Source organism: Streptomyces sp. NPDC048361, from assembly GCF_040651795.1.
Classification (GTDB): Bacteria; Actinomycetota; Actinomycetes; order Streptomycetales; family Streptomycetaceae; genus Streptomyces.
Map to the genome: position 1 here is coordinate 1 of NZ_JBEZKW010000054.1, position 50888 is coordinate 50888.

The window sequence follows — 50888 nt, forward strand, 5'->3', positions numbered from 1 at the left end:
CCGGCTGAGGTGGCCTCGGCCGGGCACCCTGCCAAGGCAAGCCCCGCCAGGGGCGCGGGGAACTGCGCGACCAGCCCCGCACGGTCCGCACCCGAAATCGTCTTCAGGGGCGCGGGGAACTGCGCAGCAGCGCCCGGAGCCCAGCCGAGCCCCGTCTTTTAGGCGGCCCGGCGACCAGCCGAGCCCCGTCTTGCAAGGCGGCCCGGCGCCCAGCCGAGCCCCGTCTTGCAAGGCGGACCGGCGCCCAGCCGAGCCCCGGCCGATCGCCCCCGCGGGGTCAGTGCCGCCCAGCAATCCGATCCGCCAGCCGCGCGACGCGGTCCGTCGTGGCCCGGGGGCGCTGCAGCTCGCGCCGGTCCGCGCCGCGGTACGCCGCGTACATGCCCCGCACCCCCACCCACCGCAACGGCTCCGGCTCCCACAGCCGAACCTTGTGGCCGACCCAGGGGAGGGTCGTCAGGTCGGTGTCGCCCGCCTCGCCCGAGTTGCGCCGCACCAGGTCCCGCAACGTACGCGCCGCGAGGTTCGCCGTGGCGACGCCCGAGCCGACGTAGCCGCCCGCCCAGCCGATCCCCGTCGCGCGGTCGAGAGTGACCGTGGCGCACCAGTCGCGCGGCACGCCGAGCACCCCCGACCAGGCGTGGCTGACGCGCACCCCGGCCAGCTGCGGGAAGAAGCGCACCAGGAGCTCGCGCAGGGCGGAGACGGTGGCGGCCTGGGTGCGGCCGTCGTTGTCGGTGCGCGATCCGAACCGGTACGGCACACCCCGTCCGCCGAGCGCGATGCGGTCGTCCGCGGTGCGCTGCGCGTACATGTACGCGTGTGCCATGTCGCCGAGCGCCTCGCGGCCCGCCCAGCCGATCGCGTCCCACACCTCGGGCCCGAGCGGCTCCGTCGCGATCATCGAGGAGTTCATGGGCAGCCACGCGCGCCGCTGCCCCTTGAGGGAGGCGGTGAACCCCTCCGTGCAGCGCAGCACATAGGGCGCCCGGACCGTGCCGTACGGGGTGACGGCGTGGCCGGGCCGGATCTCGGTGACCGGTGTCGACTCGTACACCCGCACCCCCAGCGCTTCGACCGCGGTCGCCAGGCCCTTCACCAGCTTCACGGGGTGGATGCGCGCGCCGTGCGGCGTCCAGGTCGAGCCGACCGCCCCCGCGACCCGGATCCGTTCGGCCGTCTCGCGCGCGCCGAGCAGCAGCCGGTCCTTCTCGCCGAAGGCGGTTTCCGTCGCGACGAACTCCTTGAGACGCCCCAACTGGGCAGGGGTGTAAGCGACTTCGAGGACACCGCCCTGATGGATGTCGGCGTCGATGGACTCCTGCGACGCCACCCGCACCACCTCGCCCACCGTGTCGTTCATCGCTTCCTGGAGGCGTACCGCGCTGTCCCGGCCGTGCAGCTCGGCGTACCGGTCGCGGCCCGCGATGCCGTTGTAGAGCCAGCCCCCGTTGCGGCCGGAGGCGCCGTAGCCGCAGAAGCGGGACTCCAGGACGGCGACGTCGAGGGAGGGTGCCGCCTTCTTCAGGTAGTACGCCGTCCACAGGCCGGTGTAGCCGCCGCCGACGATCACCACGTCGGCGGTGGCGGGGCCGGGCAGCGGCTCGCGGGGAGTGGGGAGGCCGTCGGTTGCGTACCAGAAGGAGATTCCGCCGTTGATCGCGCTCATGGGCCCTGTTGGTACACCCGCCGCCTGAAACTGTCCACCGTGGAATCCGCAGGTGGCGGCCGTGGTGCGGAATCCGTGGGACCAAGGGCGGCGTGGGGCGGGACCTTTGGCGGCGGGGGCGGCGCCGCGGGGTGTTTAGTGTCGGGGGACAGGTGGTTTCGCCGTGTATGTGCCTGCTCGTGCCTCTGGCCGTGCCTCTGTACGCGCCTCGGTTCGCGTCTGCTTGTGTCCATGTTTATGTCTGTATGTGTGTCTGTGACCGTCGAAGGGTGACTCCCCATGCGTGTCCGCAGTTTCCGTCGTGCCGCCCTCACGCTGGCCGCGGCCACCGCCCTCGGCCTCACGGCGGTTTCCTGCTCCTCGGGGTCGGACTCCGCAGCGTCCTCGCAGGCGGAGCTCGTCGCGAAGACCTCGCCGGACGCCGCCACGCTCGCGCGGCTCCCCGCGAAGGTGGAGGGGGCGGAAATCGTCGTGGGTGATCCGAACGCGCCCCACACCGTGGCGGTGTACGAGGACCCGCGCTGCCCGGTCTGCAAGCACTTCGAGGCGGGTGGCGCGAGCGCGGTCGCGCGGCTCGCCGCCGACGGCAAGGTCAAGATCCGCTACACGATCGCCTCGTTCCTCGACGCCAACTTGGGCGGCGAGGGCTCCAAGCGGGCCGCCAACGCGATGCGCGCGGCGGTGGAGCGGGGCAAGTTCTCCGAGTTCCACGCGGCGGTCTTCGCCAGCCAGCCGGAGAAGGAGACCGACGACGCCTTCACCGCCGACAACCTCCTGAAGATCGCCGGCAAGGTGCCGGGGCTGCGCGGGGCCGCCTTCGACAAGGCGGTGCGCGAGAACACGTACAGCGATTTCGTGAAGGCGGCGGAGTCGGCGTTCGAGGACTCGGGCGTCAACAGCAGCCCCACCGTCCTCATCGACGGGAAGAAGCCGGCCGGGGACGGGTGGGCGATGTTCGACGCGGCCGCGTTCAAGAAGGTGTTGGCGGCGGCGGGCGTCTCCTAGGCCGGGTGCCGGCTGAGGCGGCCTCTCCGAGCGCAGGTGCCGGCTGAGGCGGCGTCTCCCAGCGCAGGTGCCGGCTGAGGTGGCGTCTCCCAGCCCAGGGGCTCGCCCAGGCCGGTGTCTCCTAGCCCGCCCTCGTGGGCGCCCTTCGTTCCCGCAGCCGCCCGGCCACCGCGCGCACGGTGTCGGATGGGTTCCACGGCGCGCCGCCCTGCCCGCGGGTCAGCGGACAGCAGGCGAGCCCGATGAGCACGGACGCGAAGTGCCCGAGGTCGGTGAAGGTGCGACCGCTGAGCAGCGGAGCGCCGTAGAGGACGAGTACGGCCAGGAGGTAGAGGTACCGGTAGGGCGGGGCGATGCGATACGTCAGGATGGCGACGACACCCGCAAGCGCGTAACTCACGCCCACATCAAGGGTGTTGACGGCGGCGTGCGGCGCGTAGTCGTGGCGGATCGCCCACAGCAGGGCGCCCTCGCTGATGAAGGTGGCGGCCACATGCGTACCGAAGGCGACGACCAGCCAGCGCCATGTGCCGAGCCAACGCTCGGCCTGGGCGTGGAAGACGCTGTACAGCACGGCGTACGACAGCCAGCCGCCCCCGTCGATCCAGAACGCGCTGGCGATCAGGACGCGGCGGGGGTTGGTCGACAGCTCGTGGATGTTGGTGGAGCGCTGCCGCAGGAAGTCCGCCTCGAACTGCGGCGACATGTGGTGCATGGCGATGGTGGTGACGAACAGCGCCGCCAGCCAGAGGTAGGTGCCGGGCGCGCTGCGGATGTAGCGCAGCACGGCACGGACCGCCCGCGCACCGGGGGGAAGGAGCCTCATGCCCCGATTCACGCACGGGAAGTGACCTGTCCGCAGGGCGACATGCCCGGGCGGTGCCGGGAACGGGCGCCCTACCCTACGGGCATGATCCGCAACGCCACCCCTGACGACGTCCCCGTGATCCACCGCATGATCGGCGAGCTCGCCGCGTACGAGAAGTGTCCGGAGGAGGCCCGCGCCAGCGAGGACCAGCTCCGCGAGGCCCTCTTCGGCGCCCGCCCGGCCGCGTTCGCGCACATCGCGCAGGACGCGGCGGGGGAGCCGGTCGGCTTCTCGGTCTGGTTCCTGAACTTCTCGACGTGGCGCGGGGTGCACGGCATCTATCTGGAGGACCTGTACGTACGCCCCGAGGCGCGCGGCGGCGGCCACGGCCGAGCCCTCCTGACGGAGCTGGCCCGCATCTGCGTGGACCGGGGGTACGAGCGCCTCGAATGGTCGGTCCTGAACTGGAACGCCCCCACGATCGCCTTCTACGAGTCGCTGGGCGCGCGGCCGCAGGACGAATGGACGGTGTACCGCCTGACGGACGGCGCGCTGTCCGCTCTGGGGGCGCCGGGCGAGCGGGTCTGACGCGGCCGAGTCCCGCGTGCGGTCAGGGCGGCGGGTCCTGAGGTCCGCTGCGGCGCGGGGCAAGCGGAACCGGAGCGCCTCCGACGGGCGTACGGACGCGACCGGGCCCAGCAGACCGCGCTGTTTGAGCCAGGACCAGTGCGGGCCCCCGCTGTACAGGGCGTGCGGGCCCTCATTGGTCCGGTACGGCGCGGACGCGGTGCGGGCCCGCCCACCGAGGGTGCCATGTGCCTCGTACAGAGTGACGGCGGCGCCGGCCTCGGCGGCCGTGATCGCGGCCGTCAGACCGGCGAAACCGCCGCCCACGACACTGATCCGGCCGCGGAGGGCCGGCCCGTGCCACCGGGACCGTACGTTCCCGTCACCGTTCCCGCCGCCGTTTTCGTTGCCATGGCCGTCTCCGTTCGCGATGAGGACGCGTGATGCCGGCGCACCAAGGTGGCCCCGGTACGCCGAGGGCACCAAGTGCGCGCCGCGTGGAAAGGCGTACGGAAACGGGACGGAACGCCGGGCCGGGATGTGACAAGGCCGGGGCGTGAATGTCCGGAGTGAGGGGTTCCCCCGGCCGCGAGCAGGGGTGATTGTCGGTGCCATGGTCCAGCATGGGGACATGGCAGCGGCACGGAGTGCGAAGAAGACGGCGGCTACGGCAGGTACGGCGGGTGCCCGCAGGGTGGAGGTGCGACTGCCTCCCCTTGCGCCGTTCGGCGCGGGTGAGCTGGAGCCGGAGGGAGATTACGACGGGCTCGAATTCAGGGACCTCGACCTGACGTGCCAGCAGGCGACCGGCGCCCGCTTCCTCGACTGCGGCGTCTACGGCTGCGTCCTGGACGACACCCGACTGACCGGGGCTCGCTTCATCGACTCGGTGCTCTCCGGCATCCGCGGCGTCGGTACGGATCTGGCGCGGGCCAACCTGCGCGATGTGGAGGTGCGGGACGTCCGGATGGGCGGGGTGCAGTTGCACGGCGCGGTGCTCGAACGGGTGCTGATCAAGGGCGGCAAGATCGACTACCTGAACCTGCGCGAGGGTGCGCTGCGCGACGTCGTCTTCGAGAGCTGCGTGCTCTCCGAGCCCGACTTCGGCGGGGCCAAGCTGACCCGGGTCGAGTTCCGCGGCTGCGAGCTGCGCGGGGCCGACTTCACGGGCGTACGGATGACAGACGTCGACCTGCGCGGGGCAACGCTGCTCGACATCGCACGCGGGGTGGAACGGCTGGCCGGCGCGGTCATCAGCCCGTCCCAACTCCTCGACCTGGCACCGGCGTTCGCGGCGCAGGTGGGGGTGCGGGTGCAGTCGTGACCGGGCCGCGTGCCGCTTAGCGCTTGCCGCGCCTGTCGCGTGCCGCTTGCCGCCTGTCGCGTGCCGCTTACCGTCTGGCGCCCATCGCGTGCCGCCTACCGCCTGTCGCCCATCGCGTGCCGCTTACCGTCTGGCGCTCGCCGCACTTGCAGCCTGCCGCTAGTCGATGCGGGGGAAGCGGGCCTGGAGGTCCCAGACGACCGGGTTCTCGCCGAGGTCCTCGTGCATGTCGGTCAGGTCGGCGATCAGGTCGTGCAGGAAGTCCCTTGTCTCGCGGCGGAGTTCGGTGTGCGAGAAGGTGAGGGGCTCCTCGTCGCCGGGCATCCAGTCGGCCTCGACGTCCACCCAGCCGAAGCGGCGCTCGAAGAGCATGCGGTCGGAGGACTCGGTGAAGTCGATCTCGGCGTACTGGGGCCGGGCGGCCCGCGAGCCCATGGGGTCACGGTCGAGGAGCTCCACGGTGTCGCAGAGCGCCCACGCGAAGTCGAGCACCGGCACCCATCCCCAGGCTGTGGACACCTCGCGGTCCGCCTTGGTGTCGGCGAGGTAGACGTCTCCGCAGAACAGGTCGTGGCGCAGGGTGTAGATGTCCGCGGTGCGGTAGTCGATGCGGGTGGGGTCGGGGAAGCGGCGGGATAGGGAATAGCCGATGTCGAGCACGGGTCGATGGTGTCATGCCGGGCGCCACCACCCCTTCCGCGGCCCCGGGCCCGTGGTGGGGATGGAGGCCTTCGCGTCCCCGGAGTTGACCACGTAGCCCCTGGGAGGGGTAAAGGGCAGTCCCCGGTAACGGGTTGCCGGGGTGCCCGTAGGATCACAGACGTGGACAAACGACCGGAGCGGCGTACGGCGCCGAAGGGGCCCGGGGCCCGTCGGGGCCGGCGCCGCCGCATCGCCGCCGCACTGCTCGCCGCCCTCGCCGTCACCTCCTGCACCGGCGGTGTGAGCGGCACTCCGGGCGCATCCGGCACACGCGATCCGCTCTTCCCCCGGCTCGGCAACGACGGCTACGACGTGCAGCACTACAGCCTGGACCTGGCGTACGACCCGGCGAGCGGGAACCTTTCGGGCGGGGCCACCATCGTGGCGCGGGCCACCAAGGAGCTCAGCGCCTTCGATCTCGACTTCGCCGGGATGGAGGTGCGCGAGGCGACCGTCGACGACGAGCCCGCCGCCGTCAACCGGGCCGGTGACGAGCTGACCCTGCGCCCCCACGAGGATCTGGACCGGGGCGAGACGTTCACGGTGTACGTGCGCTATGCGGGCCGCCCCGAGACCATCACGGACCAGGACGGCTCCAAGGAGGGCTGGCTGACGTCACCGGGCGGCGGTGTGCTCGCGCTGGGTGAACCGGCCGGCTCCATGGCCTGGTTCCCGTCCAACAACCACCCGAGCGACAAGGCCACGTACGACATCAAGGTGACCGTGCCCGACGGCCTTCGGGTCGTGTCCAACGGCGAGTTGGTGTCCACGGCGCGCAACGGAGCGCTCACCACGTTCAGTTGGCGCACCAAGGAGCCCATGGCCACCTATCTGGCGATGCTCGCGATCGGCCCGTACGAGATCGACGACAAGGGGCGAACCGCGTCCGGCATTCCGGTCTACACCGCCGTCGACCCCGGTGCGAAGGCGCGGACCGCCGAGGTCGTCGCGCGGCTGCCGGAGGTCATGGCATGGGAGGAGAAGAACTTCGGGCCCTACCCGTTCTCCTCCACCGGTGTGGTCGTGGCGCCGGCGAAGTCGGCGGGCTACGCCCTGGAGACGCAGAACCGGCCGGTGATGCCGGTCGACCAGTTCGACCTCAGCACCCTGGTGCACGAGCTGGCCCACCAGTGGTTCGGTGACTCCGTCACTCCGGCCGCCTGGCGCGACATGTGGCTGAACGAGGGGTTCGCGCAGTACTCGGAGTGGCTGTGGAGCGAGGACCACGGCGGAATGAGCGCGCAGGAGCGCTTCGACACCGAGTACGCCAAGGACGACGGCGACGAGATCTGGGCGTTTCCGCCGGCGTCCCCGCCGACCGCCGCCGACGTGTCGGGCCGCCCGGTGTACGTGCGGGGCGCGATGGTCGTCCACAAGATCCGTGAGGCGGTCGGCGACCAGAAGTTCTTCGCGCTCCTCCAGGACTGGCTGCGCACCCACCGGCACGCCAACGCCTCGACCAAGGACTTCACCCGCTTCGCGGACGAGGAGGCGGGCCACCGGCTCACCGAGGTGTGGAACACCTGGCTCTACGGGGACGGGAAGCCGGATTCCCCGTGAGGGGCCCGTACTTCCCGTCGAACTCTCCGTAGAACCAGGTGAGTCGAGCAGGCGTGTCGCGCGAGGCGGCGCGCGGGTTACTTCACGTTGATGGCGGTCCAGGCAGCCGCCACCGTCTTGTACTCGGTGCTGGTCGTGCCGTACAGGTCACCCGTCGCCTTCAAGGTCGCGGCGCGCGCGGCCTTGTAGTTGGTGGTCGACGTCATGTACGTCGAGAGCGCCTTGTACCAGATCTTGTACGCCTTGACCCGGCCGATCCCGGTGACCTTGGAGCCGTCGTACGTCGGCGAGTTGTAGCTCACCCCGTTGATCGTCTTCGCGCCGCTGCCCTCGGACAGCAGGTAGAAGAAGTGGTTGGCGGGGCCGGACGAGTAGTGCACGTCCTTGTTGCCGACGCCGCTCGACCAGTAGTCGGCCGACCCGCCGTCCTTGCTCGGCTTGTCCATGTAGCGCAGCGGGGTGCCGTCGCCGTTGATGTCGATCTTCTCGCCGATGAGGTAGTCGCCCTTGTCGGAGGCGTTGTTGGCGTAGAACTCGACGGAGGTGCCGAACATGTCGCTGGTCGCCTCGTTGAGGCCGCCGGACTCACCGCTGTAGTTGAGCTTGGCGGTGGCGGCGGTCAGACCGTGGCTCATCTCGTGGCCGGCCACGTCGAGCGCGGTGAGCGGCTTGTTGTTGCCCTCGCCGTCGCCGTACGTCATGCAGAAGCAGCTGTCGTCCCAGAACGCGTTGACGTACGCGTTGCCGTAGTGGACGCGGCTGTAGGCGGCCTTGCCGTTGCCCGCGATGCCGTTGCGGCCGAACTCGGTCTTGTAGAAGTCCCACGTCTCGGCGGCGCCGTAGTGCGCGTCGACGGCGGCGGTCTCGCGGTTGGACGGCGAGCCGTTGCCCCACGTGTCGGTGGACTTGGTGAAGAGGGTGCCGGTGCCGGAGCTGCCGCCCTTCAGGTCGTACGTCTTGTGACCGCCGCGCGCGGCGTCGTTGAGACTGTAGGTCGAGCCACTCTTGGTGGTGCCGAGGGTGACCGTGCCGGAGTACTCGCTGGTGCCGGTGCCCGTCTCGATCTCCTCGTGGGAGTAGAGCTGGGCGCCGGTGGCGGCGTCGGTGACGATGTCGCGGCGGCTGGGCGTGCCGTCGGGCTGGGTGCCGGTGACGGTGCGCTCATAGGCGAGGACGGGCTTGCCGGTGGCGGCCCACACGACCTTGCGCGAGCCGGTGGGGGCGGCCTTGAGCGAGGTGGTGGTGGCGACGGCTATCTTCGCGTCGGTCGCCTTGTCGACGCCCTTGACGGAGCCGTTCTTGGCGGTGTGGACGACGAGGTCGCCACCGAGGACGGGCAGGCCGTCGAGGGTGCGCTCGTAGCGGGTGTGGACCGTGCCGTCGGCGTCCTTGATGACGTCCTTGACGACGAGCTTTTCCTTGGCGCCGAGCCCGAGGTGCTGGGCGGTGGCGGGCGCCGCGTCCTGCGCCGCGCTCAGGGCGTCGGCGCGCTGGACGGTGGTGAGGTCCAGGGCGGTGGCGCCGGCGGCGCGGTCGGTGGCACCGGCGGATGAGCCGGTCTGGACGCCGACGACGACCATGGCGGCGGATGCGGCAAGAGCGGCGGCACGCAGAGTGGTTCGCACTCGGTGGTCTCCTTCACTCGTTCTGTGGGGGCGAGTTGGAGACTGCCAGTCGATGACCACTTCTTGACAGTGACGCGACAACTATTTGACCTGATCGTGTCCGAATGGGGGTCAGCGCTGTCCGCTCAACGGCTAATTCAGGCCGTAGACAAGAGAGTTGGGGGCCAGTGTGGGTGATGTGTGTGTTGGTTCCATCGACACGGCTGCACCGGATGTGCACATGTGGGTGTCCCCGAGATGAACGGGAGGGGCGCCTGGAGCGCGGGGGCGCCGGAACGGCGGGTGCACATGGCGGTGCCTCCGGCGCGGACGCCGGGGGCACACCGTGATGCCCCCGGTCGCCGGGGGCACCTCACATGCGGCACCTCACATGCGGCACCTCGCATGCGGGACCTCGCATGCGGGACCTCAGATGCGGCACCTCACATGCGGGACGTCATGCGTCATACGGCATACGTCAGACGCTGACGCCGAAGTCCTGCGCGATGCCGACCAGGCCCGAGGCGTACCCCTGGCCCACGGCACGGAACTTCCACTCCGCGCCGTTGCGGTACAGCTCGCCGAAGACCATCGCGGTCTCGGTCGCCGCGTCCTCGCTCAGGTCGTAGCGGGCGATCTCGGCGCCGCCGGCCTGGTTGACGATCCGGATGTAGGCGTTGCGCACCTGACCGAAGTTCTGCGAGCGGTTCTCGGCGTCGTAGATCGAGACCGGGAAGACGATCTTGTCGACGTCGGCGGGCAGCCCCGCGAGGTTGACGTTGATCGCCTCGTCGTCGCCCTCGCCCTGGCCGGTGGTGTTGTCACCGGTGTGGACGATGGTCTGGTCCGGCGTCGACTTGTTGTTGAAGAACACGAAGTGGCCGTCGGAGTAGACCTTGCCCGTCGTGTTCACGGCGATCGCCGAGGCGTCGAGGTCGAAGTCGGTACCGGTGGTGGTGCGGACGTCCCAGCCGAGGCCGACCGTGACGGCGGTCAGGCCCGGGGCCTCCTTGGTGAGCGAGACGTTGCCGCCCTTGGACAGGCTTACAGCCATGGGATGTCCCCTTCTTCGTGATGTGCGGGCTTCGAGCCGTCCCGAAGCTACCGTCATCCCCCATAACGTCGGCAGGGGACCGTGAGGTTCCATACCGCTTTGCTTTCTTTGCCAAGGGGCCGCCAAGGCGCCCGCACGGCAGAGGCGACGGGGCCGCCACCAGTAAAAGAGGGTGACGCGGTGCCGGGCACCCGTCACCATGGATGTCATGTCCGGGCCCTATGTCATCCGCGGCTCCGTCTCCCTCCCGGAGGCCGAGCTGATCTGGCGTTTCTCCAGGTCGTCAGGGCCCGGTGGCCAGCACGTCAACACCAGCGACTCGCAGGTGGAGCTCCGCTTCGACCTGGCGAGGACCGAGGCGCTGCCCGAAGTCTGGAAGGCCCGCGCGCTGGACCGGCTCGCGAGCCGACTTGTGGGCGGCGTCGTCTCCGTACGCGCGTCCGAGCACCGCTCGCAGTGGCGCAACCGCGAGACCGCCGCGGTCCGGCTCGCCACGCTGCTCGCCGAGGCGACCGCCCCGCCGCCCAAGCCGCGCCGGGCCACGAAGATCCCGCGCGGCATCAACGAGCGCCGCCTGCGCGAGAAGAAGGCCCGCGCCCAGACGAAGAAGGGCCGCTCGGGGCAGGACTGGTAGGCGAGCGCAGGCTGGGTCGCTTCGAATCGATGCTCAGGTCACGTTGAGCGCGCAGCGAGCACGGGCGATCATCCGATGCGCAGCCGCCCCGTAGACGGCAGACCCGCGCAGAGCGTCCCACACGGTCGCGTACAAGCCGATCGTTTCCTCGTCGTCGAGCCACAGCTCCGCGTGCCAGGCCTCGGTGATGACGAGGCGTTTGTCGAGGATCCAGAATCCGTTGGCCGCGGGGATCTTCAGTGGGGAACCGAGGGGCACGATGCCGAGCTCAACCGTGTCCATGCCGACGAGCCCGGCGAGGCGGTCAAGCTGTGCGGCCAGCACGGGAGGCGGACAAATCGAGGCGTGCAGTGCCGCCTCCCACATGAGGGCGTGCAGTCTGCGCCGCGGCTCGTACAGCCATTCCTGACGCCGCATGCGGCCCCGTACCGCTGCCTCCACGTCACGCCAACTCGATGGTCAGCAACACGTCGTTGTCGTCGAAGCGCAGCACGGCCTCGAGCCGGGAATCGAAGATCCAGAAGTCTTCGTCTCCGAGGTGCAGCCGCTCAGCGTCCGCACGCCACAGGTTGCGGATGTCCTCACCCGTCGCCGCGTTGCACTGCGCGTAGTCGAGCAGGAAAAGCTGACCCGTGGTCGGCGGATCATCCGTGATGAGAACCCTCGCGACCCGCTTTCCCGCGGCGGTCTGTTCGCGCATGTTCACCGACCATGGGCTGTCGAGATCCCAGGTGGACGACCCGGTCCGCGTGAACGCGACGTACGACGCGTCGTTGAGGTCCGACGCGTAACCGCGACGAGTCTCCAGCCTCCACGCCGAGTGCTCGAACGCGCGGAACAGCGAGCCGAATTCGGCCGGTTCGATGAGGTGCGGCACGTGCTCGTTCCCCTTGGGTCCCCAGTTGACGAGAAGTGCACGCGGCACGATCACCGCCGCGTCTCCGTCGCTGAAGTGCTGCAACTGCTCCAGATCCGTGGCCTCGGTGAGGGGCCTGCCCTGCACGATGACTTCGCCCGTCTCGGTGTCGGTGACGGCGGCACTCGACGGCCTGGACGAGTAATGACGGCCGTGCCGACGGCCTGGACGAGTAATGACGGCCGTGCCGACGGCCGTGTCCCGCCGGCGGGCCGGCGGCCCATCCCGCCCCGCATCACCCCAACTGCCGATACCGCCCCCGGAAGTACGTCAGCGGCCCGCCCTCCGCGCTCGGCAGGCCGGCTGTCAGGACGCGGCCGATGGCCAGGACGTGGTCGCCCGCCTCGACGCGCTGCTCCGTGCGGCACTCCAGCGTCGCGAGGGCGCCGCCGACCAGGGGGGCGCCGCTCGCCTCGCCCCGCGTGTACGGAATGTCCTCGAACAGCAGCCGGTCGCTGATCCGGCCCTTCATCGCGAACCGGCCGGCGATGTGCCGCTGGCTCTCCGAGAGCAGGGAGACCCCCCACAGCGGCTGCTCCGCCAGCAGGTCGTCCATCCGCGAGCCGCACCGCAGCGAGACCAGGACGAGGGGCGGGTCGAGGGAGACGGAGAGGAAGGCCGTCGCGGTCATGCCCACGTCTTCGCCGTGCGGTCCGTGGTCGGTGTCGTGCGCGGTCACCAGGACCACACCCGCGGCCAGCCGGGACATCGCGGCGCGGAACTCGTCATTGCTCACCCCCACAGGATGAGGGGTGGCCGGGGCAAGTGCGGAAAGGGCGCCGTCAAGGGGTGTCTGCAACACAAACGGAACGCTAGTCTCCTCCCACCGCGGACCACATCGGGCCCCGGGACCACCCGGGACCTAGGTCTCGCGGGGGAGCCGCCGCTGACCGCGCGGGCGGAGCCGCCGCCGTCCGTGAGAGCGGAGCCGCCCCATTTCCCAGGCCGTTCTCAGTTTGCGTTCAGGAAAGGTAGGGGGCAAAGACGGAAAGAACGGCCAACCCCCCACCATCTGCTGTGACTTGAGTCACAGAGAGCACTATTTGTTGACCCTGTGTACCGGCTAGACAGCTCGCTGTGATTCAGTGGCGGGACAGTGCGAAAAGGAATGTCGATCTGAAGCCAGGAGTTGCTGTCGAGGTCTCGGGGAGAGCGAGCAATGGAGACCGAGTCGGAGCCCTACGTCCGTCTTGCGACCCTGCGGCAGCTGCACCAGGTGGTCGGGGAGCTCAACACGGCCCGCAGCCTCGCGGACACGTTGCAGACCGTTGCGGACGGCGTCATCGCGGGGCTTGGCTACGAGCTGGCCTGCGTCAATCTCGTACGCCCCGACGGTGACCTGGTCGTCGCCGCCTTCGCGGGCAACGCCGCCGCCGAAGCCCTGATCACCGGCCGGGTCGGCTCACGCACCTCCTGGGACCGGCGCCTGTCGATGGGCGAGGACTGGGACGGGCTGCGCTTCATCCCGTACACCGAGGGCTGGGTGCTCCTGGAGGACGACGTTCCCCAGTGGTACACCGAGGGCCCCGACCCGCGGTTCGCCGACGAGTGGCACCCCCAGGACCGGCTCTACGCCCCGATGTACTCGTCCGGCGGTACCCAGGAGCTCCTCGGCGTCATCTCCGTCGACAAGCCCCGCAACGGCCGCAAGCCCGGCGCCTGGGGGCGCGAGGCGCTCCAGATGTACGCCTCGCAGGCCGCCATTGCGATCAGCAACGCCCGGCTCCGCGCAAACATGCAGCGCGCCCTGGTCCGCCTGGAGCGCGAGCAGCAGGCCCTGCGCGCCAGCGAGGAAAGCTTCCGCCAGGCCTTCGAGTACGCGCCCTCCGGCATGGCCATCGCCGAGATGGGCGGCGACCAGCACGGCCGCCTCCTGCGCACCAACGACGCGCTGTGCCGGCTGCTCGGCCGGCCCGCCTCCGTGATGCGGCGCTACTCCTTCGCCGACCTCGTGCACCCCGAAGACATCGGGACGCTCCTGCGCACCTCCGCCGAGGGCGGCCGCGCCGAGCTGCGGCTCGGGCGGCGCGACGGCACCTACGTCTGGGTGTCCCTGCGCAACTCCGTGGTCGCCGACACCGCCGACGGCCCGCGCTTCCTGCTCACCCACGTCGAGGACATCGAGGACCGCAAACGGCACGAGCTCCAGCTCGCCCACCGCGCCTCCCACGACGCCCTCACCGGCCTGCCCAACAGCGCCGAACTGCGCGCGAGGCTCTCGGCGCGGCTCTGTCCCCGGCCGCACTCGGCCGGCCCGGCGAGTGCGGCCGAGACCCTCGACGCGGCGTACGGGCACCCCGCGGGCGGGGCCGAGCCCGAGGCGCACGGCCACGCGTTCCGCGCCGACGGCTTCGACTTCGACGCGCTGCCCGGCGGCGGACCGTACGACCACCACGTCCACACCGTGGCCCCCGACAGTGAGATCGACGACGGTGCAAAGGGGCTCGCGGTGCTCTTCTGCGACCTCGACGGCTTCAAGTCGATCAACGACAGGTTCGGCCACCACACCGGTGACGCCGTCCTCATCGAGGTCGCCCGCCGCCTCACCACGGGGGTGCGCGACGGGGACACCGTGGCGCGCCTCGGCGGCGACGAATTCGTGGTCCTCGCCGACGGCCTCGGCTCGGCCGACGCCGCCGACCTGGCCGTTCGGCTGCGCAACGCGATCATCCCGCCCATCCGGGTGGACGGCAGGGCCGTCCGCGTCGGGGCCAGCTTCGGCATCGGCTGGGCCAGCTGCGGGATGTCCGTCGAAGAGGTCCTGCGCTCGGCCGACCAGCGGATGTACATCGAGAAGCGGTCGCGCTCCAAGGTCCACCGCAGGGCGGGCTGAGCGGGACCGGGAGCGGACCCTGTGTGACCGTTCCGTCCGCAGGGCGGGCTGAGCGGACCGGGAACGGATCATGTGTGACCGGGGCCAGATCGGGCAGCGGTCCGTTCGGGGTAGGCTCGGCCGGTCGGCGACGGCTGGCGGACAGTGAGGAGTGACCCCGGATGACGACGCCCGGCAACAACGGCGCGAACACCCCCGAGGACGACGATCCGTTCGGCTACCTGTACGAGGACGGACAGGCAGCAGGTGCCAACCCGCCCCGCAACGGCGGCGGCTACGGCTACCCGGGTCCGGCGATGGGGCAGCAGCAGCCCGGAGTCCCGAGGACGTCGTACAACCAGGTGCGCACCGTCGGTGAGCGCCAGTACGGACAGGTCCCGCAGCAGCAGTACCAGGGCCAGTACCAGGGGCCCCCGCAGCAGGCCCAGCAGATCCCGCCCCAGCAGCAGTACGGGCAGCCGACCGCGCAGTACGCGGCTCCGGAGACCTACCCCGGCGGTGCCCCGCCCCGGCAGGGCCCGCCCCCGCAGCAGAACGGCGGCGGTGGCCGCGGTCCCAACACCAAGGGGCTGCTCATCGGCGCGGTCGCCGTGGTCGCGGCGGTCGTCATCGGCATCGCGGTGGCGCTGGCCAGCAACAGCGGCGACAAGGACAAGAAGGACGACGCCGCCAAGCCCGGCAGCTCCACGTCCGGCCAGCCCTCGACGCCCAGCACTGACCCCTCGCCCTCGGACTCCGCGGCCGCCGAGCTCCCCAAGGGCGACGCGGCGACGCTGACGCTCGGTGGTGTCGCGCAGGTCGGCACCAATGTGCCGGGCGCGAAGGGCACCGGCGGCGCGTTCGTCGGCAACTTCAACAATGTGGGCGCCTCGGTCACCTGGAAGCCCACCGTGCCGAAGGCCGGCTCGTACAAGCTGTACTTGCGCTTCGGTGTCCCCGGCGCCGACGCGAACGCGACGATAACGATCAACGGCAAGCCCGAGTCGCGCCCGATGAACATGAAGAACTTCGCGCACGCCGCGGCCGGCGACTGGGCCAAGGGCTGGACGAACACGTACGCCATAGTGCAGCTCGACAAGGGAGCCAACGAGATCAAGCTCTCCTGCGAGCAGGGCAACCAGTGCAACGCCAACATCGACCAGTTCTGGCTGGTGTCCGGCTCCTGACGTCCGGCTTCTGACGTCCGGCCTCTGAAGTCCCCTGCGTAACCCGCTCGGTTCAGTGCGCGTGCTCGGTCACGCGCACCGAGCCGAGCATTTTCTCGTACGCCCCCGCGTCGAACTCGCCCGCCGTGGGCGCCAGTACGGTGGCCGCGGACAGCGCCACCGCGCGTGTCAGCCGCGCCGGCCAGTCCAACCCCTCGACCAGCCCCGACAGCAGGCCGGCCACCGCCGAGTCGCCGGCGCCCGTCGGATTGCCGCGCACCGGGGCCGGCGGGGCCGCCTGCCACAGCCCGTCGGGTGCCGCGGCGAGCAGGCCCTCGGCGCCGAGCGAGGCGACCACCGTGTGGGCGCCGCGGCGGCGCGCGTCACGGGCCGCGCGCAGCGGTTCCCGCGAACCCGTCAGCTGGGCCAGCTCGTCGGCGTTGGGCTTGGCGAGATCGGGCCGGGCGGCGATGCCGCGCCGCAGGGCCTCGCCGCTGGTGTCCAGGAGCACCGGCACCTTCGCGGTACGGGCCTGGCGCACCAACTGGGCGTACGCGCCCACCGGAAGCCCGGGTGGCAGACTCCCGCACAGGGCCACCGCGTCGGCGCCGTCGAGCAGCCGCTCGTACGTGCGCAGGAACGCGTCCCACTCGGCGGGCGAGACCAGCGGGCCCGGCTCGTTGAACTGGGTCGTGTCGCCCGTGGCCGCGTCCACCACGGCGATCGTGCGGCGAGTGGCGCCCTCGACGGGGACGAGCGCGTCGACGGGCGCGAGCTCGGCGAGCAGGGCGCGCAGCACCTCGCCGCTCGGGCCGCCGGCGAAGCCCGTCACCACGGTCTCGTGTCCGAGCGCGGCGAGCACCCGCGCGACGTTGAGGCCCTTGCCGCCGGGGCGCTCCGTGACCTCGTCGACGCGATGGCTCGCATGGGGGACGAGGGCGGGGACGCGGTAGGTGAGGTCGAGTGCGGTGTTCAGCGTGACGGTCAGAATCACGGGGCGATCATGTCAAACGGACGGCGGCAGGCCCAGCCCCCCGGCCCCGCCGCCCGCTCATGTCGTACGCCCGCACCCGCCCCCGATGCGACCGGATCCCTCAGCCGAGCTGCGGCTCGACCACCCAACTTCCCTTGCGCAGCACGCCCTTGACGGCGAAGGAGGCGTCCAGGACCACCAGGTCGGCGTCCTTGCCCGGTTCGAGGGAGCCCACCTTGTCGTCGATGCCGAGCAGCCGGGCCGGGTTGGCGGAGATCGCCCGCACGGTGTCCTCGACGCCGAGCCCGTCGACGGTGACCGAACGCTGGAACGCGCGGTCCAGGGTGAGCGTGGAGCCCGCGATCGAGCCGCCCTCCACGAGCCGGGCCACCCCTTCCTTGACCTCGACCTCCAGCGGGCCCAGGTGGTAGAGCCCGTCGCCGAACCCGGCCGCGTCCATCGCGTCGGTGATGAACGCGACGCGGTCGGCGCCCTTGTGGTGGAAGGCGAGTTCGAGGGCGGCGGGGTGCAGATGCGTACCGTCGTTGATCAGCTCGACGGTGACCCGCTCATCCTCCAGGAGGGCCGCGATCGGACCCGGCTCGCGGTGGCCGAGCGGGGGCATCGCGTTGAAGAGGTGGGTCGCGACGGTGGCGCCCGCCGCGATCGCCTCGACGGTCTGCTCGTACGAGGCGTCGGTGTGGCCGATCGCCGCGATCACGCCGTGCTCGGCGAGCAGCCGTACGGAGTCGAGGCCGCCGGGCAGCTCGGTGGCGAGCGTGACCATCTTCGCGGTGCCGCGCGCCGCGTCCATCAGCTTGCGGACCTCGGCCGGGTCGGGGTGGCGCAGCAGACCCTCGCTGTGTGCGCCCTTGCGGCAGGGCGAGATGAACGGGCCCTCGAAGTGGATGCCGGCCAGGTCGCCCTGCTCGACCAGCTCGGACAGCAGCCCGGCGCGCTGCGTGAGCACGTCCATCTCGCCCGTCACCGTGGAGGCGATCACGGTGGTGGTGCCGTGCAGCCGGTGGGTGTGCACGCCCTTGAGTACGTCCTCGACGGTGCCGTTGCTGAAGGAGGCTCCGCCGCCGCCGTGGTTGTGCATGTCGACGAAGCCGGGCACCACCCAGTGACCCGCGAGGTCCAGGGAGGGTGCGTCGGCGGGGGCGTACCCGGAGATCGAGGTGCCGTCGACGATCACGCGTCCGTTCTCGACGACCCCGGTCGGGAGGACGACACGGGCGCCGGAGAGAACAAGCGATGCGGCCATCAGGCGGTTACCTCACTGGAGTCGGTGGCGGTGGCGGTGGCGGTGGCGGTGGCGGAGTTGGAGTCGGATCCGGAGTCGGTGGCGGTGGCGGAGTTGGAGTCGGTGGCGGTGGCGGAGTTGGAGTCGGATCCGGAGTCGGTGGCGGTGTCGGTGGCGGTGGGTTCCGCGGAATGCGGGGTGGCGGCGATCAGGTCCCAGGCGAGCAGGCCCGCGCCCAGGCACCCGGCGGTGTCGCCGAGAGCCGCCGGGAGGATCTCGGGCAGCTTCTGGAACGTCACCCGCTCGCGGACGGCTGCCCGCAGCGGTACGAACAAGGTTTCCCCGGCTTCGGCGAGTCCGCCACCGATGATCAGCACTCGGGGGTCGAGCAGGGTGAGCGCGGTGACCAGGCCGTCGGCGAGCGCGTCGATGGCGGTGTGCCACACGGCGAGCGCCCGGGGGTCGCCGGACTCGACGGCCTTGGCGCAGTCGGCGGCGTCCGCGTCCGGGTCGCCGCTCGCCTCGGCCCAGGCGAGCGAGACCGCCGAGGCGGAGGCGAGCCGCTCCAGGCAGCCCCGCTGACCGCAGGGGCAGGCCACGCCGTCGGGGCGTACGACGATATGGCCGATCTCCCCGGCGAAACCGTGCGCACCCGGCTCGACCCGTCCTTCGATGCCGATGGCGCCCGCGATCCCGGTGCCGAGCGGCACGAACAGGAAGCGGTCGGTGCCGTTGCCCGCGCCGATGCGGCCCTCGGCGAGGCCGCCGGTGCGTACGTCGTGGCCGAGCGCCACCGGGATGCCCCGCAGCCGCTCACCGAGCAGCCGGCGCAGGGGCACATCGCGCCAGCCGAGGTTGGCCGCGTAGGTGGCGATGCCGTTCTCGGCGTCGACGATGCCGGGTACGGCGACGCCGGCCGCGACGGCGCGCTCGCCGAAGTGCTCCTCGCCGTACGCCAGCAGCTCCGCCGCGAAGTCGAGGATCGACTCGACGACGGCGTCGGGTCCGCGCTCTCTGCCGGTGGGCCGGCGTGCCTCGTGGAGCAGGGCGGGGGGCCCGGAGGAATGCCCGTCGGGCATCACGCTTCCCGCCCCGACCAGGGCGGCTTTCATCCCGGTGCCGCCCACATCCAGGGCGATGACGTGTCTCACGGGGGACAGTCTCGCGCCAATACCCACTAAAGGTCTAGTCCACTCGCGGGCCGCGCGCGGACTCCGCATGGTCTCCGCATGGCCTCTGCGTGGTCTCCGCGCGGTCCGAGCGTGGTTCGAGCGTGGCCCGAGCGTCGGATGGGGGAGAAAGCGCTTTCCGCGCCCAAAGTTTCCCAATGTACCCTTGCACCGGGCGTTGCGGAAGCGATATGCGACTGGTGGTGGACCTCAAACCCCCGAATGAGGGAACATCGCAGCTCGATACAGGACGTCACGGGGGACCGACTGGATCCACGAGGATCAACAACGAGCTGGATCCGCGAGGATCACAACGAGGGTGGGATAGCGCGTGCGCAGGCGCTTCTTGGGCTTGACCGCGGCGGTTGCCGCATTCGGCATGACGGCAGTGCTCTCGGGGTGCGGCGCCGGCAGCGGCTCCGGCGACGTCACCCTCAAGCTGGTGGCCGCCGACTACGACATAGCCGGCGGCAACACCACGAAGACGTACTGGCACAACGTTGTCGCGGAGTTCGAGAAGGAGAACCCCGGCATCAAGGTCGACGTCCAGATCTTCTCCTGGGACGTCGTCGACGCCAAGGTCGCCGAGATGGTCAAGGCGGGCAACGCCCCCGACGTCGCGCAGATCGGTGCGTACTCCGACTACGCGGCGACCGGCAAGCTCTACAGCGCCGACCAGCTGCTCTCCATCCCCGTCGAGGCCAACTTCCTGGCGCCGCTCGCCGACGCGGGCAACGTCAAGCGCGTCCAGTACGGCATGCCGTTCGTGGCCTCCACGCGTCTGCTCTTCTACAACCAGACGCTCTTCGAGCAGGCGCACATCAAGCCGCCCACCACCTGGACCGAGCTCGCCTCCGACGCCAAGGCGCTCAAGTCCAAGGGTGTGAAGACCCCCTTCGCGCTGCCGCTCGGCAGTGAGGAGGCGCAGGCCGAGACCATGATGTGGATGCTCAGCGGCAACGGCGGCTACACCAACACCGTCGACGGTTACGACATCGACTCACCCGAGAACATCCAGACCTTCGAGTGGCTCAAGACCAACCTCGTCGAGCCCGAGCTGACGGGGCCGGTCGCGCCCGGCAAGCTCAACCGGCAGGACGCGTTCGACGCGTTCGCGAAGGGCGACGTCGGCATGCTCAACGGCCACCCCTCGCTGATGGAGGAGGCCAAGAAGAAGGGCATCAAGTTCGGCATGGTCCCGCTGCCCGGCCAGAGCGGGCCGGCCAAGTCGACGATGGGTGTCGCCGACTGGATCATGGGCTTCAAGCAGGGCGGGCACCGGACGCAGATCGGGAAGTTCCTCGACTTCACCTTCTCCGACCAGAACGTGCTGCAGTTCGCCGACCAGTACGACCTGCTGCCGTCCACGGTGTCGGCGTCCTCCGCGATGGCGGCGGACCCCAAGCACAAGGAGCTGAAGCCGTTCCTGACCGCGCTCCCGACGTCCGAGCTGCCCCCGGTGGGCAAGACGTCGTGGCCGAAGGTGAGCGAGACGGTGAAGAAGAAGATCGGCTCGGCGCTGACGCCCGGGGGGTCGCCCAAGTCGGTCCTTCAGGACATCGCGAAGGTGGCGATGGACGCGGAGAACGCGGAGTAGCTCGCGCGGAGGGGCTTGCCGCCAACGTGCGGCTACGTGATGGTGCGGCTACCTGGGGCTCCGCCCCAGCCCCCGCTCCTCTGCTGGGCACCCTGCCAAGGTCGACCCACCTAGGGGCGCGGGGAACTGCGCGAGACGCGGGCACGGTCCGCAGACGGACGTGGGGTTTCAGGGGCGCGGGGAATTGCGCGAACGGCCACCCTCGGCCCGCAGCCGAAGCCCCCTCGGCCCCGACCCCACCCCCGGAGGGTCTCGGGAAGGGGCGGGGTGGGGAAGCTACCGTGGGCCCATGACCGACGAGGACCTGGAAGACGCCCCGGACAGCGCCCCAGACAGTGCCCCGAACAGTGACACAGGAACCAGCGGCACAGGAACCAACGGCACAGAAGCCAGCGGCACAGAAGCCAGCCGCACAGGAACCAGCGGCACAGAAGCCAGCCGCACAGAAGCCAGCCGCACAGGAACCAGCCGCACAGGAACCAGCCGCACAGGAACCAGCCGCACAGAAGCCAGCGGCACAGGAACCAGCCGCACAGAAGCCAGCGGCACAGAAGCCAGCCGCACAGGAACCAGCCGCACAGGAACCAGCGGCACAGAAGCCAGCCGCACAGAAACCAGCGGCACCCCGGGCGACAGCAACGGCCCCCTCGACGACCGCGCCCGCGCAGTACTCCGCATGGAACGCCACTCCTGGCCCACCCCCGGCGCCAAGGAACGAGCCATCCGCGAGGAGCTCGCGATGTCTCCCACGCGCTACTACCAGCTCCTTAACACCCTCCTCGACGACACCCGCGCCCTCGCCCACGACCCCGTCACGGTCAACCGACTCCGCCGCCTCCGCGACGACCAGCGCGCCCGCCGCTGACCGCACCCCGCGCGGCCTCTCCGGGCCGGGACGGCCGGCGCCCCGTTGCGCCGCCCGTGCGACCCGCCGCGCTCCACCACCCCGATAGGGTCAACCGCATGGGACGTCACCAGCAACCTCTGCCGACCCCCGCCACCCCGGCCGGCCGCGACGGGCTCGCCGCGATCGTCGCGCGGCCCGGGCGGGTCGTGGTCGCGCTCGACTTCGACGGCACGCTCGCCCAGATCGTGGCCGACCCCGAGCAGGCCAGGGCTCACCCCGACGCCGTGCCCGCGCTCGCCGCGCTCGCCCCACACGTGGCATCCGTCGCCGTGGTCACCGGCCGGCCGGCCGGCGTCGCGGTCCGTTACGGCGGCTTCGCGGGCGTACCCGGTCTCGAACACCTCGTGGTCCTCGGCCACTACGGCGCCGAACGCTGGGACGCGGTCACCGGCACCGTCCGCACCCCCGCCCCCCACCCCGGGGTCGCCGCCGCCCGCGCGGAACTCCCCGGCGTCCTCGACACCCATGGCGCCTGGCGCGGCACCTGGATCGAGGAGAAGGGGCAGGCCGTCGCGGTCCACACCCGCCGGGCCAGCGACCCCCAAGCCGCCTTCGAGGCCCTGCGCGAACCCCTCGCCGACCTGGCGACCCGGCACGGCCTGGTCCTCGAACCCGGTCGTATGGTCCTGGAGTTGAGGCCGCCGGGCATGGACAAGGGAGTGGCGCTCGCGGCGTACGTACGCGAGGTCGGCGCCGAAGCGATCCTGTACGCGGGCGACGACCTGGGCGACCTGCCCGCGTTCGCCGCGGTGGAAAAGCTCCGCTCCGACGGCGTGCCGGGCCTCCTGGTCGCAGCGGACACGGTCATCGAAGAACTGGCCGAACGCGCCGACCTGCAACTGGACGGCCCCGCCGCGGTCACAGCCTTCCTGAAGGCCCTGGCCACGCACATGTCATAGCCGGCAGCGCGGGAGAGCCCCAAGGGGGCTGGGCGCCGGGGGACCCTCCGCGCCCAGCCCTCCAGGGCCCCCCGGCGCGGAGTCTCAGCGGGCCTGGCCCTCCGAGCCCCCCAGGGCTTCCAGCGCCTCCAGCTGGTCCAGGAACCAGCGGCGGGGCGGCAGCGCCGTGCCCGCAGCGGCCAGCCGCTTCGTCCGCTCGGCCCGCTCGGCCTCGCCCATGCTCAGGCCCGCGTGCAGCGCCTCGGCCGTGCCCGTCACGTCGTACGGGTTCACGACCAGCGCGTCCGCGCCGAGCTCCTCGTACGCCCCCGCCTCACGCGACAGCACAAGCGCGCACCCGGCGTCCGACACCACCGGCACCTCCTTGGCGACGAGGTTCATGCCGTCGCGCACGGGGTTGACCAGGGCGACGTCCGCGAGGCGGTACGCCGCGAGGGAGCGGGCGAAGTCGTCCTGGACATGCAGGATGACCGGGGTCCAACTCGCCGTACCGTACGCCGAGTTGATCTCCTCGGCCACACGCGCGACCTCCGCCGTGTACTCCCGGTACACCGCGAGGTCCTGCCGCGAGGGGTAGGCGAACGCCACGTGCACGACCCGTTCGCGCCACTCGGGACGGGTCTCCAGGAGGTGCCGGTAGGCGTGCAGTCCGCGCACGATGTTCTTCGACAGCTCGGTGCGGTCGACCCGCACGATCGTCCTGCGGCCGGCCCCGATCTGCTCGCGCAGCGCGACGATCCGCTCCTCGACGTCGGTCTGGTGCGCGCGCTCGCGCAGGAAGTCGCCGTCCGCGCCCAGCGGGTGCACCGCGATGTCCGTCTCGCGCACCGGCCCCCCGGCCGGCCCGTGCCGGAACCGGCGCCGCCCGTCACCGGTCGGCGTGATCAGATCGGCCTCGCCCTCCAGCGTGACCACGACCGCGTCCGCGAACGCCGACGCCCACCGCCAGGTCAGGAACCCGAGCCGGTCCGCCCCGAGCATCCCCCGCAGCAGCTGCCGCGCGATGTCGTCCGGAAGCATCCGGAAGTAGTCCACCGGCGCCCACGGCGTGTGCGAGAAGTGCCCGATCCGCAGGTCGGGGCGGAGCTCGCGGAGCATGCCCGGCACCAGCGCCAGGTGGTAGTCCTGCACCAGGACGCGTGCCCCGTCCGCCGCCTCCGCCGCCAGCGCCTCGGCGAAGGCCCGGTTGTACGCCTCGTACGAGGCCCACTGCCGCCGGAACTCGGCGTCGAAGGACGGCTCAAGCGGCGTCTGGTACAGCATGTGCTGGACGAACCACAGCACCGAGTTGGCGATGCCGTTGTAGGCATCGGTGAAAACGTCCGCGTCGATGTCCAGCATGCGGACGCCCTGCTCGCCCACGCCCCGTCGCACCGCCTCGCGGTCGCCGTCGCCGAGCGCCGCGCACACCCACACCGACTCCACGTCGGAGCCGATCGCGCTGAGCCCGGAGACGAGCCCGCCCCCGCCCCGCCTGGACTCCAGGGAGCCGTCCTCCTGGAAGACGTACGAAACGGGGCCGCGGTTGGACGCGACGAGGACCTGAGCCCGGGGGGAAGTGTGCGCGGTGACCATGTTGCGGAACCTAGCCCGCCCCGCAACACCTCAAACACGCGTACGCCCGCCCCACCGACAGATCCGGCCGCGCCGGCCACGCTGGACACCGCGAGCCGCCCCCGCCGCCGGCTATGCGGCCCGGTGCACCTGGTACTCCTCGATCTCCCGCATCGGCGGCCGCTCCTCCGTGTCCACCGCGTACGTGCGCGGTACGAAGCCGTGCTCGCCGCGCTCGAACTGGGTCAGCTCGGGGCGTACGAGATGGCCGCGGGACAGGCGCAGCTGGGCGGTGCGGTAGATCGCGGCGGCCATCCGGCCGAGCGCCTGGCCGTCCTGGTGGCGGTGTTTGCGCACGCCCACGTCGACCTGGGCCAGCGCGTCGAGCCCCACCGTGTGCAGCGCGTCGACGAGGAGCGCGAGCTCCACCCCGTACCCGACGGGGAACGGCAGCCGTTCCAGGAGCGAGCGCCTGGCCGCGTACTCGCCGCCCAACGGCTGGACTATTCCGGCCAGTTGGGGCCAGTGGAGGTTGAGCAGGGGGCGCGCCACGAGCTCGGTGACCCGGCCGCCCTGGCCCGCCGCCGCACCGAGCGGCCGGTCGTACATGGCCTTGACGAAGTCCACGTCGGGTTCGGTCAGGAGCGGCCCGACGATCCCGGAGACGAACCCGGCGTCGAAGTCCTTGAGGTCGGCGTCGACGAAACAGACCACGTCGCCGCTGGTCACGAGGAGCGAGCGCCACAGCACCTCGCCCTTGCCGGGCAGTGCGGGCAGCGCGGGCAGGATCGCGTCGCGGTGCACGACACGGGCGCCGGCCGCCGCCGCGACCTGGGCCGTACGGTCGCGCGAGCCGGAGTCGACCACCACCAGCTCGTCGACGAGCGGCACGGCAGCCGTCATCAGCTCGCGCCTGATCGTGGCCACGATCTCGCCGACCGTGGCCTCCTCGTCGAGCGCGGGCAGCACGACACTGACGGTGGTTCCCGTACGGTGTTTCGCGGCCAGCATCCGCTCCAGCGGCCGCTCGGCCGCGGACCAGGAACGCCTGCTCAGCCAGCGTTCCACCTCTTCCAGCACGGTCGTCGGCCTCCTCGTGTGATCCATCTCGCGGTTCGGACGACTATCTCAACCGTCCAGGGCTTCGGTTACAGTCTTGAACAACGCGAAGGACCGTCGCATGCCGGGGGTCCCCACGCCGACAATCGAATACCGCTCATCCAGAGGGGCAGAGGGAAACGGCCCGTTGAAGCCCCGGCAACCCTCCAGTCGGTTCTCGTCGATCACGTCGGTCAAGCGACCACGTCGGTCAGGACACGAGGCCACCGGCTAGGGAAGGTGCCAAATCCGTCTCATGGCGAAGTTCGCCCTGAGGAAGATGAGGAGAAAGGGCCTCCCCTCCATGTCTGCACAGACCGTCGAAACCCGTACGACCGTTGATCTCGGTCCGGCGTCCGGGCTTTCCTGCCGCGAATGCGGCCAGCGTTTCGAATTGGGCCCGATCTTCGCCTGCGAACTGTGTTTCGGGCCGCTCGAAGTGGCTTATGACCTGCCGCTCGGCGACCCCGAGGCGCTGCGCAAGCAGATCGAGGCCGGTCCTGAGAACATCTGGCGTTACGCGCCGCTGCTGCCCGTCCCGGCCGACGTGGCCGAGAAGCCGAACCTGAACCCGGGCTTCACCAAGCTCGTCAAGGCCGAGAACCTGGCGCGCGAGCTGGGCATCGAGCCCGGCAAGCTGTTCGTCAAGGACGACTCCGGCAACCCGACGCACTCCTTCAAGGACCGCGTCGTCGCGCAGGCCCTGGAGGCGGCGCGCGCCTTCGGCTTCACCACGCTCTCCTGCTCCTCCACCGGAAACCTCGCCGGCGCGGTCGGCGCGGCCGCCGCGCGGGCCGGCTTCCGCTCCTGCGTGTTCATCCCGCACGACCTGGAGCAGGGCAAGGTCGTCATGGCCGCGGTGTACGGCGGCGAGCTCGTCGGCATCGAGGGCAACTACGACGACGTGAACCGCTTCTGCTCGGAGCTCATCGGCGACCCGCTGGGCGAGGGCTGGGGCTTCGTCAACGTCAACCTGCGTCCGTACTACGGCGAGGGTTCCAAGACGCTGGCGTACGAGATCTGCGAGCAGCTCGGCTGGCGGCTGCCCGACCAGCTGGTCATCCCGATCGCCTCCGGCTCCCAGCTCACCAAGATCGACAAGGGGCTCCAGGAGCTGATCAAGCTCGGTCTCGTCGAGGACAAGCCGTACAAGATCTTCGGCGCCCAGGCCGAGGGCTGCTCCCCGGTGTCGACCGCCTTCAAGGCCGGGCACGACGTCGTACGCCCGCAGAAGCCGGACACCATCGCGAAGTCGCTCGCCATCGGCAACCCGGCGGACGGCCCGTACGTCCTGGACATCGCGCGCCGTACGGGCGGCGCGGTGGAGGACGTCAACGACGAGCAGATCGTCGACGCCATCAAGCTGCTCGCCCGTACCGAGGGCATTTTCGCGGAGACCGCGGGCGGTGTGACGGTCGGCGTCACGAAGAAGCTCATCGAGGCCGGTCTCATCGACCCGTCGCTCACCACGGTCGTGCTCAACACCGGTGACGGGCTCAAGACCCTCGACGCGGTGGCCGCCACGTCCCAGGCGACCGCGACCATCCGCCCGAGCCTGGACGCCTTCCGCGACGCGGGCCTGGCCCACTGAGCATGGAGCCGGCCGTCCGCGCGACGCGGGCCCGGCTCGCCGAGCGGCGCCCGAGCCACCGCCGATCCTGAACGATTAGGAGCACCGAACCCATGAGCGTGAACGTCCGCATCCCCACGATCCTGCGCACCTACACCGGCGGGAAGGCCGAGGTCGCCGCCGAGGGCGGCACCCTCGCCGAGGTCATCGCCGACCTGGAGAAGAACCACACCGGGATCGCCGCGCGCGTTCTGGACGACCAGGGCAAGCTGCGCCGCTTCGTCAACGTGTACGTCAACGACGACGACGTGCGCTTTGAGCAGGGCCTGGAGACGGCTACGCCCGACGGCGCCGGCGTCTCGATCATTCCGGCGGTAGCGGGCGGCTGAGGCGCCCTTCTCCGCGCCCTCCGCGCCCTTCTCCGTTCCCGGCACATATGGAATAGCCCCCTCCGCATAAGAAGCGGAGGGGGCTATTCCATATGGTTGAGCGCGGTACAGTTGGGGAAGCCCCTTCGCTTCGAGTGCCAAGCGCATATGAGAACGCGACAACATGGGGTCAAAGTCTGTGAGCCCTTTGCGCCCTAAGTGCGCTTTGCCCGGCCCGACTTGCCCCGGAATGTTGAATTGATGGCATTCCGCTCCCTGAGTGCGCCCGGAATTCTCGTCCGATTGACCTGTTGCAGAGGGCAGTTGGGCAGATACATTCAGCCGCGGTCGACGCGTTCCGGCGCACACCCTCTCCTGTCGGAGGGTGCAGGTCTGACCCGGGTCCGCGAAGTGTGGCCCCGTGCAAGGGCCAGTAATAGGGGAGTTAGGCATGGCTCAGGGCACCGTCAAGTGGTTCAACGCGGAGAAGGGGTACGGCTTCATCGCGGTCGACGGTGGTGCGGATGTTTTCGTCCACTACAGTGCGATCCAGATGGACGGTTACCGCACCCTTGAAGAAGGTCAGCGAGTCGAGTTCGAGATCTCGCAGGGCCAGAAGGGTCCACAGGCGGACATGGTCAAGCTCGCCGTCTGATCTCGGCGCGATCGGCCACCGACGCACTCACGCATGAAGGGGACCACCCATTGGGTGGCCCCCTTCACGCATCCCCCACCTACTTAGGGCTCGGCCCCCGCACCGAGTAGTTAAGGGGGCGCGGGCGTGTGACGTATGGGCGGCGACTGCGCCGCGATGGGCGCGACCGTTCGGCACCGGGTGCCCTACAGGGGCGAGGGCCTGTGACGTAAAGGCGGCGGCTGTGCCCGCGGGGGGTCGCGACCATTCGGCAACCGGGTGTCCTACAGGGGCGCGGGGAACTGCGCGAGCAACCCAGCACGGCCCGCACCCGAAAGCGAACGGGGTCATAGAGGGGGCGCGGGGAACGGCGCAAGGGAGTCCGGCCGCAAGCCGGCGCCGGGGGCGTGGGGGCGGAGCCCCCGCCGACCCCGGGGGAACCGGACAACACCGGTAAGTAGAGGGCCCCGGTTCAAGAGACTCGCTTGCACTCGCAGGTGCCGAGTGCTAATCATTGGGCTTAGCACTCTCCCAGTGAGAGTGACAGAACTTGGATCGCGTCAGTGAGGTCCGCAGACCGAGTGGGGCAAGGAACCACAAGGCCTGCAGGCCGTCCGTCGCGGGCACCGGCACGGTCCACGAAGAACGCCACCCCTGTCCGGGAGGACCACTTCACATGGCCAAGATCATCGCGTTCGACGAGGAGGCACGGCGCGGTCTCGAGCGCGGGATGAACCAGCTCGCCGACGCCGTCAAGGTCACCCTCGGCCCCAAGGGCCGCAACGTCGTCCTCGAGAAGAAGTGGGGCGCCCCCACGATCACCAACGATGGTGTTTCCATCGCCAAGGAGATCGAGCTCGAGGACCCGTACGAGAAGATCGGCGCCGAGCTGGTCAAGGAAGTCGCCAAGAAGACGGACGACGTCGCCGGTGACGGAACGACCACCGCGACCGTCCTCGCCCAGGCCCTGGTGCGCGAGGGTCTGCGCAACGTCGCCGCCGGCGCCAACCCGATGGCCCTGAAGCGCGGCATCGAGAAGGCCGTCGAGGCCGTCTCCGCCGCCCTCCTGGAGCAGGCCAAGGACGTGGAGACCAAGGAGCAGATCGCTTCGACGGCCTCCATCTCCGCCGCCGACACCCAGATCGGCGAGCTCATCGCCGAGGCGATGGACAAGGTCGGCAAGGAAGGCGTCATCACCGTCGAGGAGTCGCAGACCTTCGGGCTCGAGCTTGAGCTCACCGAGGGCATGCGCTTCGACAAGGGCTACATCTCGGCGTACTTCGCCACCGACATGGAGCGTATGGAGGCGTCGCTCGACGACCCGTACATCCTGATCGTCAACTCGAAGATCAGCTCCGTGAAGGACCTGCTCCCGCTCCTCGAGAAGGTCATGCAGTCGGGCAAGCCCCTGCTGATCATCGCCGAGGACGTCGAGGGCGAGGCCCTGTCGACCCTGGTCGTCAACAAGATCCGCGGCACCTTCAAGTCCGTCGCCGTCAAGGCCCCGGGCTTCGGCGACCGCCGCAAGGCCATGCTCGGCGACATCGCCATCCTCACGGGCGGCACCGTTGTCTCCGAGGAGGTCGGCCTCAAGCTGGAGAACGCCGGTCTCGACCTGCTCGGCCGCGCCCGCAAGGTCGTCATCACCAAGGACGAGACGACGATCGTCGACGGCTCCGGTGACAGCGACCAGGTCCAGGGTCGCGTCAACCAGATCCGCGCCGAGATCGAGAACAGCGACTCGGACTACGACCGCGAGAAGCTCCAGGAGCGCCTCGCCAAGCTCGCCGGCGGCGTGGCCGTCATCAAGGCGGGCGCGGCCACCGAGGTCGAGCTCAAGGAGCGCAAGCACCGCATCGAGGACGCCGTTCGCAACGCGAAGGCGGCCGTCGAGGAGGGCATCGTCGCCGGTGGTGGCGTGGCCCTGCTCCAGGCCTCCGCGGTGTTCGAGAAGCTTGAGCTCGAGGGTGACGAGGCGACCGGCGCCAAGGCCGTGAAGCTGGCCCTGGAGGCCCCGCTCAAGCAGATCGCCGTCAACGGTGGTCTCGAGGGTGGCGTCATCGTCGAGAAGGTGCGCAACCTGCCCGTCGGCCACGGCCTGAACGCCGCGACCGGTGAGTACGTCGACATGATCGCCGAGGGCATCATCGACCCGGCGAAGGTCACGCGCTCCGCGCTGCAGAACGCCGCCTCCATCGCGGCGCTGTTCCTCACCACCGAGGCCGTCATCGCCGACAAGCCCGAGAAGGCCGCCGCCGGCGGTGCCCCGGGCGGCATGCCGGGCGGTGACATGGACTTCTGATCCTCCCGGATCGGTAGCTCCACGCAGCACGCGGTTCGCTGCACACAGCTGAACGCCGAGGGCGGCACCCCTGCCAAGGGGGTGCCGCCCTCGGCCGTTTCGGTGCCGCCCCCCGGGGCCTGTCGTTTTCGTGCTCGCCGGGACCGCGGAACGGGGGGTTCGCGTCTCCGTACGCCGGGGCCCGTACCCCGGGGGTCTCCGTACGCCGGGGCCCGTACCCCGGGGGTACGTAAACCCGAACCCCGAGGGTGGTGCTGGCTCCATGGTGCGAGGCACACGGGCCGGGTTACGTTGATGATCGGAGGGGGCGGGCACGGGGGTCGCGCCCCCTCCGACCACTCGAACGGGGGTGACCCCAACTGACGCACATGCGGGGGAACTTCATGACCAGTACCACCCAGCCGCGGGCCCGTATCTTCGGTGCCATGACTCTGGCCGCGCTGGCGGTGGGCGGGCTCAGCGCATGCGGACCACTGGACAACACAACATTCAAGGACGACGCCACCGTCGCGAGCAAGATCACCGCGGTCCGCGTGGACGGCAACGCGGACGGCTTCCGGATCCGCGGCAAACAGAACCTGACCAAGACGGCGGTGCACCGCGAGGTCACCTATCGGGGCAAGACGAAGCCGGAAGGCCCCACGTACCGCGTGGAGAACGGCGTGCTGGTCCTCAGCGGCTGTGGAAACCACTGCTCCGTGGACTACACGGTCGACGTCCCCGCCGGCATCCCGGTCACCGGTTCCACCAAGGCGGGCAGCATGAACCTCTCCGAGGTCGGGGCGGTGAAGGTGTCCGCCGAGGACGGGAAGATCGAGGTGAACGGCTCGACGGGCACGGTCGACGTCCGCACCACCAACGGCTCGATCGAGGCGAAGAAGCTGAGGGGCCCGGACGTCACGGCAAAGGCATCCAACGGCGCTGTCTCCCTCACCCCCGCGACCGCCCAGAACGTCACGGCCCAGACCACCAACGGCACTGTCACCGTGACGGTCCCACCCGCCAAGTACCACGTCTCGGCCCAGACCCAGAACGGCGACAAGAACCTCTCCATACCCGACGACCCGTCCGCGCCCTTCAGCGTGAACCTGGCCACGGACAACGGCGAGGTCACCCTGAAGCCCGCGAAGTAAGGCGTTGCGGAAGGCAAGCCCCCAGATGCCTCTGCGGCCCACGTTGGCCTGTTTCCGCCGCTCTTTGCGATGGGACGACTGTGAACTGCAACTACGGATAGTTAGAGTTGCGGTTGAGATCAGGGCTGTACGGGGGAGGGTGTTGTGGAACCGGGTGAGAGCGGAGCGGGATCGCTGCCTTGGGCGTTCAACGTCGTCGAGGTGGCGCAGAAGGCCGTGGGTGACGTCGTCACCGAACTGTCGTCGTTCACGACGTTCCAGCGACGCGTGGACGAACTGATCCGCAACCTCAAGGGCTCCCCGGCCGGCCCGGGCGAGGTCGGCCAGGAACGCCTGGCCCGCGACCAGTTCGGCGGCGGAGCGGGCGCGTTCACCGAGGCGTCGGGCCTGTTCACCTCCTACGAGACGGTGATCACCGAACTGGAAAACCTGTCCCGACTGCTGTCGGACTCCATCGAGGGCATGGGCATCGCGGTACTGGCCTCGCACAAGGGCTACCAGAACATCGACGCGGAGACCCGGGACCGCATGGCCGCGATCAGCGTGGAGACGAAGAAGCACTACGGGGGCGATTACGACCCGGAGCAGGGCAAGCCGAAGAGTGATCCTAAGTCGTCGGGTGACAGCACCGGAGGGACGTTCTGATGGGCGGCAGCACACCCTTCGAGGGCATGAGCCACGAGGCCATGCTGGCCTGGCTCGACCAGGCGAACAGCGGCTCGGTGCAAGGCGCCGCAGACCGGCTCGCGGCAGCGGCCAAGGAAATCCGCAAGATCGCTGAGGACCTGAAGGTCCGCCCCCAGTGGGTGGAGTGGAAGGGCGCGGGCGCGGACGCGTTCCGCACATGGAGCGCCGATCTAGCCAACTCGACCTTGCGCCTGGGCGACTTCAGCGAAGGCTCCGCCACCTGGCTCGGCCACGCCTCCGACGCCATCGCCTCGGCCCAGGCCGCCATCCCCCGCGACAAGCCCAGCGCCCAGGCCAACCTGGACGCGGCCAAAGCCGCCCACAACGACCCGGACGCGGCAGCGATCAACAGGAAGTCCACGGGCGAGCTGGCAGCACTGGAAGCGGACAAGGAGAAGGTGCGGCAGGAAGCGGTCGCGCAGATGCGGAAGCTGGGACAGGCGTACCAGCAGTCTGCGACGCAGATGAATGGTCTGGAGCGACCGAAGTTCCCTCCGCCGCCGCAGGCGATCGCGCCGAAAACAGTCCGATCGCGCGACGCTGGCGTGCACGTGCCGCAGTCGCGCGTTCCAGGTGGCGGCCCCTCGCCCTCTAGTCATGTTTCGTCGGAGCACGCAGCTGCTTCTGCTTCTACTTCGGGCGACCCCGCCCCCCGGCCTCATTCGGTGCTCGGCTCACCAGCGCAACCTCCGTTGGGGGATGCGCAACAGCCCACACAGCTGGACATCGACTCGGTGACCACGCTGCCGCAGACAACGCCCATTCCGAGCCCTGCCGGGAGCACGTCGGGCCCCGGGCCGACCCATGGGGGTGAGACATCCGCGATGCGGATGCCGCTGCCGGTCTTCGGTGGGGGGCGGAGTTCGCCTTCTGGTCCGACCGGACCCGGACGCCCCTCGGCCGGGGGCCCGCTGCGACCTGGACAGGCGGCCTTCGGGCGTAGCTCCGTGCAGGTGCCGGACAGCAGGTCTGGCATTGTGGGTGGCCGCCCCGCTCTGCCGGGCCGGCCGAGTGGCAGCATCCCTAAGGGAACCGTCGTGGGAGCGGAAGAGGCAGGCGGTCCGAGTACGGCGCGGCCTGCCGCAGGGGTCGGTCCTGTTGGCCAAGGAGCTGGCAGGCCGGGGGCATTGTCTGCCCGCGGATCACAGGTCCCGCGCAGCGGAGTGAGCGGGGGCAACGCGCAGCAGGCGGAACGTGCTGTGAGTCCCCGTTCCGTCTCGACCGGTGCAGGCGCGGAACGTGGAGGCATCTCGGGCGGAAGGCCGATTGCTGGGAATACCGGCGGCTCGCATGGCGGCGGGCCGCCCCGCGACTCGCAAAAGAAGCGCCCGCAGCGTGACGGAGCCGGGGGCAGCCCCGGTTACCTCGTTGAGGACGAAGAGACGTGGTTGCGGCATGACGGGCGTGCTGTGCCGCCGGTCATCGACTAATACATTCAGGAGCAGGGAAGCGAATGCCAACGAGCAGTCTCCGACGAGGCCTCAGGTTCGCTGCCGTATCGGCGTTGTGCTGCGGGTTGCTGGTCGGCACTTCTGGGACACCGGCTTGGGCGGAGTCGACACGTCAGAAACAGTGGTACCTCGACGCCATGAAGGCCGACGAGATGTGGCGGACGAGCACGGGCAAAGGCATCACTGTTGCCGTGATCGATTCAGGTGTCGACACCACCACCGCTGATCTGGCTGGTCAGATCCTTCCGGGGAAGGATCTCGCAGAAGGTCAACCGGGCGACGCACACGTTGATTACGAGGGCCACGGCACCGGAATGGCGGTTTTGATTGCCGGCACGGGCGCCTACGGTGATGGGAACGGCACTTTCGGCCTTGCCCCAGGTGCCAAGATCCTCCCGATCCGCATGCCTCAGGCCAGCGAGGGAGCTACCCAGGCTCAATCCGACGAGCAGTTCAATGTGGTTGCTCCCCAGGCGATCCGCTATGCCGCAGACCAGAACGCGAAGGTCATCAATATTTCCCTGGGGGTGGATGAAGGGTCGCCGCAGCTGACAGCCGCAGTAAAGTACGCCCTGGACAAGGGATCGTTGATCTTTGCATCGGTGGGGAACAGTGGCAATATCGACAACGCAGTCGAATACCCGGGCGCCACGCCTGGTGTGGTCGGCGTATCGGCGGTAGGAAAGAATCTTCGCAAGACGCCTGAGTCCGAGTACGGCCCTCAGGTGGACGTGTCTGCCCCGGGTGACGAAATGGTGCATGCGTGCCCAGGCGGGACCGGCCTGTGTGAGTCCCACGGCACCAGCGACGCCACAGCCATCGCCTCCGCCTCCGCCGCCCTGATCTGGTCCAAGCACCCGGAGTGGACCAATAACCAAGTCCTGCGCGTCATGCTCAACACCATCGGTGGCCCCACCGACGGTGCCAAGCGGAACGATTCCATCGGCTTCGGGATTGTGCGTCCCCGGATCGCCCTAGTGAATCCCGGCGATCCCGGCCCGGCAAACGTCTATCCGTTGCCAGACCCTCCGTCGTCAGGGGAATCGGCCACCCCCGCGGAACAGAGCCCGGCCGGCACCCCAGCCAAGGCGGACGCCCCCCAGGCGAACAAGGCCGCTGAATCCGGGACCAGGACCACCACCTGGCTGGCTCTGGGCCTTGGTGCTCTGGGCATTGTGGTGGTGATTCTCGGTCTCTGGGTCCTGCGCAAGCGTCGTAGGCAGGCGGCCGCGGCCCCAGGTCCAGGCCCAGCAGGCCAGTGGGGCCCGGGGCAGGGATGGCCGGAGCATCAGAACCGCGATCGCACAGGAAGCTACTGAGATGGCCTGGGACGAATGGGAACAGCTGAAGTCAGACGCGATACTGCGGCGTCAGCAACATCTCGCTCTCGATAGCGCAGCTGGCGGCGGCGCGAAGGACTTGAAGACCAAGCACTCGGGGAAGACCTCGGCAGTCAAGGCGCTGCGGGAGCGTATACAACCTGAGACGGAAAGGCCGGGCACCACAGCAATGATTGCTCCGCGTCGATAGCGCGGACCTTCTGGGCCTGGTCCTTCGGCCTTCACTCGGGGACGCGCAAAACGAATGGGACTCGCAGGTTGCCGGCTTGATGGGCCGCCTCGCGCATGAACAAACAGCGCTGGAACAGACCAAGCAGGACTTCCAAGACGTCGATTACGCGGTCGGGGGCCAGGCAGCGCGCATCATCGTCGGACACGGTCCCGAGCGCGACGCCTAGGACGCAGGGGGAAGAATGCTCACCTATCAAGATGTGGTCATCGCTCCGATCGGCGTGTTGATCGATGTCGCCCAGGTCTGGGACGACATGGCCGACATGTTCAAGGAGCCTCAAAGCTGGTACGAATCCCAGGTCCAAGCCGTTGCGAACAACGGGGCCTGGGTCGGCGTCAGCGCCGGAACCGCATCCGCCCGGTTTGCTCTGACGCGTAAGCAGTTCGCTGATGCCCAGGTCGAGGCGCGAGCCATAGCTTCGATTCTCCAGGACGCTCACGTGCAGTTCGTGCGGCTGGTCGGACATGTCAAAGACCTCGTCGATCAGGCACAGCGGGCCGGCATGCATGTCGACAGCCAAGGTTGGGCGACGTACGACACAGGCAAGTTGAGCCCCTACAGGACGGACTACGACGAGACCGTCAAGAAAGGGAACGCGGCTGCCGGGGAGTGGACCAAGAGCATCGCGGATGCGGTGCGAGCGGTCGACGACGCGGATCAGGGCGTAAGGCTGGCGCTGCATGAAGCGGCAGGCATAAATCTGGCCCCGCTGCGAGACAGTATGGCCACAGCCATGAGCAATCATGGGCATGAGGTCTATTCAACGAGGAGCGTGGCAAATGAAGATAATGCGCCACTGAACCAACACGAAGTCATGGAAATAACCAAACAGGTGTCCCGAAGTGAGCATTCCTACGGCATGCTCACCGAAGGCATGCACAGTTCTATCGTTGATGGCTTCTACGACTCAAGTCGCAAGCCCGAGGACACGTTGAGTTCAGCGGGCTACACAGTTGGCTTCATGGAGCGGGCTAGGTATCTCGCACTCAAAGGCGATCAGCATGACTTCACGTGGGACAAGACGTGGAGCTACCACGCGTTGGGCGCGCCGATCACTCTCATCCCCGGAGTGGGTGACGCAGCGCAGCGCGGGGTCGACGCGGTGACGACGGCGTGGATCATGGACGAGCAGCACCGCCAGGCAGAGAAGCTCACCGGCGACAGCCAGGCAACGTACGACCACAGGCGCGGAGAGCTCAACGCCCTCGCAGATCAGTGGTACACGATCAACTCGAGTTGGGCGGATGGCCACCCCGGGTATTCCGCTCACGCGGGTGACGGGGTGTACAAGCAGATCGCAGGGTGGGCCAATGACGGGAACTACCAAGCCAGCGGGCTAGCAGGTGCCCAGTGACGCACACCTGGAAGAGAGCAGCGGCACACCTCCTGGTCCTATCGCTGGCAGCGGCAGGGTGCGGTCACAAGGAAATTGCAGTGCCGGCAGGATTCTGTGGCGTTGAGGTGAGAAAGGAGAACCTGGCGCCGCTTCTACCCCTGGAGGGTGACAATATAGTAAATGAGCTCGTGCCCTTCCAGGCTGTCCAGGGAGCCGGATGCAGGATACTCGTCGACGGAAAGCAGGCACTTTACGTCAGCGTTTCACATTTCAGGAACAAAGTGCCGACGCCGGTAAAGCCAGACCCTGCACGCGGCTTGGTTGTTCCTCCTTTCAAGCATGGTGCGGACCGCGCGGTATCCTTCGGCGGTGAAGCATATCTGGGTAGCGATGGCGGCGTCATAAAAGCATCTTGCGATGCTCCGAATTCGTATGTAGAAGTAATTGTTCGCCTTGGGCGTGACCAAATACTCGACACATCTGACGGTTATAAGAAGATCCAGCCCTTCGTCGAAGAATTCGTGCCAAAGGAAACGAAGAAGTATGACTGTACGAAGTAGCTGGCTGGCAGTGGTTTGGTAGTCGCGACCAGGCGGGGGATCTAAGGGAAGTTCGAGAACTGCGACCTGCAAGGCCGCCATCGGACGCAGCTCCGTGCGGATGCCGCCAACGCCCTCGCGGATCAGTGGTACGGAGTCAACGGTGCCTGGGCGGAAGGGCAGACGGGATACTCGGCTGATGAGGGTGTCTATAAGCGAATAGCGGCTGCGGCCAACAATGGAAATGTCATGGCGAAGGGTATTGCAGGAATTCATTGATGAGAGTGATTGCGCGGGTCCTGGTTGCTGTCGTCGTGATGGCCGTGATGGCGGCCGGATGTAGTCAGGGGATCGCCGTACCGAAGGCCTTCTGTGATGTTCCGGTGCGTCCTGATTCCTTGTCTCCACTCCTGCCCAGCGAGGGGGAGGTCAAGACATCCAGAAGTGAGTTGCATGACGTCATTTGCAATTTGAGCGTCGGCGGCTCGCAGACCCTGAACGTCAGGATCGCAAAGATCGACAAGCAGCTGCCTCCGGAGGACTGGGCGAACGCGCAGGCCGAGTTCACGCGGGGGGCTCGCCGAACCACGTCCTTCCCAGGAACGGCAGTTATCGGCAGTAACGGAGCTCTAGTTACGGCCAATTGTGGAAAGCCTAGCGCCTACATATTGCTCGATGTCGCTTTCACAGGAAAGCGGGCCGAGAATTCCGAGGTGGGAGCGCAGAGGCTCCAACGATTCCTTGAGGATTTCGTTCCCAGCGTTACGCAGAAGCTCGGCTGCACCGGGCAAAGCACGTGAGTGATCGACGCGCTGGAGGTATGCGGAGTTGCCCAGGCTCCTGGGGTGCGAAGCCCATGGGGAGGGTCCGCATGGTCAGACGTGGGTCGGCGTCAAGCGTGGGCGGATCGCTGCCGCTCTGGCCTCGGCGGCGCGGGTGCGGACGGTAGAGGTGGGGAGGGGCCGGGGGCGGGACGAGGGTTCGCCTCGGCAGGGGGCGCACTCGCCGCCCGGCAGGGCTTCCGGGCGGCCCGGGGCGCCGCACTTCGCGCACTCCAGTACCCGCAGAGCCGCCGGCCGTGGGGGCTGTTCCGGTGGGAGCTTGCTGGTCAATCGGGCACGGGTGAGGGCGGCCGGGCTGTGCACCGGGGTGGGGAGGCCCGCCGTCAGGGCGCGCACCACGTCCTGCTCGGTCGCACCCCGCTCGAACCACACCGCCGCCAACGGTTCAAGCGCCGCACAGTCCCGCGCCGACAAGGACAGCACCGGAGCGGTACGCCCCAGCGCTGCCAGCAACATGAACGCCCTGCTGCGCGTAGCTGGTTGAGGCGCCGCACTCGGCTTCGGCGGCGGGGCCGGGGGCGCCTCGTTGACACCCCCGCGGGTGAATTCGGCCCACCACGCGTCGTCCCGCGCCGTACGCGAGAACCACGTCCGCGTTACCCAGCGCGCACTGTTCGACACTCGCAGGTGTTCGCGTCCCCGGCGCAAGTGGCCCTCTGCGGCCAGGCGTTGGAGGGCTGTGCGTAGGGCGCACTGTCCGTACGGGAGCACCTTCGCCAGCGTTTTTACGGAGATGTCCGCGCCGTCCGGGAGCCGGTCCAGATATCCGGCCACCGCTGCCTCGCGAGGGGGAGGTGCGCGAAGTCGTGCAGGGTGGTCGGGTGTTGGCCCGGGCTTGACCGTTTGCCGTAGCCCGGAGTGGCCCTGGGGTGCGGGTCGGGCTGCGCGGTGGCGGGTGCGGCACTAAAGTGGCTGTCAGCCATCGGATCAGTTTCCTTACAGCGTTGATCTTGATGGTCAGGCCCCCGTAGGTGTTGCCGCACCTCGGGGGCTGACTGTTGTCCTGTTGTTCTGGACGCTAGAGGGTTGTCACCCTTTGTGGCAAGTCGAACGCGGAAAGTCGCGAGTTGGCGTCGATTTGCCCAACTAGCAGGGTGGGTGGGTGGGTTGAGACCCTCTTCCCATTCGATTTCAAGCACCGCTCGAAGCTCGGGGCTTGCAGCTCCGCCGGGTACGGGACGTAGGGGACGAACGGGACGAGCCGTCCCCCGTCCATGAATCCATGGCGGGGACCGGCTCGACGTGATGCGCCCGTCCTGCATCCATCAGGCCGCTGTGTTGGCCCCCTTCACCCCGGCGACGAACGCCGACCACGCCGCCGCTCGGAACACGAGCGTCGGGCCTTGCGGGGCGGCCTTCGAGTTGTTGGGTTGTCGAGGAGCCGAGCGCGATCAAGGCGGGCGGTGACTAGGTCGTCGATCACGGCGTCCGGCGCGATCGGCTGGTACGCCCGGCACACGGCCCGCGCGTACGCCTCCGTCTGCATCAACCCCGGAATCAGCAGCGGCGCGTACTCACGGATCGCCGTCGCCACGGCCTCCGCCTCCGCCGCCTCCGCGAAGTGGTCCGGGTACTTGGACTTCGCCACGGCGATGCAGTTGCGTGCGAAGGAGCCGTCCGTGCCGAGGGTCTTGTCGAAGTGGCGGGCGTACTCCGGGTGCATGCGGCGGATGCCCGCTTCGAGCTGGCCGATGAAGGACGAGGAGACGAAGAGGGGGTTGCCCAGGGCCTCCTGGCTGAGGCCGGCCTTTTCGCGGGCGTGGCAAAGTTCGGCGCCGAGGGGGGCGCGGTGAGGGGGAGGGGTCGAGGTCCCTCGGCGCGGGCATGCGCAACTCCCTCTGGAACACGCAGGGTTGTTGGATCGCCGACAGCAGTCAGGCTAGACCCGGACGGACACGCTGGGCGAGGGTCTAGCAATTCTTAAGATTGCCGAACTACCAATTTCTCTTGAATCTAAATCCGGCTGCGTCGCTGCTTTCTTCGTAACCCATGGCCTGGATTGATTGGTCTTCTGGGCTTCGGTCCAGGAATTGCCTGAGTACTTCTCCTGCCTCTGAACCTGTGATGTCTGTCGCAGCCATTGTCTCGGTTACGGCGTCTGCCCCGATCAGGCGACATGCGTGCACAAGCAGGCTCAGGACAGGTAGGGCGTCTCGCGGATCATCAGTGAGCGACAGTGCGACCTGAATAGCGATCAAACCATCCCGCACCTCACGCGCATCCTGGCGGCGGACAGCCAAGGACGCCATGCGTTCAGCAAAGGCATTCAGGATTCTCCAGGAGCCGGCCGGTTGCTCCGAGAGGGAATCGGAGAAATCTTTAGCATTGCGGATTTTTCGGACGAAGTCCTGGAGGTCTGTATCTTTCTCGCTCGGGATCTCCTGCTTGCCGTACCCTTTGCCATTTCGAGGGTCCAGCGCCGCGAATTGTGTTGGGGGTATATGCATCGAAGCTCATTTCGTAGGCGGAAGCAGGTTGGATCCGCTCTTGGTGTATATTCGGCGCTTGAAAACATTTGTAGTTCCCGCCGCAGAGCGGTCTGACGTTCATCGACTTCATCCCAGAGATTTTCTTCAGTCAGGGGGGATGCGATACCCATGCGTCATTTTTCTCGAGTGTCCAGTGGGGAACGGACAGAACCTCATGGGCTTCCCATTCCTGGGCGATTTCCGTATCAATCTGGCGCCCGATAACTGGAATCAGGTTTGGGCAGTCGGAGTTGTGACCAAGAGAGCCGAGACGCCGGCCAGCACATAGTACGTGTGCAGATGGGCGACTGTCAGGTTGGAAGTGGCGATGTGGTCCGCGTAGTTGCGGACCGCGGTGACCTGTTGGAGGTGTCCCTCGGAGCTGCGGAGGGCTTCACCGGTGTGGAGTTCGGCCGCGTCGATCCAGCGGTAGCGGGTTTCGCTCCAGTACGGATGGTGTTGAGTGGACTTGATGCTTCGGGGGCCGCCGGGCGTGGCGACGGCAAGGTCCGTGAAGTCTTTGTCCGTCGTTGTGATGATGACGTTGGTGACCGCTTCGGGCTCGGTCTTTCCCGTTAGCGGATCGGTCGCCAGGACCTTGTCGCCGATTTTCACGTGGTCGATACGGGTATATGCGCCGCCTGCCAGTCTCACCGCAGTGTCCGGTGCGAAACTGGAGCGGGGCGCACCCGGCAGCCACTGCTTCGACGTCCGCCAGTTCTTCGTTCGTGAAGGTTCGGGCCGGCCCTCCTTTCCTGCCTGCTCCCATAAGCATGCTGATGGATGCCACAGCTGCCGACGCCGCTGCGGTTTCTTTGAGGCCGCACGTGCGAATCTCAGCGCAGGCCGAGAACATACCCCGTTGAAGCATCGCAATGAAACCGTTTACCCTCACTGTGGCCAGAGGGTAGTTATAAGCGATGGGATCCCACCAGGCGTAGTCGACTCCATTGCAATCCGCCAAGACTTCCCTGTAGAACGCCTGGCGGAATTCCGAGAAGCGCGGTGTGTCATTACGGATGACGACGTTCGGGTAAATCTCCGTGTAGCCGGACTTCGTGGTGAGGTCCGGCTTCTGCATGTCCTGGCAGGAGCGGGTGCATGGAGGGGTGCCGCAGGTGTTGGTGTCTCCGCAGTGGTCGTGAATGGCGGAGCCGCCCCCGGCCGGGTCCGCGTCCGGGCTGCAGGGGGAGTCCCCCGTTCTGGCCGCACTCGGAGCGCAGCCCCGTCGGGTCGCTCTCGTTGACCGGGTTGTTGTTGCTGTACGCGTAGCCGTTCCACTGCTGTGGCGTGGCCGTGTCGAGGAGGGGGTCGGGGCTGATGAAGCGGCCGCTCGAAGGCTGGTACTCACGGGCGCCGAGGTTGGTCAGGCCGGTTGCCGGGTCCTGGATGCCGCCGACGAAGCCGTGGTCCCCTGCCCAGGCCGCGGGCCGGGTGTCGCGGGCGTTGCCGAACGGGTCGATGGGCCTGCGGTACCTGGCGGAGCCGCCGCCCTCGGTGGCGGACGTGGAGGCGAGCTTGCCCTCCGCATCCCAGGTGAGCGATGTGGTGCCGGCCGTGGTGGTGACGGCGGTGGTGTCGCCCACGGCGTCGTACTGGTAGGCCGTCGATCCCGGGTTGCCCGGGCCGCTGCCGGTGGTGGAGAGCAGGGCGTGGGCGCCGCCGGTCCCGCCGCCCGTGTCGGGCGCGGTGGTGCGCTGGTTGACCTGGCCGGCGGGGGCGAACGTCTGGGCGGTGGTGATGTCCTTGGCCGTGTCCCCGGCGGCGTCGTGCTGGACGAGGGTGGGTCAAGCTCAACACCCTCGGCGCCACTGCGGTCGCCGTCAGCCAGGGCACCACCGACCATCAGGCGTTCTACCTCGGCTACACCAGCGACGGCTCCTGGCAGTTCATGACCACCACGGCCAGCACCACGACCGGCACCGCCTATCCCGCGGCGACGGGCGGCCCCGCACCTGTCGCCGGTGTCTGGACGCACTTGACCGGCGTGTACGACGCCGGCACCAACGTCCAATCCCTCTACGTCAATGGCGTCCTCACCCAGAAGGCGGCCACCAACAAGGACCCCGCCTACGACCCGATGGCTCCTCTCACCGTCGGCGGCAACGTCACCACGAGAGAACCCGCCAACCTTCCGTATGACGCCATGAACGGGGCGGTGTCCGACGTGCACACCTACCCGGCCGCTCTCACCGCGGCCCAGATTCAGTCGCTGTACGCCCGTCCCTGAACGCGGGCGGAGCCGGCCGCTTGTGGCCGGCTCCTGGGGCCGGATGCTCCGGAGGACGGGATGTTCATGGGGTCGACCCGGGTCCGGCCCCGGTGTGGGCGTGGTCGGTCAGGCGCCCGTTCGTTCCAGGGCCGATGCGGGAGGCGAGGCGGGGGCGGGCTTCATGGGGGCCGGGGTGTTCAGGGCGGTCAGGGTTTCGCGGGTGAAGGCGAAGTAGTACGTGGCCGCGAAGCCCACCGCGTAGCCCGTGAGCAGGCCACCCGCGTAGATCCCGATCGTCGTGCCCAGGCCGTGGTTGCCCTGGAGGAGGGGGAACAGGGCCCAGCCCGACGGGCCGATCGCCGTGGAGCCCACCTTGTCGCCCAGCATGGAGAACAGGCCCACGAACGCGCCGCCCGCCGCGCCGCCCGCGCACGCCGTGATGAACGGGCGGCCCAGCGGGAGGGAGACCCCGTAGATCAGGGGCTCACCCACGCCCAGGAAACCGGCCGGCAGCGCCGACCTGATGGTGGTGCGCAGGGAGTCGTTGTGTTTCGCGCGCAGGTACACCGCCACCGCGCAGCCCACCTGGCCGGCGCCGGCCATCGCGAGGATGGGGAGCAGGACGGTGTAGCCCTGCTGCTCGATCAGCGTGGTGTGGATCGGGATCAGGGCCTGGTGCAGGCCCAGCATGACCAGGGGGAGGAACAGGCCGCCCAGGACCAGGCCCGCGAAGGCGCCCGTGTGGTCCAGGAGCCAGTTCGCGCCGTGGCCGATGGCCGTCGACACCTCGCCCGCCAGGAACATCAGGCCGTACAGGGTGACGAGGCCCGAGATCAGGACCGTCAGGGTGGGGGTCACCAGCACGTCCAGGGCCTCCGGGACGCGGCGTCGGCACCACTTCTCGACGTACACCGCGAGCAGCGCCGCTCCCAGGGCGCCCAGCACGCCGCCCTGGCCGGGCGCGAGGGTCTGGCCGAAGACGGTGATCTTCGCGACGCCCGCGAAGACGATGATCGACGCCACCGCCCCGCCGAGCACCGGCGTGCCGCCGAACTCGCTCGCCGTGTTGTAGCCGACGAACACCGCGATCAGCGCCATGAACCCCGAGGCGATCGCGGCCAGCGCGGGGGTCAGGCCCGGCAGCCAACCCAGGTTCACCAGCAGGCCGTTGAGGCCCGCGATGATGCCGCAGCCGATCAGTGCCGGGATGAGCGGGACGAAGATGTTCGCGATCCTGCGGAGGAGGAGTTTGGTGGGGGTCGCGTTCCTCGCCTTGGCGGACGCCTTCAGATCCGCTCCTCGCGCCGCCAACTCGGTTGCTGTACGCGGTTGTTGGGCTGCTTCCGCGGCCACCAGCGCTTCGAACTCCGGGGCCACCCTCGCCACCGTTCCCGGGCCGAGCACGATCTGGTACGTGTCGTCCTCGACCACGCCCAGCACGGAGGGCAGTGCCTTCAGGGCCTCGTCCTCGACCAAGGCGCGGTCCTGCAGGCCGAGTCTGAGCCTCGTCATGCAGTGGGCGATCGAGGCGATGTTCCGGGGACCACCGACGAGCGGGAGGATCGCGGCGGCGATGACGCGGTTTTTGGTCTCCGGGGCGCGGTCCTTGGCCTCTGGGGCGCGGTCCTTGTTCTCTGGTGCCATGGTGCGGGTGCCTTGCTGTGGAGAGTCGCGGGGGGAGGGGTCCTGTAGGGAGGGGGAGGGGGCCGCCGTGGGGGAGGGGCCACCGAGGGGGCCAGACGGGCGGCAGGGTCAGGAAACAGCTGCCTGTAGGGCTGCGCGCAGGTGGCCGCCGGTCCTGGTCAGGAGTTCGGCTGCCGTGTCGCCCCTCACGCCCCCGAGGATGACCAGGATCGCGTTCTTCACTTCGCCGTCCGTCGCGGCGAGCGCGGCCTCGATCTCGGCGTCGTCCGCGCCCGTCGCCAGCGCCACGATGCGACGCGAGCGGGCGCGGAGCTTCTCGTTGGAGGCCCGTACGTCGACCATCAGGTTTCCGTACGTCTTGCCGAGCCGGATCATCGTGATCGTCGAGATCATGTTGAGGACCAGCTTCTGAGCCGTGCCCGACTTCAGGCGGGTCGAGCCGGTCAGGAGCTCCGGGCCCACCACGACCTCGATGCCGTGCTCGGCCGCCGCCGCCAGCTCGCTGTCCGCGTTGCAGGACAGGCCGATCGTGAGGGCGCCCAGGCGCCGCGCGTGCTCGACCGCGCCGATCGCGTACGGGGTGCGGCCCGATGCCGAGATGCCGACGACGGTGTCGCAGTCGGCGAGGCCCAGGGCGTCCAGGTCCTCCGCCGCCAACTGCCGTGAGTCCTCGGCGCCTTCCACCGCCTTGACCATCGCCGACGGGCCGCCCGCGATCAGGCCGACGACCTGCGACGGGTCGGTGTTGAAGGTGGGCGGGCACTCGCTCGCGTCCAGGACGCCGAGCCGCCCCGCCGTGCCGGCGCCCGCGTAGACGAGCCGGCCGCCGCGCGCCATCCGCTCGGCCGTGGCGTCGATCGCGGCCGCGATGGCCGGGAGCTGCTCGGCCACGGCGGCCGGGACGGTGACGTCCTCGCCGTTCATGATCGCCGCGATCTCGGCGGTGGGCAGCCGGTCGATGTCCGCGAGCTCCGGCCGGAACGCCTCGGTGGTGAGCGTGGCCAGCTGGGCGCGCAGCTCGGCGTAGTCCTCGCGGTGGCCGGCCGCCGCGTCGTGCCGCTGGTACTCGTCGTGGCGCTGGTCCTTGGCCTGGTCCTGGGTGGTCATGGTGGCGGTGGCTCTTTCTCTGCGTACCGGTCCGGGCGGGGGTGCGGGTGCGGGGGCGGGGGATGTGGGGAGGGGTGTGGGGGCGTGTGGCGTCCGGGCCGTCAGCGCGGGCGCGGGTTGTGGCGGTGGGCGAGGGCCTCGTAAGAAGCGGCGAGTGCGGGCGCCGCCGTCTCGTACGTGCGTTGCGCGATGCCGATGAACAGGCAGTCCACAACGAGGAGTTGGCTCGTCCGGGACGACATGGCGGCGGGGCGCAGCTCGCTCTCGCGCGCCGTGGACGTGGTCAGTACGTGGTCGGCGTACTGCGAGACCGCGCCGTCGGGGCGGCCGGTGATCGCGATCGTGGTGGCGCCGTGGTCGAAGGCGACCCGCAGCGGCTCTATGACGTCGCTCGTCGAACCGGAGTGGGTGATCGCGACGGCCGCGTCGCCGGAGCGCAGCTGTACGGCGTTGGTGACCGCGAGGTGGGGGTCGGTGTGGGCGTGCGCGATCAGGCCGATGCGCAGGAGTTTCTGCGCGAGATCCTGGCCGACGAGGGACGAGGCCCCGGCCCCGTAGACGTCGATGCGCCGGGCGCCCGCCAACGCTCCCACTGCCGCGCCCAGTTGGACGGTGTCGAGGGCGGCCGCGGTGTCGGCGAGGGTCTGCTGCTCGTCGTAGGCCAGCTTGGCGACGACATCCGCGATCGGGTCGTCGACGGCTATGTCGGCGGTGACCGCGGGGGCCCGGCCCGACTGCTGCTGGGCGGCGAGGCCGGCGAGTGCGAGGCGCAGGTCGCGGTAGCCGGGGTAGCCCAGGAGGCGGGCGGTGCGCACCACGGTGGCCTCGCTGGTGCCGGTGAGGCCGGCGAGGCCGGTGACCGTGAGGGCCGCGCAGCCGGCCGGGTCGCCGGCGACGGCCTCGGCGACCCGCTGCATGGAGCGGGTCATGGACGGCGCGAGCGTGCGCACCTTGGCGGCGAGGGCCGCGGGGGCGGGCGGAGTGCCGTCTCTGAAACTTTCCTTCACGACATTGGTCACCTTTGAAAGATATTTTCGGCATCTTCTCCGGTCAACCCCCAGGGAGGCCGGGCTTGGCTCCCCCCCCCGGTCCCCTCCGGGGCTGTCGGGTTCGGGGTCCGTCCCCTATGGCGCTGCCGGGGGATCGGGCCCCCGTCCGTCCCCTCCGGGGCTGTCGGGTTCGGGCCCCCGCTCCCTGGGCGCCCGCCCGGGCATGGCCGATTGCCCAGCCCGGGAGGCCTGGCGCGACTCGGGAGACAATGGGGGCATGGACGACGTACAACCTCTTGAGCAAGCCCTGCACGCCGCGCGCGCCCTGGTCCTGGCCGACCTGGCGGCGCGCGACGTGGCGCACGCCGACGTCGTCTCGCTGGTCGAGGACGCGGTGACCCATCGGCGCTGGTGGGTGGAGCAGTGGCCGGAGGGCACGGAGTACGTCGCCGGGCTCGTCGCCCAGGACGTACAGGACGCCCTTCTTGAGCGGTACGGTCGCTGGCCGCTGTGCCCGGTGTGCGACGGGGGCGACCCGCACGCGCTCGACGTGGAGCCGGAGCTCGGGGCCGACCCGCACTGGGTCTGCGGCAAGGCGGGTGTCGTGGTGGCGCCCGTCGGCGCGCTCGGCGGGGGAGCGGCGGGCGGGCTCGGCGGATGACGCTCTACATCGACCCGCCGACCTGGCCGGGACACGGCCGTATGTGGTCGCATCTGGTCAGCGACGACTCGTACGAGGAACTGCACGCCTTCGCGGCGTCGATCGGGTGCCCGCCCCGCGCCTTCGAACGCGATCACTACGACGTGCCGTCCCACCGGTACGAGGACGCGGTGCGCGCGGGTGCGGTGGAGATCGGCTCGAAGGAGCTCGTACGCCGTCTGACGGTGGCGGGGCTGCGGCGGCCCAAGGGGCGACCGGCCTGAGGGGGAGGAGTCCGCGGAGGCGTCCCCTGGCCGGAGGAGCCTTCGAGGAGCCTTCGAGCGGCCTTCGGGGGGCCTTCGAGGAGGCTTCGGGGGGGCATGCGCAGGGCCTTCCAGGGGCCTTCGAGGCACCTGCTTGGCCGGAAGTTGTCCCCGGTTCGGCTGCGGCCCGTAGCCAGACGATCGCGGATCGGCTAACTTCCTTGCCAGTAGTCGTGGTTCCGAAGTCTCAACGCCCGCGGTTTACGCCGTGGGCGTTTGCTGTGCAGCAATGTCCGAGGACCAGGGCGATCACCTCACCCAGGGGTACTGACAAGCCAGTACCCCGCGATCCTCGACAGGGGAAACACATGGCAACCGGCACCGTGAAGTGGTTCAACGCCGAAAAGGGCTTCGGCTTCATCGCGCAGGACGGCGGCGGCCCGGACGTTTTCGTCCACTACTCGGCCATCAACTCCACCGGCTTCCGTGAGCTGCAGGAGAACCAGCAGGTCAACTTCGACGTCACCCAGGGCCCGAAGGGTCCGCAGGCGGAGAACGTCACCCCTGCCTAAGCGCTGACCCGGCCCCAGCGGCCGGGAACCACGCGGAAGCGCCCCGTACCCGAGCGATCGGGTGCGGGGCGCTTTGCTTGTGCCCGGTCACACCTGTGCGCGCGACGGGGCGGTTGCGGGGGCGGGTACCTGGTCGGCGGCCGCCTGGTGGGCGGGGGCAGCTGTCTGGTGGGCCGGGGTGTCGGCCGAGCGGGCCACCACGCGGGACTGGGACTTGTGCAGCCGCAGCGACGCCGTGACCAGGGCCAGAGCGAGGATCGTCATCGCGGCGCCCGCCCACGCCGTGGCGGCGTAGCCGAGGTTCGCGCTGATCACGATGCCGCCGAGCCAGGGGCCCGCGGTGTTGCCCAGGTTGAACGAGGACGTCGTCGTGGCGCCGGCCAGCGTCGGGGCGGCCCCGCCGACGTTGAACATGCGGGCGTTGAGCGCGGGCGCGGTGAAGAACGCCGAGCAGCCCAGCAGGAACGCCAGGGTGATCGCGACGGCGGGCGTCGAGGCGAACAGCGCGAGCGCGACCAGGAACGCCGTCGAGGCGGTGATGCCGCCGAGCAGTACGCCGAACAGGTGCGCGTCGGCGACCCGGCCGCCGATCGTCGTACCGATGAGCGCGCCCACTCCGAACAGGCCGAGCACGGCCGGTACCCAGCCGGCGTCCACGTGCGCGACGTCCGTGAGCAGCGGCTTGAGGTAGCTGAACGCGCAGAACACGCCGCCCGCGGCGAGTGCGGTGATCGCTACGGAGAGCAGCACCTGCGGGTCGCGGTAGATCCGCAGCTCCTGCTTGAGCCGGGGCTTCTCGGCGGGCAGTGGGATGCGCGGGATACGGGTCAGGATGCCGACCAGGGCGATGGCGGAGGCGGCGCCGACCGCCCAGAACGCCGAACGCCAGCCGAGGCCGTCGCCGAGCAGGGCGCCGAGCGGCACGCCGAGGACGTTCGCGATCGACAGACCGCCGATCATGACGGCCATCGCGCGGGCCCGCGCGTTCATCGGCACCATCGCGATGGCGACGGCCGCGCCGACCGCCCAGAACCCGGCGCAGGCCAGCGCGGACACGATCCGCGAGGCGAAGAGAAGGGCGTAGTTCGGGGCCAGCGCGCCCGCGACCTGGCCGAGGCCGAACACTGTGATCAGAGCGAGGAGGGTGGTGCGTCGGGGCAGGCGCAGGGTGGCCACGGCGAGGAGGGGGGCGCCCACGACCATGCCGATGGCGAAGGCCGAGATCAGCAGGCCCGCCTGCGGGATCGACACGCTCATGTCGTCGGCGATGGCGGGGAGCAGCCCGGTGAGCATGAACTCGCTCGTGCCGAGTGCGAAGACGGAGAGGCCGAGGATGTAGACGGCCAGCGGCATGCGGGCCCCTTGGGCGGGGGGCAGGGGGGTTGGGCCGGCCGCGCCCCGGCCGGCTGGGGGCGTGGCTCCACCTGGCCTGGCTGGGGCCGGGTCGGCTGAGGGTGCGGCTCGGGGTGTGGGTGCGGGCACGGGCTTGGGTATGGGCTCGGCGGGCATATCCGTTGCCAACGGGTGGGGGTGCGGGTGGTATTCCCTGGGGGTTTCGGGGGCGGGTTTCGGGGGCGGGTTTCGTGGGCGGGTTTCGTGGGCGCGTTTCGGGTGTGGGCTTCGGCTGTGGGCTTTCGGGTGGGGGGCGTGCGTGGCTGGTCGCGCAGTTCCCCGCGCCCCTGGTAGGGCGCCCCGAGCCGTCCACAGGGCACCCAGGACCGACCGGGAGTCCACCGTGGCGGGGCCGGGGGGCAGCTCGACCGGGCGCAAAGGCGGGTGCGGCCGGCCGGGGGAATTTACGGTGCGGACTGTTCGTAGAGGTGCTGGGACTCGCGGCCGCCGATCGGCCGCGGGGTGTCACCGATGCGGCGGAACCCCGCGCGGTCCAGGACGCGCTGCGAGGCCGTGTTGTCCGCGTCCGTCGTGGCGTACACGGTCTGGACGTCGGGCTGGGACAGCGCCCACGCCGTCAAGGCGCACAGCGCCTCCGTCGCGTACCCGTGGCCCCGTACGGACTCCGCCAGGTCGTAGCCGACCTCGACGCGGCCGTCCTCCGGCGGACCGTGGAACCCGATGCCGCCGATGGCGCGGCCGTCCTCGGTGCGTACGACGACGTACGCGCCCCAGCCCGTGCGATGCCGGCCGGCGTCCATGCCGGAGAGCATCTTCCCCGCGGCGAAACGGCTGCCCTCGTCGGGGCCGCCGGGTGCCCACTGCCAGCCGCCGCTCCCGCCGTCGCTGAGCTCCGCCGCCGACGCGCGGGTCAGTTCGTGGAGGGTGACGCGGTCGGCCATGACTGTCACGGGGAGCACGCGGGGTACCTGCTTTGCGTCGGCGGGCGGGGAGTTGAGCCAGTGCGGGCCCGCGCCGATTATGCGGTGAGCCGGGCCAGTTCCGCCCGGAGATTTGCTTGAGCCGGGCTCTGCCACTCGTGTTGGCCGTACGGGGTGTGGAACAGCATGGGCAGGTCGAGCAGTTGGCGCAGAACCGCGGCCCGGCCCGCGCGGAACGCCTCGTCCGGCACGAAGGCGTACTCCTCGCGTACGGAGTCGGCGTACGCGGTGTACGCCTGCGGGGTGGCGGCCAGGATCGCGAGGTCCGCGTCGCACAGGACCGCGCCGTTGCTGTCGCCGTCCTCGGGGGCGTGGGTGACGGTGAGGCGCACCAGGCGCGCGACCTCCGCGGTTGCCTCCGGCGTCAACCCCGCTTCCGGCAGCGCGCGTTCGGCGAGACGGGCCGAGCGCTCCTCGTTCTCCGAGCGGTCCGGGAGGTACACGGCATCGTGGAACCAGGCGGCGAGGCGGACGAGGTCGGGGTCGGCGGCGTACTCCTGGAGCACGTCGATGTGGTCCAGCACGGCGGTGAGGTGGGCGGTGGTGTGGTAGCGGCGCTGCGGCTCGGCCCAGCGGGTCAGGAGGTTCTCGCCGTACGGGGCGGGGTCCGGGGGCGGGGTCGATTCCGGGCCGGTGGCGGGCCTTCCGGGGCGGGCGGCGAGGAGGGTGGTGTGCCAGCGGGCGCGCAGGGGGTCGTTGTGCGGCATGCGGCTGAGGGTAGCGGGGCGGGTTGCCCCTGCGGGGGCGGCGCCGTGCGCCCCCGCCCCCGCCCGCGCAACCGTTTCGGCACCCGGGTGCCCTATGGGCGCGACCGCTCGGTGCCGGGTGCCCTAGGGGGTGCGAGTGGTCGGTGCCGGGTGCCCTACGGGGGGCGCGGGGAACTGCGCGGGTGCCCCAGCACGGTGTGCAGACGAAAGCCGGGGTTGCTGGGGCTCTGCCCCAGGCCCCGGGGGGTTGCCCCA

45 protein-coding genes, 6 pseudogenes and 1 riboswitch are annotated in these 50888 nt (G+C 69.7%); of the genes and pseudogenes, 25 read left to right on the plus strand and 26 right to left on the minus strand.

Going from position 1 to position 50888, the window contains the following annotated elements; all coding sequences use genetic code 11:
- Positions 1-277: 277 nt before the first annotated feature.
- Positions 278-1669 (minus strand): FAD-dependent oxidoreductase, encoded by a 1392-nt coding sequence (locus tag AB0D31_RS26490; RefSeq protein WP_362727659.1) that lies wholly within the window; start codon positions 1667-1669, stop codon positions 278-280.
- A 279-nt stretch (positions 1670-1948) separates the two neighbouring features.
- Here AB0D31_RS26490 and AB0D31_RS26495 point away from each other — a divergent pair, with 279 nt between their 5' ends.
- Positions 1949-2674 carry a thioredoxin domain-containing protein gene (locus AB0D31_RS26495; RefSeq protein WP_362727661.1) on the plus strand — a complete coding sequence of 242 codons (726 nt, stop codon included), beginning with the start codon at positions 1949-1951 and terminating at the stop codon, positions 2672-2674.
- A 121-nt stretch (positions 2675-2795) separates the two neighbouring features.
- Here the strand turns inward: AB0D31_RS26495 and AB0D31_RS26500 are convergent, their stop codons facing one another.
- Positions 2796-3500 (minus strand): rhomboid-like protein, encoded by a 705-nt coding sequence (locus AB0D31_RS26500; RefSeq protein ID WP_362727729.1) that lies wholly within the window; start codon positions 3498-3500, stop codon positions 2796-2798.
- Between the two features lie 84 nt (positions 3501-3584).
- On the opposite strand from AB0D31_RS26500, the gene AB0D31_RS26505 reads away from it, so the two are divergent.
- Positions 3585-4070, plus strand: a complete 486-nt coding sequence (locus AB0D31_RS26505) for a GNAT family N-acetyltransferase (RefSeq protein ID WP_362727663.1) — start codon at positions 3585-3587, stop codon at positions 4068-4070.
- A 96-nt stretch (positions 4071-4166) separates the two neighbouring features.
- On the opposite strand, the pseudogene AB0D31_RS26510 reads toward AB0D31_RS26505, so the two are convergent.
- Positions 4167-4385, minus strand: a pseudogene (locus AB0D31_RS26510) (FAD/NAD(P)-binding protein); the annotation flags it as partial.
- 295 nt (positions 4386-4680) lie between these two features.
- Here AB0D31_RS26510 and AB0D31_RS26515 point away from each other — a divergent pair.
- Positions 4681-5373 carry a pentapeptide repeat-containing protein gene (locus AB0D31_RS26515; RefSeq protein WP_362727665.1) on the plus strand — a complete coding sequence of 231 codons (693 nt, stop codon included), beginning with the start codon at positions 4681-4683 and terminating at the stop codon, positions 5371-5373.
- Between the two features lie 159 nt (positions 5374-5532).
- Here the strand turns inward: AB0D31_RS26515 and AB0D31_RS26520 are convergent, their stop codons facing one another.
- Positions 5533-6033 (minus strand): hypothetical protein, encoded by a 501-nt coding sequence (locus AB0D31_RS26520; protein ID WP_362727667.1) that lies wholly within the window; start codon positions 6031-6033, stop codon positions 5533-5535.
- Between the two features lie 231 nt (positions 6034-6264).
- On the opposite strand from AB0D31_RS26520, the gene AB0D31_RS26525 reads away from it, so the two are divergent.
- Positions 6265-7635, plus strand: a complete 1371-nt coding sequence (locus AB0D31_RS26525) for a M1 family metallopeptidase (protein WP_362727731.1) — start codon at positions 6265-6267, stop codon at positions 7633-7635.
- Between the two features lie 77 nt (positions 7636-7712).
- Here the strand turns inward: AB0D31_RS26525 and AB0D31_RS26530 are convergent, their stop codons facing one another.
- Both AB0D31_RS26530 and AB0D31_RS26535 read right to left on the minus strand, forming a co-directional pair.
- Positions 7713-9215, minus strand: a complete 1503-nt coding sequence (locus AB0D31_RS26530) for a M4 family metallopeptidase (RefSeq protein ID WP_362727733.1) — start codon at positions 9213-9215, stop codon at positions 7713-7715.
- A 502-nt stretch (positions 9216-9717) separates the two neighbouring features.
- Positions 9718-10293, minus strand: coding sequence for a TerD family protein (locus AB0D31_RS26535; protein ID WP_267058576.1), 576 nt, complete (start codon positions 10291-10293; stop codon positions 9718-9720).
- Between the two features lie 199 nt (positions 10294-10492).
- Between AB0D31_RS26535 and arfB the strand changes: the two genes are divergently transcribed.
- Positions 10493-10927: an alternative ribosome rescue aminoacyl-tRNA hydrolase ArfB gene (arfB, locus tag AB0D31_RS26540; protein ID WP_362727669.1), complete on the plus strand. Its 435-nt coding sequence runs from the start codon at positions 10493-10495 to the stop codon at positions 10925-10927.
- A gap of 33 nt (positions 10928-10960) precedes the next feature.
- Here arfB and AB0D31_RS26545 read toward each other — a convergent pair.
- The 3 genes and pseudogenes from AB0D31_RS26545 to AB0D31_RS26555 form a co-directional block, all read right to left on the minus strand.
- A pseudogene (locus AB0D31_RS26545) lies at positions 10961-11371 on the minus strand (Scr1 family TA system antitoxin-like transcriptional regulator); the annotation flags it as partial.
- Entirely contained in the window at positions 11370-11930 is a 561-nt protein-coding gene (locus AB0D31_RS26550; protein ID WP_362727671.1) for a DUF6879 family protein, read from the minus strand. The pseudogene AB0D31_RS26545 and the gene AB0D31_RS26550, both read right to left, overlap by 2 nt.
- A gap of 148 nt (positions 11931-12078) precedes the next feature.
- Positions 12079-12642 (minus strand): flavin reductase family protein, encoded by a 564-nt coding sequence (locus AB0D31_RS26555; protein WP_362727735.1) that lies wholly within the window; start codon positions 12640-12642, stop codon positions 12079-12081.
- Positions 12643-13002: 360 nt separating this feature from the next.
- On the opposite strand from AB0D31_RS26555, the gene cdgB reads away from it, so the two are divergent.
- Together cdgB and AB0D31_RS26565 are read left to right on the plus strand one after the other, a co-directional pair.
- Positions 13003-14676, plus strand: a complete 1674-nt coding sequence (cdgB, locus tag AB0D31_RS26560; protein WP_362727673.1) for a diguanylate cyclase CdgB — start codon at positions 13003-13005, stop codon at positions 14674-14676.
- A gap of 161 nt (positions 14677-14837) precedes the next feature.
- Complete coding sequence (locus tag AB0D31_RS26565) at positions 14838-15842, plus strand: CBM35 domain-containing protein (protein ID WP_362727675.1); 1005 nt, start codon at positions 14838-14840, stop codon at positions 15840-15842.
- Positions 15843-15894: 52 nt separating this feature from the next.
- On the opposite strand, the gene AB0D31_RS26570 is transcribed toward AB0D31_RS26565, so the two are convergent.
- The 3 genes from AB0D31_RS26570 to AB0D31_RS26580 all read right to left on the minus strand — a co-directional run bounded on the left by AB0D31_RS26570 (position 15895) and on the right by AB0D31_RS26580 (position 19191).
- Positions 15895-16815 (minus strand): 1-phosphofructokinase family hexose kinase, encoded by a 921-nt coding sequence (locus tag AB0D31_RS26570; protein ID WP_362727677.1) that lies wholly within the window; start codon positions 16813-16815, stop codon positions 15895-15897.
- 100 nt (positions 16816-16915) lie between these two features.
- Positions 16916-18061, minus strand: coding sequence for an N-acetylglucosamine-6-phosphate deacetylase (nagA, locus tag AB0D31_RS26575; RefSeq protein ID WP_362727679.1), 1146 nt, complete (start codon positions 18059-18061; stop codon positions 16916-16918).
- A complete protein-coding gene (locus AB0D31_RS26580; RefSeq protein ID WP_362727681.1) occupies positions 18061-19191 on the minus strand; it encodes an ROK family protein in 1131 nt (376 codons plus the stop codon). Before AB0D31_RS26580 ends, nagA begins: the two co-directional genes overlap by 1 nt.
- A 397-nt stretch (positions 19192-19588) precedes the next feature.
- Here AB0D31_RS26580 and AB0D31_RS26585 point away from each other — a divergent pair, with 397 nt between their 5' ends.
- The 3 genes and pseudogenes from AB0D31_RS26585 to otsB all read left to right on the plus strand — a co-directional run bounded on the left by AB0D31_RS26585 (position 19589) and on the right by otsB (position 22612).
- Positions 19589-20806 (plus strand): extracellular solute-binding protein, encoded by a 1218-nt coding sequence (locus tag AB0D31_RS26585; RefSeq protein ID WP_362727683.1) that lies wholly within the window; start codon positions 19589-19591, stop codon positions 20804-20806.
- Between the two features lie 646 nt (positions 20807-21452).
- Positions 21453-21671: pseudogene (locus AB0D31_RS26590) on the plus strand (DUF3263 domain-containing protein); the annotation flags it as partial.
- 98 nt (positions 21672-21769) lie between these two features.
- Positions 21770-22612 (plus strand): trehalose-phosphatase, encoded by an 843-nt coding sequence (otsB, locus tag AB0D31_RS26595; protein ID WP_362727685.1) that lies wholly within the window; start codon positions 21770-21772, stop codon positions 22610-22612.
- 84 nt (positions 22613-22696) lie between these two features.
- Here the strand turns inward: otsB and AB0D31_RS26600 are convergent, their stop codons facing one another.
- Positions 22697-24187: a trehalose-6-phosphate synthase gene (locus AB0D31_RS26600; protein WP_362727687.1), complete on the minus strand. Its 1491-nt coding sequence runs from the start codon at positions 24185-24187 to the stop codon at positions 22697-22699.
- Positions 24188-24298: 111 nt separating this feature from the next.
- Positions 24299-25246 (minus strand): glucosyl-3-phosphoglycerate synthase, encoded by a 948-nt coding sequence (locus AB0D31_RS26605; protein ID WP_362727689.1) that lies wholly within the window; start codon positions 25244-25246, stop codon positions 24299-24301.
- 133 nt (positions 25247-25379) lie between these two features.
- Positions 25380-25551: riboswitch (SAM riboswitch) on the plus strand.
- A gap of 17 nt (positions 25552-25568) precedes the next feature.
- Here AB0D31_RS26605 and thrC point away from each other — a divergent pair.
- From thrC to AB0D31_RS26660, 11 genes are all read left to right on the plus strand, one after another.
- Positions 25569-26855, plus strand: coding sequence for a threonine synthase (gene thrC / locus AB0D31_RS26610; protein ID WP_362727691.1), 1287 nt, complete (start codon positions 25569-25571; stop codon positions 26853-26855).
- Positions 26856-26947: 92 nt separating this feature from the next.
- Positions 26948-27223: a MoaD/ThiS family protein gene (locus AB0D31_RS26615; protein WP_165266887.1), complete on the plus strand. Its 276-nt coding sequence runs from the start codon at positions 26948-26950 to the stop codon at positions 27221-27223.
- A 430-nt stretch (positions 27224-27653) separates the two neighbouring features.
- Entirely contained in the window at positions 27654-27857 is a 204-nt protein-coding gene (locus tag AB0D31_RS26620) for a cold-shock protein (RefSeq protein ID WP_005315736.1), read from the plus strand.
- A 655-nt stretch (positions 27858-28512) separates the two neighbouring features.
- Complete coding sequence (gene groL, locus AB0D31_RS26625; RefSeq protein WP_267058587.1) at positions 28513-30138, plus strand: chaperonin GroEL; 1626 nt, start codon at positions 28513-28515, stop codon at positions 30136-30138.
- A 383-nt stretch (positions 30139-30521) separates the two neighbouring features.
- Positions 30522-31271 (plus strand): DUF4097 family beta strand repeat-containing protein, encoded by a 750-nt coding sequence (locus AB0D31_RS26630; protein ID WP_362727693.1) that lies wholly within the window; start codon positions 30522-30524, stop codon positions 31269-31271.
- A 144-nt stretch (positions 31272-31415) separates the two neighbouring features.
- On the plus strand, positions 31416-31916 hold the full coding sequence (locus AB0D31_RS26635) for a hypothetical protein (RefSeq protein ID WP_362727695.1): 501 nt from the start codon (positions 31416-31418) through the stop codon (positions 31914-31916).
- Between the two features lie 26 nt (positions 31917-31942).
- Positions 31943-33388, plus strand: a complete 1446-nt coding sequence (locus tag AB0D31_RS26640; protein WP_362727697.1) for a translation initiation factor IF-2 — start codon at positions 31943-31945, stop codon at positions 33386-33388.
- Positions 33389-33546: 158 nt separating this feature from the next.
- On the plus strand, positions 33547-34728 hold the full coding sequence (mycP, locus tag AB0D31_RS26645) for a type VII secretion-associated serine protease mycosin (RefSeq protein ID WP_362727699.1): 1182 nt from the start codon (positions 33547-33549) through the stop codon (positions 34726-34728).
- A 434-nt stretch (positions 34729-35162) separates the two neighbouring features.
- Complete coding sequence (locus AB0D31_RS26650) at positions 35163-36335, plus strand: hypothetical protein (protein ID WP_362727701.1); 1173 nt, start codon at positions 35163-35165, stop codon at positions 36333-36335.
- Between the two features lie 80 nt (positions 36336-36415).
- Positions 36416-36877 (plus strand): hypothetical protein, encoded by a 462-nt coding sequence (locus AB0D31_RS26655; protein ID WP_362727703.1) that lies wholly within the window; start codon positions 36416-36418, stop codon positions 36875-36877.
- Between the two features lie 257 nt (positions 36878-37134).
- Complete coding sequence (locus AB0D31_RS26660; protein ID WP_362727705.1) at positions 37135-37656, plus strand: hypothetical protein; 522 nt, start codon at positions 37135-37137, stop codon at positions 37654-37656.
- A 75-nt stretch (positions 37657-37731) separates the two neighbouring features.
- Here AB0D31_RS26660 and AB0D31_RS26665 read toward each other — a convergent pair.
- The 6 genes and pseudogenes from AB0D31_RS26665 to AB0D31_RS26690 all read right to left on the minus strand — a co-directional run bounded on the left by AB0D31_RS26665 (position 37732) and on the right by AB0D31_RS26690 (position 41752).
- A pseudogene (locus AB0D31_RS26665) lies at positions 37732-38621 on the minus strand (hypothetical protein).
- A 342-nt stretch (positions 38622-38963) separates the two neighbouring features.
- The gene (locus AB0D31_RS26670; protein WP_362727737.1) at positions 38964-39029 is read right to left on the minus strand and encodes a hypothetical protein; all 66 of its coding nucleotides are present in this window, start codon (positions 39027-39029) and stop codon (positions 38964-38966) included.
- Between the two features lie 32 nt (positions 39030-39061).
- Positions 39062-39524, minus strand: a pseudogene (locus AB0D31_RS26675) (Scr1 family TA system antitoxin-like transcriptional regulator); the annotation flags it as partial.
- Positions 39525-39632: 108 nt separating this feature from the next.
- Positions 39633-40145 carry a hypothetical protein gene (locus tag AB0D31_RS26680; RefSeq protein WP_362727707.1) on the minus strand — a complete coding sequence of 171 codons (513 nt, stop codon included), beginning with the start codon at positions 40143-40145 and terminating at the stop codon, positions 39633-39635.
- A gap of 252 nt (positions 40146-40397) precedes the next feature.
- Positions 40398-40820 carry a polymorphic toxin-type HINT domain-containing protein gene (locus AB0D31_RS26685; RefSeq protein WP_362727709.1) on the minus strand — a complete coding sequence of 141 codons (423 nt, stop codon included), beginning with the start codon at positions 40818-40820 and terminating at the stop codon, positions 40398-40400.
- 359 nt (positions 40821-41179) lie between these two features.
- On the minus strand, positions 41180-41752 hold the full coding sequence (locus tag AB0D31_RS26690) for an RHS repeat-associated core domain-containing protein (RefSeq protein WP_362727711.1): 573 nt from the start codon (positions 41750-41752) through the stop codon (positions 41180-41182).
- Positions 41753-41961: 209 nt separating this feature from the next.
- Between AB0D31_RS26690 and AB0D31_RS26695 the strand changes: the two are divergent.
- Positions 41962-42396 (plus strand): annotated as a pseudogene (locus tag AB0D31_RS26695) (LamG domain-containing protein); the annotation flags it as partial.
- 108 nt (positions 42397-42504) lie between these two features.
- Here the strand turns inward: AB0D31_RS26695 and AB0D31_RS26700 are convergent.
- The 3 genes from AB0D31_RS26700 to AB0D31_RS26710 form a co-directional block, all read right to left on the minus strand.
- Positions 42505-44022 carry a PTS transporter subunit EIIC gene (locus AB0D31_RS26700; protein ID WP_362727713.1) on the minus strand — a complete coding sequence of 506 codons (1518 nt, stop codon included), beginning with the start codon at positions 44020-44022 and terminating at the stop codon, positions 42505-42507.
- Between the two features lie 108 nt (positions 44023-44130).
- A complete protein-coding gene (gene murQ, locus AB0D31_RS26705) occupies positions 44131-45129 on the minus strand; it encodes an N-acetylmuramic acid 6-phosphate etherase (protein ID WP_362727715.1) in 999 nt (332 codons plus the stop codon).
- 101 nt (positions 45130-45230) lie between these two features.
- A complete protein-coding gene (locus AB0D31_RS26710) occupies positions 45231-46148 on the minus strand; it encodes a MurR/RpiR family transcriptional regulator (protein WP_362727717.1) in 918 nt (305 codons plus the stop codon).
- Between the two features lie 247 nt (positions 46149-46395).
- Between AB0D31_RS26710 and AB0D31_RS26715 the strand changes: the two genes are divergently transcribed.
- The 3 genes from AB0D31_RS26715 (at position 46396) to AB0D31_RS26725 (ending at position 47593) form a co-directional block, all read left to right on the plus strand.
- Entirely contained in the window at positions 46396-46779 is a 384-nt protein-coding gene (locus tag AB0D31_RS26715; RefSeq protein ID WP_362727719.1) for a hypothetical protein, read from the plus strand.
- Positions 46776-47042, plus strand: coding sequence for a DUF4031 domain-containing protein (locus tag AB0D31_RS26720; RefSeq protein ID WP_362727721.1), 267 nt, complete (start codon positions 46776-46778; stop codon positions 47040-47042). Before AB0D31_RS26715 ends, AB0D31_RS26720 begins: the two co-directional genes overlap by 4 nt.
- A gap of 347 nt (positions 47043-47389) precedes the next feature.
- A complete protein-coding gene (locus AB0D31_RS26725; protein ID WP_053724154.1) occupies positions 47390-47593 on the plus strand; it encodes a cold-shock protein in 204 nt (67 codons plus the stop codon).
- Between the two features lie 87 nt (positions 47594-47680).
- Here the strand turns inward: AB0D31_RS26725 and AB0D31_RS26730 are convergent, their stop codons facing one another.
- From AB0D31_RS26730 to AB0D31_RS26740, 3 genes are all read right to left on the minus strand, one after another.
- Positions 47681-48946, minus strand: a complete 1266-nt coding sequence (locus tag AB0D31_RS26730; protein WP_362727723.1) for a Cmx/CmrA family chloramphenicol efflux MFS transporter — start codon at positions 48944-48946, stop codon at positions 47681-47683.
- 443 nt (positions 48947-49389) lie between these two features.
- Positions 49390-49905, minus strand: coding sequence for a GNAT family protein (locus AB0D31_RS26735; RefSeq protein ID WP_362727725.1), 516 nt, complete (start codon positions 49903-49905; stop codon positions 49390-49392).
- Positions 49906-49964: 59 nt separating this feature from the next.
- Complete coding sequence (locus AB0D31_RS26740; RefSeq protein ID WP_362727727.1) at positions 49965-50633, minus strand: hypothetical protein; 669 nt, start codon at positions 50631-50633, stop codon at positions 49965-49967.
- Positions 50634-50888 lie beyond the last annotated feature (255 nt).

Coding starts and splice junctions, on each gene's coding strand:
- AB0D31_RS26490 (WP_362727659.1), bottom strand. CDS start 1,669: ATGAGCGCGATCAACGGCGGAATCTCCTTCTGGTACGCAACCGACGGC.
- AB0D31_RS26495 (WP_362727661.1), top strand. CDS start 1,949: ATGCGTGTCCGCAGTTTCCGTCGTGCCGCCCTCACGCTGGCCGCGGCC.
- AB0D31_RS26500 (WP_362727729.1), bottom strand. CDS start 3,500: ATGAGGCTCCTTCCCCCCGGTGCGCGGGCGGTCCGTGCCGTGCTGCGC.
- AB0D31_RS26505 (WP_362727663.1), top strand. CDS start 3,585: ATGATCCGCAACGCCACCCCTGACGACGTCCCCGTGATCCACCGCATG.
- AB0D31_RS26515 (WP_362727665.1), top strand. CDS start 4,681: ATGGCAGCGGCACGGAGTGCGAAGAAGACGGCGGCTACGGCAGGTACG.
- AB0D31_RS26530 (WP_362727733.1), bottom strand. CDS start 9,215: ATGGTCGTCGTCGGCGTCCAGACCGGCTCATCCGCCGGTGCCACCGAC.
- AB0D31_RS26535 (WP_267058576.1), bottom strand. CDS start 10,293: ATGGCTGTAAGCCTGTCCAAGGGCGGCAACGTCTCGCTCACCAAGGAG.
- arfB (WP_362727669.1), top strand. CDS start 10,493: ATGGATGTCATGTCCGGGCCCTATGTCATCCGCGGCTCCGTCTCCCTC.
- cdgB (WP_362727673.1), top strand. CDS start 13,003: ATGGAGACCGAGTCGGAGCCCTACGTCCGTCTTGCGACCCTGCGGCAG.
- AB0D31_RS26565 (WP_362727675.1), top strand. CDS start 14,838: ATGACGACGCCCGGCAACAACGGCGCGAACACCCCCGAGGACGACGAT.
- nagA (WP_362727679.1), bottom strand. CDS start 18,061: ATGGCCGCATCGCTTGTTCTCTCCGGCGCCCGTGTCGTCCTCCCGACC.
- AB0D31_RS26585 (WP_362727683.1), top strand. CDS start 19,589: ATGACGGCAGTGCTCTCGGGGTGCGGCGCCGGCAGCGGCTCCGGCGAC.
- otsB (WP_362727685.1), top strand. CDS start 21,770: ATGGGACGTCACCAGCAACCTCTGCCGACCCCCGCCACCCCGGCCGGC.
- AB0D31_RS26600 (WP_362727687.1), bottom strand. CDS start 24,187: ATGGTCACCGCGCACACTTCCCCCCGGGCTCAGGTCCTCGTCGCGTCC.
- thrC (WP_362727691.1), top strand. CDS start 25,569: ATGTCTGCACAGACCGTCGAAACCCGTACGACCGTTGATCTCGGTCCG.
- AB0D31_RS26615 (WP_165266887.1), top strand. CDS start 26,948: ATGAGCGTGAACGTCCGCATCCCCACGATCCTGCGCACCTACACCGGC.
- AB0D31_RS26620 (WP_005315736.1), top strand. CDS start 27,654: ATGGCTCAGGGCACCGTCAAGTGGTTCAACGCGGAGAAGGGGTACGGC.
- groL (WP_267058587.1), top strand. CDS start 28,513: ATGGCCAAGATCATCGCGTTCGACGAGGAGGCACGGCGCGGTCTCGAG.
- AB0D31_RS26630 (WP_362727693.1), top strand. CDS start 30,522: ATGACCAGTACCACCCAGCCGCGGGCCCGTATCTTCGGTGCCATGACT.
- AB0D31_RS26640 (WP_362727697.1), top strand. CDS start 31,943: ATGAGCCACGAGGCCATGCTGGCCTGGCTCGACCAGGCGAACAGCGGC.
- mycP (WP_362727699.1), top strand. CDS start 33,547: ATGAAGGCCGACGAGATGTGGCGGACGAGCACGGGCAAAGGCATCACT.
- AB0D31_RS26650 (WP_362727701.1), top strand. CDS start 35,163: ATGCTCACCTATCAAGATGTGGTCATCGCTCCGATCGGCGTGTTGATC.
- AB0D31_RS26660 (WP_362727705.1), top strand. CDS start 37,135: ATGAGAGTGATTGCGCGGGTCCTGGTTGCTGTCGTCGTGATGGCCGTG.
- AB0D31_RS26680 (WP_362727707.1), bottom strand. CDS start 40,145: ATGCATATACCCCCAACACAATTCGCGGCGCTGGACCCTCGAAATGGC.
- AB0D31_RS26700 (WP_362727713.1), bottom strand. CDS start 44,022: ATGGCACCAGAGAACAAGGACCGCGCCCCAGAGGCCAAGGACCGCGCC.
- murQ (WP_362727715.1), bottom strand. CDS start 45,129: ATGACCACCCAGGACCAGGCCAAGGACCAGCGCCACGACGAGTACCAG.
- AB0D31_RS26715 (WP_362727719.1), top strand. CDS start 46,396: ATGGACGACGTACAACCTCTTGAGCAAGCCCTGCACGCCGCGCGCGCC.
- AB0D31_RS26720 (WP_362727721.1), top strand. CDS start 46,776: ATGACGCTCTACATCGACCCGCCGACCTGGCCGGGACACGGCCGTATG.
- AB0D31_RS26725 (WP_053724154.1), top strand. CDS start 47,390: ATGGCAACCGGCACCGTGAAGTGGTTCAACGCCGAAAAGGGCTTCGGC.
- AB0D31_RS26730 (WP_362727723.1), bottom strand. CDS start 48,946: ATGCCGCTGGCCGTCTACATCCTCGGCCTCTCCGTCTTCGCACTCGGC.
- AB0D31_RS26740 (WP_362727727.1), bottom strand. CDS start 50,633: ATGCCGCACAACGACCCCCTGCGCGCCCGCTGGCACACCACCCTCCTC.